Genomic DNA, 41,945 nt, shown 5'->3' with positions numbered 1-41,945 from the left:
GCCTACTGCCTACTGCCTACTGCCTACTGCCTACTGCCTACTGCCTACTGCCTACCCTACAACTTATCCCCCTCCACCTCGTATCTCCCTCATGAACCTGATCTACGCCGCCCTTGCCTTCCTGATGGCGCTTATCTTCGGCTTTGTCGGCGTCACCCGCGTCGGCTCATGGCTGATCGAGCGTCGCAATCCGCCGATCGGCGAGTTCGCCGACATCGACGGCGCCCGCATCCACTATGTCCATGTTCCGGCGCCCGCCAATGCCGAGTTGCCGCCGATCGTCTTCATCCATGGCGCCAGCGCCAATCTCAGGGACCAGATGCTGCCGCTGCGCCCCTTGCTCGAAGGCCGCGCCGAAATGCTGTTCTTCGACCGGCCAGGCCACGGCTGGTCGGGTCGCGGCACCAACAACGAGAACCCGTCGGCGCAGGCCAACACCATTGCCGCACTGATGGACCATCTCGGCATCAGGAAGGCTGTCATCGTCGGCCATTCCTTCGGCGGCGTGGTGACATCGGCCTTTGGCCGCGAACATCCAGACAAGACACTCGGGCTCGTCTTTCTCGCACCGGCGACCCACCCATGGCCGGGCGGCGCAACCGCCTGGTACTACAATCTGACCACCATGCCGGTGCTCGGTTGGCTGTTTTCCGAAACGCTCACCTATCCGGCGGGAGCCCTGCAGATGGCTGACGCCACCACCTGCGTCTTTTCGCCCAACAAGGTGCCGGACAATTACCTCAGCTCGGCCTCTATCCCGCTGGTGCTGCGACCAACAGCCTTTCGTGCCAACGCCACCGATGTCGCCGGGCTCTATCGCTACGCGCTCGCCACCGCAAAGCGTTACGCCGAGATCAAGGCGCCGACCGTGGTGATTTCAGGCGATCGCGACAAGGTGGTCTATGCACATATCCATTCGGTCGGCCTGGCGCGCGACATTGCCGGTGCCGAACTCGTGTGGGTGCACAATCTCGGTCACAAGCCAGACTGGATCGCGACCGACCTGACCGTCGGCGCCATCGAGAAGGTCGCTGGCAAGAATATAGACCTGCAGGCGATGGCCAGGACCGTGGAGGCGCGCATCGCCGGCGACGCCTACGGCGCCGGCAGATGCGCCGATATCAAGGTACCGCAGGCCGAACTCGCGCCGACCTAAAGCGGGCCGCCTGAATCCGTTCAGAGGCGACACGCTTCAGGAATCTAGCGGCTGACTTGTGTGTCCGAACCGATATAGGCGATGCGCAGCATGTTGGTCGAACCCGGTGTCCGCAGCGGCACGCCCGCGGTGATGATGACGCGGTCGCCAGGCTTACCGAAGCCTTCGTCGAAGGCGATGCGGCAGGCGCGATTGACCATGTCGTCGAGATCGACGGCGTCGGGTGAGACGACGCAATGCGTGCCCCACAAAAGCGACAGCCGCCGCGCCGTGTTGAGGATCGGCGACAGCGCGATAACAGGCACTTGCGGCCGCTCGCGGGCGGCGCGCAGGCCTGTGGTGCCCGATGCGGTGTAGGTGATGATCGCCGACAGCTTCAGCGTTTCAGCGATCTCGCGTGCGGCCAGCGAAATGGCATCGGCGCCAGTCGCCTCCGGCTCGGAGCGCTGGGCGTTGATGATGCCGGCATAGGTCGGATCGGTTTCGACCTTGGTGGCGATACGGTTCATCATTGCCACGGCCTCGACGGGATAGGCACCCGCCGCCGATTCCGCCGACAGCATGATGGCATCGGCACCTTCGAAGACGGCGATCGAAACATCGGACACTTCGGCGCGGGTCGGCACCGGTGCCGTGATCATCGATTCCAGCATCTGCGTTGCAACCACCACCGGCTTGCCGGCGCGGCGTGCGGCGCGCGTGATCTGCTTCTGGATGCCGGGCACCGCCTCGAGCGGCATCTCGACGCCGAGATCGCCGCGGGCGACCATCAGCGCGTCGGACAATTCGATGATCTCGGCCAGCCGGGCGACGGCCTGCGGCTTTTCGATCTTGGCCATGATCAGCGCCCGGCCGCGTGCGATCTTGCGCGCTTCGGCCAGATCCTCCGGCCGCTGCACGAAGGACAGCGCAACCCAGTCGACGCCTGTGGCCAGCACGGCATCGAGATCCTTGCGGTCCTTTTCGGTCAGCGCACCGACCGGGAGGTCGGTGTCGGGCAGGCTGACGCCTTTCTTGTCGGAAATCGTGGTGCCGGCAACGACGGTGCAGACGATCGACTTGCCGTCGCTCTTCACCGCCTTCAGCTCGAGCTTGCCATCGTCGATCAGCAGGCGATGGCCGGCTTCGACCGAGCTCAGGATTTCCGGATGCGGCAGATAGACCCTGGTCGAGGTGCCAGGTTCGGGATTGTCATCGAGGGTGAAGGTCTGGCCTTGCGTCAGCACTTCCTTCCCGTTGGCGAACTTGCCGACGCGCAGCTTCGGTCCTTGTAGGTCGGCGAGGATGCCGATCGGCCGGCCAACCGCTTCCTCGACAGCGCGGATGCGTCCGACCAGCGTGCGCATCAGTTCATGGTCGGTATGGCTCATATTGATGCGGAACACATCGGCGCCCGCTTCGAACAGTTTCTTCAGCATCTCCTCCGACGAGGAGGCCGGACCGATGGTGGCTAGGATCTTGACCTTGCGGCTACGTCTCATTGACTGTTTGTTCCCGGGGCGGCTGGAGCGCCTCCCGTTGTGGACTCATCGGTCAGCTGGACCATCCAGCTTGCCTGTTCGCCCGTGTCATATTCCTGGAATCCGGCGCGCTGGAAGCCCCGGGCGACGCAGTCGGTCACGCCGGCGATCTTGAACTCTTTTTCAGCCACGCACATATTGATCGGGCCGTCCCAGCGTCCACCGCGTTCGGCGTCTTCTGCATAAAGATAGTAAAACCTTGATGACAGCGGCCCTTCGATCAGCGTCTTGCAGCTCGATCCCTCGATGTGCCACCAGCCTTCGGTGATCCAGCCGGCCTTGGCGCGATAGCCGATGCCGACACCGACCAGGTTCTGCGTGGCGTTGCAGACGCGGAAATCGGCACGCGCCGGCGAAGCCACGACCATCGCCGACAGGCCCATGGCAAAAGTGAGGAGCGGCATGGCAAAGGCAGAGCGCATGCGCTGCCCGCCGGCGGAACTCATCCGAAAACCCCTCAAAAACCACATCAGCATCTCTCTGCGCCCCTTTTCGGAAAAGTCCGGGCGCATGTCAACGCACCGCTTTGTCCAATTCCAATCGATTTAGAAAGGCTCCGGCGCACAATTAGCCGACATGTGCCAGATTTCCCGGGAAACCTTGGCCAAACAACGGCATTGCGCAAGCGTCGTCTTCGTGGAATGACGATAGCACCCTCCCCGGAAGCCCGCGAACAGACCATTTCCCGCCAATGACCCGATCCACAGTTTTCGCGCCTTTCGACATCATCGAGGGCGACCGCAAGCGAGGCATCGTGCTGTTGGGCGATCATGCCCGTCGCGACCTGCCCGACGACTACGGCAGCCTCGGCCTGCCCTCGGCCGAGTTCGACCGGCACATCGCCTATGACATCGGCGTCGAGGCGGTGACGCGCGAACTGGCTGCCCTGCTCGGCGTGCCGGCGGTGCTCGCCAATTTTTCGCGACTGCTGATCGATCCCAATCGCGGCGAAGACGATCCGACGCTCATTCGCCAGCTTTATGACGGCACTGTCGTACCTGGGAATTACCCCATCACTGCCGAGGAGCGCGAGAGGCGGCTCGACGGGTTCTATCGGCCCTATCACGACGCTGTCGGCGCCATGATCGCATCGGTCGCACAGGCTTCCGCCCAGACGCCCTTCATCTTTTCGGTGCATTCCTTCACCCCGGCCATGCAAGGAATCCAGCGTCCTTGGCACGTCGGCATCCTGTGGGATCTCGACGACCGCGTGGCGCGGCCGTTGATAGACATGCTGGCGCAGGACAAGAACCTCGTCGTCGGCGACAACGAACCCTATGACGGCGCGCTGCGCGGCGACACCATGTACAAGCATGCCATCGTCAACGGCTTCGCCCATGCGCTGATCGAGATCCGACAGGATCTGATATCGGACCAGAAGGGCGCGCTCGCCTGGGCCGAACGGTTGGCGCCGATCGTTGACGCGATCGACCGCCGTCCCGATATACATGTGGTGAAGATGTTCGGCTCGCGCACCGGGCCGCTATGACGGAGGTTTCGATGACCGAACTCAGCGACGAGCAGCAACGCGATTTCGAAGCGGCCGCCTTCCGCCGGCTGGTCGAGCATCTGCGCGAGCGCAACGATGTGCAGAACATCGACCTGATGAATCTTGCCGGCTTCTGCCGCAACTGCCTGTCGAACTGGTATCGCGAGGCAGCCAATGCCGAGGGCGTCGATCTCACCAAGGATCAGTCGCGCGAGATCGTCTACGGCATGCCTTATGGGGAATGGCAGGCGCTGAACCAGACCGAGGCCTCCGACGCCAAGAAGGCCGAATTCGAGGCAAGGCGCCCCCAGGACCATTGACGCCGTCGCCCCAGCGATCGCTTAAGGCTATGTTTGGCCCAAAATGCTTCCCGAAAGAGCCTTGACTGAAAATTGAATCGATCTAATTTGCCGCGCGAAGCCATTTTCAGCGGGATTCGCCTCATGAACGCGCCAATTGCCAAGCTGACTGCCATTCGCGGACGATGGGCGCTCGCGGCCATTTTTCTCGCCAACGGCTTCCTGACGGGCAGCTGGGCGCCGCAAATCCCGGTGTTCCTGACCCGGCTGGAGATTTCGAAGTTCACGCTCGGCCTGCTGATTCTCTTATTCGGCGTCGGTGCCGTCGTCGCGATGACCTGGTGCGGCCATTTGATCTCCAGACATGGTTCGCGCACCGTACTGCGCTGGTTCGCCCTGTGCGGCAGCCTCGGTCTGATGGTCGTGGCGCTGGCGCCCAACGTACCGCTGGCGGCCGCGGCCATGATCATCTTCGGCGGCTCGATCGGTGGCATGGACGTTGCTATGAATGCCAATGCCGTGGTGGTCGAACGGCGGCTCTCCCGCGCCGTCATGTCGTCCTCGCACGGCTTCTGGAGTCTCGGCGGCTTCGCCGGCGGCGGCCTCGGCGGCTTTGCCATCCAGCACTACGGCCACCTCGCTCACGCGGCGGCGGTAACGGTGTTTGCCTTCGCGGTGATCGCGGTGGCCGTTCGCCATCTCCTCACCGAAGACAGCCCGCAGGCAGCCGAGCACCACAAATTCGCACTGCCGGCAAACCCGCTGGTTTATCTGATCGGACTGATGGCGCTGCTGGCGATGATCTCCGAAGGCGCGGTGCTCGACTGGGCAGCCCTGTATTTGCGCCAGGAGCTCGGCGCCGATCTTGCCGTTGCCGGCCTCGCCTACGCCGGATTTTCGGGCGTCATGGCGGTTACGCGGTTCTTCGGCGACGGTATACGCAATCGCTTCGGCGCGGTGACGACGCTTCGCGTGTCGGCCCTCGTAGCCGCGGTCGGCATGCTGGTCGCTGGCCTGGCGCCCTCGCCCTGGCTCGCCATTGCAGCCTTTGCCTTTTGCGGCTTCGGCATCGCCAATATGGTGCCGATCATCTTTTCGGCCGGCGGCAACCAGGAAGGCATGTCTTCCGGCACCGGCATGAGCGTGGTCACCACGATCGGATACTGCGGCATACTGGTGGCGCCGTCGGCGATCGGCTTCGTTGCCGAGCATTCCAGCTTCGGCCCGATCTTCATCACCATGTCGGGACTGCTGATCATCGTGTTGCTGATGGCCGGGCTCGCTCACCGCGCCGAATTCGCGCCAGCACCCGCCGAATAGCGTTTCAGCTCCTCGTGGAGAAAATCCACCACCCGGCGGATGCGCACGCTTGTACGCACGTCGCGATGCATCGCCAGCCACACCGGCAGAACCGGCAGCGGCAGATCTGGCAGAACCTTCTCTATCGAAGGATCCCTGTCTGCCAGCGGCTCCTGACCGAGGCCGATGCCGTTTCCCGCCCGCACCGCTTCCCACAAAACGATCTGGTTGTCGGCCCTGAAGCGGAAGCTGCTCCGGGTGACGGGGATGCCATGCTGGGTAAAGCCCCTGATGATCTCGTCGCCGCGGTCGAAGCCGACCAGATCGTGGTCGACAAGATCGGCAGGCTTCAGCGGACGGCCGCGCCTGTCGAGATAGGATTTGGCCGCGCAGGCGCAGAGCTCGATATCGCAGACCCTGCGTGCCATCAGCTCGTTCTGCGCCGGCTTGACCATGCGGATGGCGATGTCGGCATCTCGACGCAGCAGGTTCTCGACCTGGTTGGAAGCAACGATCTCGACCTCGATGCCGGGCTCCTCGATCCCCAGCCGCATCGTCATCTCAGGCAGGACATAGGCCGCCACCACCTCGCTGGCGGCGATGCGCACCGTGCCTTCGATGGCCTCGACCGAACCCAGCGCCAGCAGTGAGAAGGCGCTTGCCTGCTCGCTGACCGCCTTGCCGCGTTCGAACAGCGTGCTGCCGGCCTCCGTCAGTTCGTAGCCGTGCCGTCCTCGACGGAACAGTGTGACGCCGAGTGCCCGTTCCAACTCGCCGATGTGACGGCCAAGCGTCGGCTGGCTTGCCGAAAGCTTTCGCGCGGCGGCCGACAGGCTGCCGGATTCCGCCACGGCGACAAAGCTCTTGATCAGGTTCCAGTCAATTTCGGTCATTCATTTATGAATATCAGAACGCCATCTATAGTCAATTTCCATTCGCATTCGGAGCGACCATATTCCGGCTGCAGACACCAACACGGACTGCAAACACCAACATGGACTGCAAACACCAACCAGGAGAACTCAGATGACCAAGATCGCTTTCACCACCGCCGCCATCCTCATTTCCGTCAGCGCCGCCTTTGCCGGCAGCGACAAGTTTGGGTCGAACGACGCCAGCCAGCCGGCTGTCACCAGCATCGACAACACGACCACCGCTTCGATCCACAACCCGGATGCGGCCGTCCGGCAGCCGGTCACGCAAGGCAGCAACCGCGACCTCTTCGGCAGCCGCTGATCTCGATCGCGCTTGCCGCTGATCCCGATCGCGCTCGTCGCTGATCTCGATCGCGCGTCCAGACCGACCACGCAAATCCCAACCCAGGAGTGCTTCCAATGACAAGTATCGCAATTCTCGGTGCCAATGGCCGGCTCGGGCGGGTGGTCGCCATGGCCTTCATCGACGCGGGCTACGAGGTCCGCGCCGTCACCCGCAACGGCAAACTGCCAACTGAACTTGAAGGCGCTACGGCCGTTGCCGGTGACGCGCTCGACCGGGAAGCGCTGATCCGCGCCACGGAAGGTGTCGACATCGTCTTCAACGGCCTCAACCCTATCTACACCGAATGGGTCAAGTGCCTGCCGATCGCCGAGAATGTCATGGCCGCTTGCCATGCCAACAACGCACTGCATCTCTTTCCCGGGACCGTATACAATTATGGGTCGCCGATGCCGGAGGTGATCACGGAAGACACGCCGTTCCGCCCGACGACCGAAAAGGGGCGCATCCGCGTCGCCATGGAGGACCTGTTTCACCGCGAGGCCGAAGCGCGCCGCGTCCGCACCATCATTTTGCGGGCCGGCGATTTCTTCGGCGGCACCGGCAGCGGCTCGTGGTTCGACCTGATCGTCGCCGCCAAGATCAACAAGGGTATCTATACGGCACCCGGCCCGGTCGACCTCGTGCATGAATGGGCCTACCTGCCGGATCTGGCCAGGGCTTTCGTCGGACTGGCGCAGAACCTGGACAAGCTCGGCGCCTATGAAGCCTTCAACTTCCCGGGCCATCCCGTCACCGACCTGGAGATCAAGGCGGCCGCGGAGAAGGCGCTTGGGCGTCCGCTCAAGATGACCTCGATGGCGTGGTGGGTGCTGCGCGCCGGCAGCCCGTTCGTGGCGATGTGGCGTGAGATCGTGTCGATGTCCTATCTGCGCTTCGAACCGCACCAACTGGCGTCGGCAAGGCTGGAAGGCATCATCGGCGCGATCCCGCACACGCCGCTGGATCAGGCCGTCACTGAAGCTCTCGGGGATATCGGCATTGCCACCGTGACCGGCGTTGCGAAAGCTGCCTGACCTCCGCGATGGCGGGCGATACTCCTCCGCACATTAACAATCTCCGCGGACTGAGAGGGCGCCTCAGAGCCGTCCCATCAACAGCAGCACCATTAGCACCACCAGCATCACGCCGACAATACCCGAGGGCCCATAGCCCCAGGAGCGCGAATGCGGCCAGGCCGGCACCGCGCCGATGAGGATAAGGACCAGGACGATGATGACGATGGTGGTGATCGGCATGAGAACCCCGCAATTCGACTTTTCGCCTAAGAACAATGCAAAAGGCCGCCCGGTTGTTCCGGGCGGCCTTTGCCGGTCAAATCGGCAATGATCTATTCGGCGGCTTTCGGAAAGGCGATATCCGGCCCGGCTCCGGCATCCCGCCCTGGCGCATCGGTCGATGAAATCTCGACCTTGCCGCGCCGGAACAGACGGCTGATCAAGCCGCGCCGTGCGCCCGGCTTGACCTTGGCGCGGGTGAACACCATCAGCATCGACGGCGTCACCACCAGCGTCAGCACCGTGGCGAAGGACAGGCCGAAGACGATCGCCGAGGACAGCGAAATCCACCATTGCGTCGACGGCGCGTTGATCGTCGTCTCGTGATGGAAGATTTCCAACCCGAGGCCGAAGGCGATCGGCAGCACGCCGAGAATGGCCGACACAGCCGTCAGCACGACCGGGCGGGCGCGCTCGCGGCAAGTCTGCAGCACCGCCTCGACCTTGTCCCAGCCTTCTTCACGCAGCCGGTCATAGGTGTCGATCAGCACGATGTTGTTGTTCACCACCACGCCGGCCAGAGCGATGACGCCGATGCCCGACATGACGATGCCGAACGTCTCGCCGGTTATCAGCAGCCCGAGGAACACGCCGATCGTCGCCATGACCACGCAGGACAGCACCAGCCAGACGCTGGTGAACTTGTTGAACTGCGCCAGAAGCACCAGGAAGATCAGGAAGATCGCCGCCCCGAAGGCCTTGCTGAGGAAGGCGCTGGCTTCGGCGCTGTCCTCGTTCGAACCGGCCAGCTTCCAGCGGATGCCGCTGCCGAGATCCATGTCGGAGACGGCCTTGGTGACCTGCTCCTGCACAGCCGCGACCTGAGCGCCGGCGGCGACGTTGGCCTGGACGACCACCGTACGCGCGCCGTCGATGCGGTTGAGGATGCCGACCGTCGGCTCCGGCTTGCGCACGACGAAGTTCGAGATCGGCACCGAGCCTTGTGAGGTCTGCACCCTGAGTTCGTCGAGCGTCGACAGCGTGCGCCGGTCTTCGGGCAGCCGCAGCCTTATGTCGACCGCGTCGTCGGCTCCGGCAGGCCGGTATTCCGAGAGTTTCAGCCCGTTGGTCACCAGTTGCACCACCGTCCCGACCGAGGTTGGGCTGATGCCGTACTGCGCCGCCTTGGCACGAGCGACCTCGAGCGCCCAGTCGACACCGGGCGGCGGCAGGCCGTCGGAAATATCGATGACGCCGGGCACCTTGCCGATGCGCGCCGCGACCTCACGGGCCTTGTCGTCGAGCCCCTTGGGGTCGACGGCCGAAAGCCTGATCTGGATCGGCTTGCCGGTCGGCGGACCGGCTTCCGGCACGCGCACCTCGACATCGACGCCGGGAATGCCGGCCATGACGCCGCGCAGATCGTCCAGGATGTGGTTCGCCGACTTGCGCTCGCGCCAGTCGATAAATTCGTACTGGATGACGCCGACGACGTCTTCGGGGATATCCTGGCCGCCGCCTTGCGTCTTGCCGACGCGGGTGTAGACCGACTTCACACCCGGCCAGCCGAGCAGCCTGTCTTCCGCGATCTTGGTCGCGGTATCCATTTCGGCCAGCGAAAGATTGCCGCGCGCATGCACGTAGAGCAGGCCATAATCCGGCTCGACATTCGGGAAGAACTCGACGCCGGCGCCGTATTTCGAATAGGCAAAGCCGACGCCGAACAAGAGCGCGACAGTCAGCACCAGCACGGTGATGGGGAAGCGCACCGCCTGCTTGACGATCGCCATGTACCAGCCGTCGCGATTGTCATCCTCATGATGCGGCGGCGCCTTGGCGAAGATCGCACCCAGCGTCGGCGCGAAGACAAGCGCGTAGAGCATCGAGGCCGATAGCGTGACGATCAGCGTGATCGGCATGTACTTCATGAAGTCGCCGATGATGCCCGGCCAGAACAGCAGCGGCGAGAAGGCGGCGATGCGCGTCATCGTCGCGGCGATGACCGGACCGGCCATGCGCTTGGCGGCGAGCGCGAAGGCTTCCTCCTTCGGCATGCCCTCGCTCATCCGCCGTTCGGCGAACTCGGTGACGATAATGGCATCGTCGACCAGCATGCCGACGGCCAGGATCAGGCTGAACAGCACGATCATGTTGATCGTGTAGCCCATCATCGCCAGCAGCAGGATGCCGATCAGGAAGGACGACGGAATCGCAAGCCCGATGAGCAGCGAGGCGCGGCCGGACAGCGCGTAGAGGATGACGATGAACACCAGGATGACGGCGATCATCACATGGTTCTGCAGGTCGCCGAGCAGCTGGTTGACGAAGACCGACTTGTCCTGCGTGTAGGTGACGTTCATGCCCTCGGGCATCGACTTGACGAACTCGTCGGACACCGTTCGCACCTTGGCGATGGTGTCGATCAGGTTGGAGCCGATGCGCTTCTTGACTTCGATGGCGATGGCCGGCTTGCCGTTGAGACGGGTCACCGTCTCGGCATCCTTGAAGGTCGAACGGATCGTCGCGATGTCCTTGGCCTGCACCACGGCATTGGGGCCGGCGACCACCGGCAGTGCGGCGACATCCTCCGGCGTTTCGATCAGCGACGGTACCTTGACGGCGTATTTGCCCTCCGAGCCTTCGATATTGCCGGCGGCGACCAGGCTGTTGGAGTTGCCGACCGCACCGATCAGTTGATCGAGTTGCAGCCCATAGGAAGACAGCTTCATCGGATCGATGACGACCTCGACGAGATCGTCGCGCGCACCCTGCAGCGAGCCCTCGAGAACACCGGGAACCTCCTCGATGCGATCGCGCAGTTCACGCGCGGCGGCGGTCAGCACGCGTTCGGGCAGATTTCCCGAGAGCGTGACGACGAGCACGGGAAATTCGGAAATGTTGACTTCGGTGACGACGGGTTCTTCCGCCGCCTGCGGCAGGTCGGCCTTGGCGTCCTGCACCTTGCTGCGCGTGTCCTGCAGCGCGGTGGCCAGATTGGTCTGCGGCTGGAATTCGACCAGCACGTAGCCGCCGCCCTGGAAGGCGGCCGAACGCATCTCCTTGAGGCCCTTCAGGCTTTTCAGCTTGCTTTCCATCGGCCGCAGCAGAAGCCGCTCCGAATCCTCGGGCGAAATGCCCTGGTAGATCAGGCTGACATACATCATCGGAATCGGAACGTCGGGCTCCGCTTCCTTTGGCGTCGCCTGATAGGCGACCCAGCCCGCCAGCAGAAGGAAGACGAGGACCGAAATGGTCAGGCGGGCATTGTTGATTGCGAGTCTGACGATATCCATGGCTAACGCCTGTTCTTGAATTTTCACGAGCTGCGTCGCAGCCGATTGTCCCCGCCCAGGGCTAGTCCGTCGCGACTTGTGCTACGCTACTGGGTGCCGGCCGTCGCTTCGCCGAGCAGCTTCTTGATGATCGCCTGGTCGGCCTCGACCGGATTGACCAGATCGCCTTCCTTCACCAGTTCCTGGCCGGCGACGATGATGCGGGCGTCGGCCGGTATGCCGCCGAGGACGAGGCCTGTCGGCGTGTCGTCAACGAGGTCGATGGGGAAGAACGCCACCTTGTTGTCCTTGCTCACGGCACGGATGCCGAGGTCGCCCTTGTCGCCGAGCGTCACAACCGAGCGCGGCAGCAGCACCGCGTCGGTCGGCTGTGCGTTGAGCGCGATTTCTGCCGTCATGCCGGCCGGCACGGAGCCGTCGGCATTGGGGACGGCAACCTCGACGCGGAAGGTGCGGGTCGCCGACGAGGCGTCGCGGCTGATGTAGCGCACGGTGCCTTGGACGGTCTGGCCGCTGACCAGCCGTATGGTGGCCTTGTCGCCGAGCTTGAGGTAGCCGAGATCGCGCTCGCTGACTTCGCCGCGGGCAATCACCGGATCGAGCTTGAGGATGGTCGCCACCTCGCCGCCTTGCATGATGGAGCTGCCAAGTTCCACCGGCACCCGGTCGATAACGCCGTCGAAAGGCGCCTTCACCTCGTTGCGGTCGAGTTCGGCCTGTGCCGTTTCCAGTTGCGACTGCGCCGAGGTCAGGTTCGAGCGTGCGGTGTCGAGCTGCAGCTTCGGCAGATTGCCTGATTTCATCAGCCGCAAGGCTGCGTCCAGCTCGGCCTGGCGCTGCACCACCAATTGCTTGGCGTTGTCAACCATCGAGATCTTTTCTTCCGCCGCAAGCATCAGCACCAGATCCCCCGTCTTGACGTGATCGCCTTGCTTGACAGGCAGCTTGTCGATGACACCGGCGACGCGCGTCGCCAGCACCGCCCGCTTGTCGGCTTCGGTCAGCCCGGAAATGCGGATGGCGCGTGCATAGGTCTTGCGTGGCGGCGTCACCACAGCGACCGTGCGCAGCGGTGCCTTCGGCTCGGCTTCCGCCGGCTTCGGCTTCGCCGCATCGGGCGCCTTGGCCTGTTCGGCTTCGGCTGCCTTGGCTTTGTTGGCGGCTACGCTGCCGACTGACGAAAACTCGCCTGTCGCCATCCACGCCGCGAAACCAATGAGCACAACAACGGCTGCAAGCTTGTGAAACCTGATTCTCATCGTCGTTTTTTCCACTGCGGGTTCGGCCAGCGTCCTCATAACGCGGGCGCGTCGCCGATATGGGTGCGCGCCGGGCCGTGTTCAATTTGCCGTGATCGGCGAAGCGCGCTTCTACATCAAAGTTGCACCGCAATATAGTCTGAAAGTTGCAAGATCATTGCGCCACCGGGCAAGATGCGCCCGCCGCCGCCCAGTTTTCGATCGCTTGATAGGTCGCTTCGGCGGAGCCCGGAGCCGGTTCACGACCCGATCCCGGCGCCCAGCCCCAGGCGACCAGTCTGTCGTCGCGAACATGCACCGCGATATCCTTCAAGCTGCGGTTGCCATTGCGCAAGGGATCCTTGATCTGGGCGCAGATTTCGGCCGAGGACTTGCCGAACCAGGCCATCTCGGCTGGCGCCAGATGCCAGTTCTCGGCCCCGGGCGGCCCGTGCAATACCTTGGAATTGCTGGAGAAATGGCAAGTCATGCAACGCAGGCCCGGACTGCCGAAGCCCGACCCGTCAGCACCGCGCTGGACATTGAAGGCGTGCACGCGCGTGCCGCCGTAATGCGCACCCGACCAGCGCGGTCGCTCGTCCGCGACATGACAGTCAGCGCAGCGCGGATGCGAGAACACCGCATAGACCTTGTCCCATTCGGACAGGGCTTTTGCTGTGTCGACTGCCACCGGCGCCGGCGTCTGGCTCTCTTGCGCGATCGCAAACGGTGCTGCGAGCACAAGCATGGCAGCAGGCGTCAGCATGATGACGAGCTTCTTCATGCGAAGGCTACCGCTTTCGACAGCGGCAGCGTGCGGATGCGCTTTCCGGTGAGCGCGAAGATGGCGTTGGCGAGCGCCGGAGCCGCCGGCGGTGTGCCGACCTCGCCGACGCCGCCCATCCTGTGGAAGTTTTCCAGGATGGCAACTTCGAATACCGGGCACTGGAAGATCCGCATGGCGTCGAAATCGTGGAAGTTCGACTGTTCGACCATGCCGTCGGCGAAGGTGATTTCCTGCCCCATCGCCGCCGAAAGACCGTAGATGGCCGCCGAGATCAACTGCGCCTCGATGATGCCGGGGTCGAGCGCGGTGCCGACATCGGCGGCGATCCACACCTTCTCGATGCGGATGCCGGCCGGCGTGTCCGCCACCTGGACGATCTCGCCGACCCAGCTGCCGAAGGACAGCGTGAAGGCCATGCCCCTGGCCTTGCCGGCGGGCAGCGCCTCGCCCCATTTCGCCATCGCGGCGACTTTCTCCACCACCTTCACCGCCGAGGGATAAGCGGCCATCAGTCTCTTGCGCATCTCGACCTGATCGATTTTCCCGGCAATGGCGATCTCGTCCATGAAACCCTCGTGGAAGAAGCCGTTGACCGAGCTGCCGACCGAGCGCCAGGAGCCGACAGGGATGGAGACCGGCGCCGCGACACCAGTGACCCGGTAATTCGGGATGGAGTAGGGTTGGTCGTAGGCGCCATCGACGATGGTCTTGTCGGGACCGAGCGGCGATATCGAGGGGAACAGCCGGCGCAGCATGCCGGCAATCACCGATGGCGAGGCCATCTTCATGTCGACGGCCACTGGCATGCCATCGTCGCCGAGCCGCGCCTGGAACTTGCCTATTGCGGCTGGCCGGTAGGCGTCGTGGCGCATGTCTTCTTCACGCGTCCAGGTCACCTTGACCGGACGCCCGCCCGTCTCCTTCGCCATCAGCGCGGCGCACAGTGAGTAATCCACCTCGACGCGCCGGCCGAAACCGCCGCCCATGAAGGTGGTGTGCACATTGATCTTGTCCTGCCCGATGCCGACCGCGTTGGCGCAAAGCTGCCGCACCAGGGTCGGCGCCTGGTTGCCGCACCAGATGTCTAGCGCGCCGTCCCTGAGCTGCGCCGTGGCGTTCATCGGCTCCATCGTCGCATGCGCCAGATAGGGCACGGCATAGTCTGCCTCGACGATCCTTTCGCGCGGCGCGTCGGCAAAAGCGGTATCGACGTCGCCATTGTCGCGCATCACCGACCCCTTGGTGGCAAGCGCCTGCTTCAGCACATCTGAAATGGCGGCGCTGCCGAGCGGGTATTCGGGATCGGACCACTGGGCGTCGATCGCCTCGGCCGCCTTGAATGCCGCCCATGTATTGTCGGCGATGATGCCGAAGCCATGGCCGTAATTCGTCTCGAGCGGCACGATCTTGATCACGCCGGGCATTTTTTCGGCTTTGGAAAGGTCCGCCTTGACCAGCTTGGCCCAGAAGCGCGGGCTCATCTTGACCGTGCCGTAGAGCATGTCCGGCAGCCTGACATCGATGCCGAAGATCGGCGCCCCGGTGACCTTGGCCAACATGTCGATGCGCTTCTGCGGTTTTCCCAGCAGTTTCCAGTCGGCCCGGTCCTTGAGCCTGACTTCGGCCGGCGACGCCATCGCGGCGGCGGCCGCGGCGACCGCGCCATAGGTCAGCGACTTGCCCGACGCCTTGTGCAGGATCGAACCGTCGGCCGTTTTCAGATCGGCGGCGGCGACACCCAGTTCTTGCGCCGCAGCCGCGATCAGCATCTGTCGGGCGACTGCACCCGCTTGCCGCATCTTGTCAAAACCATCGCGTGTCGAAGCCGAACCACCGGTGCCCTGCAGGGCAAGGAACTTGCCGACCACACCCAGACCCGAGCGCACCGCCTGCGCCGTCATGCTCTCGTCGAAGAAGGCGAACGGACCGCCCTCTTGAAGGATCGCGGCGTTATAATAGGCATGGGATGCCGGTCCATGCTCGACCTTGACCCGGTCGAGCCCGACGTCGAGTTCCTCTGCGACCATGGCGGCAAGCGTCGTCGAGATGCCTTGCCCCATCTCGGCGCGCGGCGCGACGATGGTGATGGTGTTGTCGGCGCCGATCTTCACATAGGGGTTGAACGTCGCCTCGCCCTTGCCGAGTTCGGCCTCGAGCGGGTTCGGAAAAGGCTTGCGATAGCAGTAATAGCCGACGGCAACGCCGCCCGCGACAGCGGCAGCGCCGATCAGAAACGTGCGGCGGGCGATCTTTCCGACACTGGCCATGGTCAGAGACCCGCCGTCTTGAGCGCCGCGGCCTTCTTGATGGCCGAGCGGATTTTGGGATAGGTGCCGCAGCGGCAGAGATTGCCGCCCATGGCGTTGTCGATGTCGGCATCGCTTGGGTCGGCGACTTCATCGAGCAGCGCCACCGCGCTCATGATCTGGCCGGCCTGGCAGTAGCCGCATTGCGCGACCTGTTCCTCCAGCCATGCCTGCTGCACCGGATGCAGCTTCCCCGCGGTGCCGATGCCTTCAATGGTCGTGATAGCGCCGCTGACCTGCCCAACCGGGAGTGAGCAGGAACGCACCGGCTGACCGTCCACATGCACCGTGCAGGCGCCGCAGGCGGCGATGCCGCAGCCGAATTTCGGCCCGGTCTTGCCAATGAGATCGCGCAGCGCCCACAGCAGCGGCATGTCCGGATCGGCATCGATATCGAATGACTGCCCGTCGACGGTAAGGCGCATGGGGATACCCTTTGTTGTCGTCCGCTGCCAAGGGCGAAGCGTCCTCTCGGCCATTTCACCTAATACAGATTGACAAATTTCGTCATTTTGTCAAATAGGTTTTTGCAGGATAGAATTGCTCCATGAACCAGATCGAAGACATCACCGCCACAGACCCCAAACGCGTCCGTATCCTGGACGGCGCGATGAAGGTGTTTTTGGCCTATGGTTTCTCGCGCACCACCATGGACGATATCGCCCGCGCCGCAGACATGTCGCGCCCGGCGCTCTATCTCCTGTTCAAGAACAAGACCGACATTTTCCGCGCCATCGCCATGATGATCCTGTCACGCTCGGTCGAGGCGGCAAAGATTGCCCTATCCGGCGATGGCCCTTTCACCGAGCGCATGATGCGGGCCATCGACGAGGCATTCATCTCGATGATGGGCGCGGTCGTTGCTTCGCCGCACGGCGCCGAATTGCTGGACATGAAATCGAGCCTTGGCGATCTGGTAGGCTGCTGGCGCGGCGGGCTTGGCCAACACATCGGCGCTGCGATCGAGCGCGAGGCAGCCAGGAACGGCGTCGACCTGGCGGCCAGAGGCCTGTCGGCGCAACTGCTTGCCGACATGCTGCTCGACGGGCTGGAAGGCATGAAGGCGCGGATCAGAGATCCGGAGGGACAGCGGCAGGCGGCCGCTGCCCTGATCAGGGTGATCGACCTGACCTTGAAGGCATGATTGCGGACCAATCGATGCACATTGATTGGTCGCTCAGGCGCGCCGGCGCTCTGCCTCCGGGTTCTTGCGCGCCGCAAGAAATTCCTTGACCCGCCGGCCGGGTGCCGGACCGCGCACCGGCTTGAAGCCGTCATCGAGTTCGCCGGAGAGATCGAGCGTCGGTCGCTTGCCGACGGCCTCGTAATTCTCTTCCAGCCAGTCGCTGGCGGCGGTGCGGCCGAGATCACGCAGGTAGGTCAGAAACGCCCATTCGGCGTTGACCTTCGAGGACGCCGACAGGTCCTTGAACGCCTCGTCGGCATCGATGCGGTGCATGCGGATGTCGCGATACTCGCCATGCGGCAGACGGCCGGCGGCGATCAGTTCCTTGACGAAGGCGATCGAGCGGAATTCGCGCAGCAACCCGGCGTTGAAGGCGATCTCGTCGATGCGGTTCTGGATCTCGTTGGCGCTTCTTGGTGTTCCCTCCCGCACCACCGGATTGATCTGCACCAGAAGCACGTCCTCGGTCGCAGCCGTCTTGAAGAACGGATAAAGCGCCGGGTTGCCGCCATAGCCGCCATCCCAATAGGGCACCCCCTTGATCTCGACAGCACGGAACAGTTGCGGCAGGCAGGCCGAGGCCATCACCGTGTCGAGGTCGATCTCGCCATCGGAAAAGACGCGCAACTGTCCGGTCTCGACATTGGTCGCCGAGATGAACAGTTCCATCGACTTGCAGGCGCGGACATTGTCGAAATCGATCTCCTGCTGAACCACGTCGCGCAGCGGGTTGAAGCCGAGCGGATTGGCGACATAGGGCGAGAACACCCGCGACATGGTGTCGAAGAAGACATAGCCAGGCGTATTCTCGATCGACCAGTTGCCCCAGGCGACATCCCACGGCATGCGGTGTACCGGGCTGAACCGGCCCTTGGCCGCCACCGCGCGCCAGAAATCGTCAAGTTTCTGCCGCGCTCCCTCGACACCTCCGCGCACATATCCGTCGGCCAGCGCCACTGCGTTCATGGCGCCGGCGCTGGTGCCGGACACTGCTGATATTTCCAGCCGTCCGTCCTCCAGCAGGCGGTCGAGCACACCCCAGGAAAAGGCCCCGTGCGAGCCGCCGCCCTGAAGCGCGATGTTGATCTTCTTCTTTGTCTCCTCCGCCTTGCCGTTTTTGGTCATGGCGTCGTCCTTGGTTCGTTTTGGATAGATGAGAAGATTTTGCGCCTCACGCGGCGGTCCAGCCGCCATCGACCGAGAGATGCGTGCCGTTGATCTGCGCTGCCGCGTCCGAGCACAGGAACACCGCCGCTGCCGCGATCTGCTCCACCGTGACGAATTCCTTGGTCGGCTGCTTGTCCAGCATAACCTCACGGATGACGGTCTCGCGATCCATCTGATGGGCTTTCATCTGGTCGGGGATCTGCGCCTCGACCAGCGGCGTCAGCACATATCCGGGGCAGATGGCGTTGCAGGTAATTTTTTCACGCGCCAGTTCGAGCGCAACGGTCTTGGTCAAACCCATGATGCCATGCTTCGCCGAGACATAGGCCGATTTGAACGGCGACGCGACCAGGCCGTGCGCCGAGGCGATGTTGACGATCCGGCCACCGCCGGCCTCCTTCATCAGCGGGGTCGCGGCTGCAATGGTGTGGAACGCCGACGACAGGTTGATGGCGATGATGGCGTCCCATTTCTCGATCGGAAAGTCCTCAACCGGCGCGACATGCTGGATGCCGGCATTGTTGACGAGGATATCGACCGATCCGAATGTCTCAGCCGCCTTGGCGACAAGCGCCCGGCATTCCGCCGGTTTCGACATGTCCGCCTTGATGTAGGCGGTTTTCACCCCGTGGTGTTTGGCGATCGCATCAGTGATGGCGTGGTCGGCGGCCGTGTCGGAGAAAGAGTTGACGACGACATTATGGCCTTCGGCCGCCAACGCCTGGGCGATGGCCAGGCCAATGCCCGATGTGGAGCCGGTGATGACTGCGGTTTTTCTGGCGGCCAAGGGCGGAGTCCTCTGGTTGCGGCAAGAGCGAGCTTATGTTGCACTGCAGCATATATGCTCAATGCGACGCAATAACAGCGGCCAGAATTTTTGAGGAGATGAAATTTTCGTCATGAGCGGCCACACGGCCGCTCACCAGGAGGATATCGTTTGGATCGCCGGTCGCTCGCCAGGCGCCGATAAGCCTCAGGCAGCCAGCTCCGGCACCGGCCCGACATAGCGCGACTGCGGGCGGATCAGCCGCCCGGTCGTCTGCTGTTCGCGCGCATGCGCGATCCAGCCGGCGACGCGCCCGGTGGCAAAGACATTGCTGAAGGTTTGTGGCGGAAAACCCGCCGCCTCCAACAGCAGCGCGGTGTAGAACTCGACATTGGTCTGCAGCGAGCGCGACGGCTTGGCGATCCGCAGCACGTCGAGCGCTACCTGTTCCACTGTCTCCGCGAATGCCAGCCGGCGGCCGGTTTCGCCCTCGCCGCCGAGTTGCCGCACGACGGCCTTCAGCACGTCGGCGCGCGGATCGCGCACACGGTAGATGCGGTGCCCGAAACCCATGATGCGCCTGCCGTGCGAGATCTTGTCGCGAAGCCAGCCGGCGGCATCGCCATGCGCCTGGATCGCATCCAGCATCTCGATCACCGGACCGGGCGCCCCGCCATGCAGCGGCCCCTTTAGCGCGCCGAGCCCGGCCAGCACGGAGGATGTCAGGCCGGCCTGCGTCGAGGCCACCACGCGCGTCGCAAAGGTCGATGCATTGAGGCCATGATCGCAGACGGTCACGAGATAGGTATCGAGCGCCTTCGCCAGCGCCGTCGAGGCGACGCTGCCGCTCAGCATCCTCAGCATGTCGGCGGCATGATCGGCGCGGCTGTCCGGCGCGATCGGCTGCTCGCCGCGCTGCAGGCGCAGCAGGGCCGGCGTCAGCACGGCGGGCGCTGCGATGAGCAGCAAGGCATCGGTCAAGGTCTCGCCGTCCGGCAGCAGCGCCATGCCGGCGCGCATGGCGCTGTAAACATCGAGCGACGCCAGCAGGGGCAGCGAGGGCAAGAGCCGTTCGAACACCTCAGCGCGTGCCTGGCCCAGTGCCCGCGTCAGTTGCGCCTCATCGGGAAGGTCGTCGAAGAAGCCGTCGAGCAGCAACCGCATCACCTGGGCATAGTTCAAGCGGCCGGCCAGCTCCGGCAGCGAATGACCTCGGATCGTCAGACGGCCACCAAGACCATCCACATCGGAAAGCACGGTTTCCGCCGCCACCACATCATCGAGCCTATTCGCCATAGCCTGTCTCCTTGAAGCATTTCCGGATCGGAGATAGAGATGGGCAACGTTTCCATCAATCTTGATCAATATAATCAATATCAGGGCTCGATATGTCCGAGTGGTTGTCCCGGGAAGAGGCGCTTGAGCGCCTCAAGGTGCGGGCGCAGACGCTGTACGCCTATGTCAGCCGTGGGCGCATCGGCATGCGGCCCGACCGCGCCGATCCGCGCCGCAGCCAGTACCGCGCCGACGATATCGCCGCACTGGCGACCCGCCGGGCGCGCGGACGGAGCCCATCAGTCATCGCTGAAAGCGCCATTGCCTGGGGCGAACCCTCGATCGCAACGGCGATTTCGACCGTCTCGCACGGTCGGCTCATCTATCGCGGGCAGGACGCCGCAGTGCTCTCCGGGCACGCCACACTGGAAGAAGCCGCCGCCATTCTCTGGGCTCTGCCGGAACCGGTGGCATTCGAAGCACCGTCGCCGGATGTGCCCCATCAAGCCGGCCGGGCCTCGGCTTTTGCGCAACTTGCCGTGCTTGCCGGCCAAGGGCGCCCGTCGCTTGGGCGCAACCGGGCCTCGCTGCATGCCGATGCCGCGCACGCTGTCGGCGTGCTGGTCGCCGCGCTGGGCGCACCGGCAGGACCAGATCCCGTCCATCAGCGGCTGGCGCAGGCCTGGTCGGTGGACGCCGGCGGCGCCAATGCGATCCGCCGCGCGCTTGTCCTGCTTGCCGATCATGAACTGAATGCGTCGACCTTCGCCGCGCGCGTCGCAGCCTCGACCGGCGCGCCGCTGGCCGCTTGCCTGCTGGCCGGGCTCGCGACGCTGTCCGGTCCTCGCCATGGCGGCGCCGGCGAGGCGGTGATGCAACTGGCCGACGATGCGGCCCGACATGGCGCCGATGCGACGATCCGGCGCTGGCTCAGCCACGACCGGCCATTGCCGGGGTTCGGTCATCAGCTCTATCCCGACGGCGATCCCCGGGGCGCCGCGCTGCTGTCGGTGATCGAGGTTGACGGCACACTATCGTCGCTGCGCGATGCTGCCCTTGCCGCGACCGGCGCGCTTCCCAACATCGACTTTGGGCTGGCAGCGCTGACGCGCAGCCTTGGCTTGCCGCGCGATGCGCCGTTTCGCCTGTTTGCGCTCGCACGCAGCGTCGGCTGGGCCGAGCACACGGTCGAACAGATAACAAGCGGAAGTGTCATCAGGCCGCGCGGCCGCTATGAGGGCGTGCTGGTGTAGGGGTGCAAGAGCGCCAAGCGCTCAGGACATCGTGTCGAGCTTGCGCTGCATGGCCGCGATCTGGTCCTTCAGTTCCTGAAGATCGTCGGGTTTTTCTGACGTTTCCTTCCTGGCCGGCTCGGGCGACGGCGCGGCGGCTGGCGCGGTGCCGGCGGGCGGGAACGGCGTGAACAGCCGCATCGCATTCTGGAACATTTCCATGTTGCGGCGTGTCTGTTCCTCCAGCGCCTTGATCGGCGTGGTGATCTTCATCATGTCGAGCGGCGACTTGCCGATCGCCCCCTTCATCTGATCGCGAAAGCGCTCCTGCTCCTTGGAAAAGGCAAGCATCGACTGTTCGAGGAAGCTCGGCACGATCATCTGCATCTGGTCGCCATAATAGGCGATCAGCTGGCGCAGGAACGGGATCGGCAGCATGTTTTGCCCGTCCTTGTTCTCCAGTTCGAAGATGATCTGTGTCAGCACCGGATGCGTGATGTCGTCGCCGGTCTTGGCGTCCTGGACGGTGAACTCCTCGCCCTTCTTGACCATCTCGGCGAGGTCCTCGAGCGTCACATAGGTGCTGGTGCCGGTGTTGTAGAGGCGGCGATTGGCGTATTTCTTGATGATGATCGGATCGTCTTTAGCGGCCATCTACATCCTCCCGGGGACACCGGCGCGCCTCTGAGCAAGCCGCCGATAACGATTGTGCCTTTTTTTTGAGGATATGCGCAAAAGCTTCACAATTCCAAGCAGTTTGTGCAGTGCGGGATCACTAAATGCTGCATAGCAGGCAAAATATGCTGCGCAGCAATGGACGAATGGTCGCCACGGCAAGGCACGGCCTGCTTGCAGCGCATGGGCGCCATGCCCATTTCCGGTTTGACTTGGGGTTGGGAAAGGGCAAGAAAAGTCCCTAACGACTGAACGACACCCTTGAAGTCTGGAGAAGAAAATGTCCGCTTCCATCGTCATTGCCAGTGCGGCGCGCACGCCGGTCGGCTCCTTCAACGGCGCCTTCGCCGCCACCTCGGCGCATGAACTCGGCGCCGTCGTCATCAGGGAATTGCTGTCGCGTGCCGGTGTCGAACCAGGCGAGGTCGATGAGGTCATCCTCGGCCAGGTGCTGACCGCCGCGCAAGGCCAGAACCCGGCCCGCCAGGCATCGATCAATGCCGGCCTGCCCAAGGAAACCACAGCCTGGGGCCTCAATCAGGTTTGCGGCTCGGGCCTGCGTGCCATTGCGCTCGGCATGCAGCAGATCGCCATCGGCGACGCCAAGGTGATCATCGCCGGCGGCCAGGAATCGATGTCGCTTTCGACGCATGCCCAGCACCTGCGCGCCGGCGTCAAGATGGGCGACTTCAAGCTGATCGACACCATGATCAAGGACGGGCTGTGGGACGCCTTCAACGGCTATCACATGGGCAACACCGCCGAAAACGTCGCGCGTCAGTTCCAGATCACCCGCGAAGACCAGGACCAGTTCGCGCTCGCCTCGCAAAACAAGGCCGAGGCCGCGCAGAAGGCCGGCAAGTTCAAGGACGAGATCGTCGCCGTCACACTCAAGGGCAAGAAGGGCGACACCATTGTCGACCAGGACGAATACATCCGCCACGGCGCCACGCTCGACGCCATGACCAAGCTGAAACCGGCTTTCGACAAGGACGGCACGGTGACCGCCGCCAACGCCTCCGGCATCAATGACGGTGCCGCCGGCGCGCTGCTGATGAGCGAGGCGGAAGCGGTGAGGCGCGGCATCACCCCGCTGGCACGCATCGTGTCCTGGGCAACCGCCGGCGTCGATCCGCAGATCATGGGCACCGGCCCGATCCCAGCATCGCGCAAGGCCTTGGAAAAGGCCGGCTGGTCGGTCGGCGATCTCGACCTAGTCGAGGCCAACGAGGCCTTTGCCGCGCAGGCCTGCGCCGTCAACAAGGACATGGGCTGGGATCCCTCGATCGTCAACGTCAATGGCGGCGCCATCGCCATCGGCCACCCGATCGGTGCTTCCGGCGCCCGTGTCTTCAACACACTGGTCTTCGAGATGCGCCGGCGCGGCGCCAAGAAAGGCCTCGCTACCCTGTGCATCGGCGGCGGCATGGGCGTCGCCATGTGCATCGAAGCACTCTGAAAAAGAAGTGAGTAGCAAATAGGGAGTAGTCAATAGGGAAGAATTGCGTCAGCGCGACGGGACGTAGATTCCTACTCGCTATTCGCTACTCCCTATTCGCTCTCCCGACCAAAGGGAGGGAACACGCATGACCAAGGTAGCAATCGTCACAGGCGGATCGCGCGGCATCGGCGCGGCGATCTCGATCGCATTGAAGACCGTCGGCTATTCGGTTGCCGCGAACTACGCCGGCAATGACGCCGCAGCGGCGAAATTCAAGGCCGAGACCGGCATTCCGGTCTACAAATGGTCGGTCGCCGACTATGATTCCTGCGCCGCCGGCATCAAGCAGGTCGAGGCCGATCTCGGCCCGGTCTCGGTGCTGGTCAACAATGCCGGCATCACCCGCGACGCCATGTTCCACAAGATCACGCGCGAGCAGTGGAAAGAGGTCATCGACACCAACCTTTCCGGCGTCTTCAACATGACGCATCCGCTGTGGAGCGGCATGCGCGACCGCAAGTTCGGCCGCGTCATCACCATCTCGTCGATCAACGGCCAGAAAGGCCAGGCCGGCCAGGTCAACTATTCCGCCGCGAAGGCTGGCGACATCGGTTTCAGCAAAGCCCTCGCTCAAGAGGGAGCTCGCGCGGGCATCACCGTCAACGTCATCTGCCCTGGCTACATCGCCACCGAGATGGTCAAGGCGATCGACGAGAGGGTGCTCAACGACCGCATCATCCCGCAAATCCCCGTCGGCCGCCTCGGCGAACCGGAAGAAATCGCGCGCTGCGTCGTCTTCCTCGCATCCGAAGATGCAGGCTTCATCACCGGCTCGACCATCACGGCCAACGGTGGCCAATACTTCGCCTGACGACAACCACGTGGCTTGAATGTGCACGTGCCGGCGGTGTCGCCGGCACGTTCATCTTTAGACGCAACTGCTCCGATACAGCGCCGGAAGTTGTCCGGCGCCTCGAGCTCAGGCGACCAGCTTGAACTCGCGTCTCACCGCCTGCTTGCGCACGCCCGGCCGCGACGACGCCGGCAGCTTCGCCATCTCGGCCCGGCTGAGACCTGACAATTTCATCGAGATCCTGCGCTTGACGAACGGCATCATGTTGACGACGCCGAGCACGAAATTGCGCAAGACGCGCCGCAGCGGTGTGCGGACAAGCGCCATGCCTGTCAGCCTGCCCGCCAGTTCGATCACCTCTTGTGCCGCGGGACGCCGAAGCGTCTCGTAGAGGTCGAGTTCGCTTTCCGGGCGGACACCGTTGATCACGTCGCCGAGCAGTTCTCCCAGCACCACGGCATCGATCAGGCCGGTGTTCATGCCTTGGCCGCCGGCCGGGCTGTGCACATGGGCGGCGTCGCCCATGACGAACAGGTGCCCCTGGCGGTAGGACTTGGCAAGGCGGTGATGCACGCGGAACCGTGTACTCCAGGTCAGGTCGAGCACCTGCGCCGGGCTGGCCGACGGGCCGCGACTGTCGAGCAGCGCCTGAATGTCGGCAGTGCCAGGCCGCTCAGGCGCCTCATCCATGGTCGCTACGATGCGATATGATCCGTCCGGCAGTGGCGCGACGACGACCAGTCCGGCCGGGGAGAACAGCAGCGACACCTCCGTTGGCCCGAGCGGCCAGTCAAGGCGCACGTCGGCGAGTACAAAAGACCCTGCATAGGCCTCGCCATCGAAGCCTATGCCGGCGGCCTCGCGTACCACGCTGTGCATGCCGTCCGCACCGACGACGTAACGCGCCGAGATCGTCTTTTCGCGACCATTCTGGACGACCGTGACGTGTGCGCCATCGACCCCCTGCAATACCTCCTTCGCCTCGACGCCGCGATGGACGACACCGCCCAACCCGGCGATGCGCTCAGTGAGGACCTTCTCGGTTAGGTTCTGCGGAATCATCAGCACGTAGGGATACGCCGAGGGCAGGCTCGAGAAATCGAGGTTGATTAGGACCCGGTCGCGATCACGTATGGCGAAGTTGTCAAGCTTCAGGCCGAGTTCGACCAGCCGCCCCGTGACGCCAAGCGGCTCGAGTGTCTCCAGCGTCTGCGCGTGGATCACTCCGGCACGTGAGGTGTTGAGGCCTTCGGCGAGGCGGTCGACCACGACGTGATCGACGCCTGCCTGATGCAGGGCAATGGACAGCGCCAGGCCGGTCGGGCCGGCGCCTATGACCAGGACTTCCGTGGTATCAGGCAGCATTTTCTCTCTCCGTTTGTCAACGATTGGTGACTTTTATCTTGGATGCTTGAGTTTGTCAACGCTCGTTGATATTTGATTTTCATGAGCACGAATCATTCGAAAAAGCCGAGCAAGTCGGATCGCACCCGAGGGCAAATCCTGGATGCCGCCAGAGATCTGTTTGCCGAGCACGGCTATGACGGCGCGTCGATCCGCGATGTCGGGACCCGCGCCTCGATCGATCCGGCCATGGTGATCCGCTACTTCCGCAGCAAGGACGAATTGTTCGCCCGGGCGGCACTCGTCGACCTGCAACTGCCGGCACTTCGGGTGATCGACCCGGCCACCGTCGGCGAAACTTTGATCAGGCGGTTTCTCGAAGTCTGGGAAGGCCCGGCCAGCGGACCCGGCATGGCAATTCTGCTGCGTTCCGCGGCGTCGAACGAATTCGCCGCTGAAAAAATGCGCGAGATATTCGCCAACCAGGTGAGGCCGGTGGTTGCGGCGGTCGGCGATCTCGCCGACGCCGGTCGAAGGGCCGGGCTCATTTCGAGCCAGTTGCTGGGTTTGGCGATGTGCCGATATGTGCTGCGGCTACCGCCCGTCGTCGCTCTGTCACACGACGAGATCATCCGGAACGTCGGCCCTGCGCTGCAACGCTATGCCACTGGAGAGGACACGGCCTGAACCAGCGGTCCGGCCGGACCGGTCAACATGCGGCGGCTGCACCTAGCCAAAGCATGCAACCAATCTGTGCCGAAGCGGCACGCGGAGGTTAACAGCCACCCGCCGCCCTGTGCGAAAGCTGCTTCGTAACCTGTGGATTCTCGGTGGATAAGCTGTTCACAACACAAGATATTGGGGTGAACAAATCGGGAAAATCACGCCATCGCTGATTCGTCGCCGATTCGTTCCGGCTATGAGCCGAACGTTAACGACGACAGCCGGAATCGCCTGCCCAACTGCTTAACGCAGGTTAAGAAAGATCAACGATTTCATCATGTTGGTCGAGGCGCGCCTAGGCACCGTGATTGTTTCCAGGCAAAGGTTAACGGCAACACCCTCTTAGCATGAAACGGGCCAGTTCAGCGATTCAGCATGTGGTGCGACTCGCGGCCGCGAAATCCACATGTAGCCGTGAACAAAAGCTGAATCTGCAGGAGTCACTGATTCGTCGCCGATTCGTTCCAGACTCGTTCTATCCGTTAATCCGCAGCCGATTGGAAGCTTGACAAAACCACCTTCTCGCCGCCGGCGGAACATTCCGCTTTCGCTTCGCGCCCGAAATCCCTATGTGTCGCCTGTCATACGCGCCATTTGAGGCACGCTCCCGACAACCAGAGGCCAGAAGCCTTATTTCCAGGTCCCGGAAGCCTTATTCTAGGTTGATGAACATCCAGCCCAAACACACAGAGCCGCTGATCCTGTCGGGCCGCGACGTGACCGCCGTGCTCGGGCCGACCAACACCGGCAAGACCCATCTCGCCATCGAGCGCATGGTGGCGCATGAGAGTGGGATCATCGGCCTGCCGCTCAGACTTCTGGCGCGCGAGGTCTACGCCCGCGTCTGCGAAAAGGTCGGCGCCCACAAGGTTGCGCTGATCACCGGCGAGGAAAAGATCCAGCCGCCGGGCGCCAGATATTCGGTCTGCACCGTCGAGGCCATGCCGCGCGAGACCGACGCCGCCTTTGTCGCCATCGACGAGGTGCAGCTCGCCGGTGACCTCGAGCGCGGCCACATCTTCACCGATCGCATCCTGCACCTGCGCGGCCGCCAGGAGACGCTGCTACTGGGTGCCGCCACCATGCACGGTATCCTGCAGCGCCTGCTGAGGGGTGTCTCGGTGGTGACGCGGCCGAGGCTGTCGCATCTTGCCTATGCCGGCTCCAAGAAGCTGACCCGCCTGCCGCGGCGCACGGCAATCGTCGCCTTCTCCGCCGACGAGGTCTACGCCATTGCCGAGCTGATCCGCCGCCAGCAGGGCGGTGCCGCCGTCGTGCTCGGCGCGCTCTCGCCGCGCACCCGCAACGCTCAGGTGGCGCTGTTCCAGTCCGGCGATGTCGACTACCTCATCGCCACCGACGCCATCGGCATGGGTCTAAATCTCGATCTCGACCACGTCGCCTTCGCCCAGAACCGCAAGTTCGATGGCTTCCAGTACCGCAACCTGACCGCGGCCGAGCTCGGCCAGATCGCCGGCCGCGCCGGCCGGCATCTGCGCGACGGCACCTTCGGTGTCACCGGCCAGGTCGACCCGCTCGACGAAGAGCTGATCAAGAAGATCGAAGGCCACGATTTCGATCCGGTGAAGGTGCTGCAGTGGCGCACCGCGCATTTCGACTTTGCCAGCCTCGACGCGCTGAAGCGCTCGATCGAGACCAACGCTCCGGTCGAGGGACTTACGCGGGCATTGCCTGCCGTCGATGCACAGGCGCTCGAGCATCTATCGCGCGACGAGGACATTCGCGCGCTCACCACCAATGCCAAGCGCGTGGCGCTGCTGTGGGAAGCCTGCGCGCTGCCCGACTACCGCAGGATCGCGCCGGCGCAGCATGCCGACCTCATTGCCTCGATCTACACGGACCTCGCACGCCACGGCCATGTCGACGAGAATTACATGGCCGAGCAGGTGCGCCGCGCCGACACCACCGAGGGCGACATTGACACGCTGTCGCATCGCATAGCCCAGATCCGCACCTGGACATTCGTGTCGAACCGGCCCGGCTGGCTGGCCGATCAGGCACACTGGCAGGAAAAGACGCGCGAAATCGAAGACAGATTGTCGGATGCGCTGCATGAGCGGTTGACGAAACGCTTCGTAGACCGCAGGACTTCCGTCCTCATGCGGCGCCTTAGAGAAAATACCATGCCTGAAGCCGAAATTAGCCCTACCGGAACCGTCCTTGTCGAAGGCCACCATGTCGGCGAGTTGCAAGGGTTCCGCTTCACCGCCGACCAGACCGCCGGCGGCGAAGACGCCAAGGCGGTGCGCACCGCTGCCCAGAAGGCGCTGGCCGCCGAGTTCGAATCGCGCGCCGAACGCTTCGGCGCCTCGGCCAATGGCGACATCGCGCTCGGCTCGGACGGCACGCTGCGCTGGATCGGCGCGCCGATCGGCACGCTTGTATCAGGCGAAGACGCGCTGAAGCCGCGGTTGGTGCTGCTGGCCGACGAACAACTGACCGGCCCGGCGCGCGACAAGGTTGCCGCGCGTGCCGAGCGTTTCGTCAATTTCCAGATCGAGTCGCTGCTGAAGCCGCTGGTCGACTTGAAAAACGCCGACCAGATTTCCGGCATCGGCCGCGGCATCGCCTTCCAGCTGGTCGAGAATTTCGGCCTCATCAACCGCCGCGACATCGCCGAGGAGATGAAGTCGCTCGACCAGGAAGGCCGCGCCGCCCTTCGCCGGCTTGGCGTGCGCTTCGGCGCCTACCATGTCTTCGTGCCGGCGCTGATCAAGCCGGCGCCTGCCGGACTGGTGACGCTGTTGTGGGCGCTGAAGAACGACGGCAAGGACAAGCCGGGTTTTGGCGACGTGGTCCATGCGCTCGCCTCGGGTCGCACCTCGGTGGTGATCGACCCTGCTTTCGACAAGACGTTCTACAAGCTTGCCGGCTACCGCAATCTCGGCCGTCGCGCCGTGCGCATCGACATACTGGAACGGCTGGCGGATCTGATCCGTCCGGCGACCAACTGGAAGCCCGGCCTCGGCCAGCGCCCGGACGGCGCCTATGACGGCCAGTCCTTCATGGTGACGCCGCCGATGATGTCGATCCTCGGCGCCACCGCCGACGACATGGAAGAAATTCTCAAAGGTCTCGGCTACCGTGCCGAGCCCAAGCCGGCCGTCGAGGTCAAGGCGCGGCTCGAAGCGCAGGACAACGCCGCCCGCGAAGCGGCGGTGGCGAAACTAGCGACGGAAGAAGCTGCACGAGCCGAGCAGGCCAAAGCGGCGGAAGCCGCGGCAACGGATGCCGCAGCAGAGGCAGCCGTCGAAGGGTCGGAGCCGGCATCGGACGCAGTGGCCGTTTCGGAAACCACGGTCGAAATTCCCGCCGAAATCACCTCCGACGCCGCAGCGGAACCTGCTGCGCCTGCCGTGGAAGAACAGGCGGACGCTCCGGTCGAAACCGTGCAAGACGAAGCGCCTGTTGCCGAGGCTGCGCCCGACGTCGCCGAACCGGCGCCGGTTGAGCCGCAGGCAGAGACTGAGACTGCCGAGATCGAAGTTGCAGCGGCAGAAGAAGCCGCAACGCCCGACCTGGCGGCAAATGCCGCGCCCGCAACGGACGCCGCGCCGGACGAACCTGTGGCGGTGACTGAAGCAGCTGTCGGCGAACCCGCGCCGGAAGCCGAAGCACCAAAACCCATCCTGTTGTGGCGTCAGGGCCGCTTCGAACAGCGCCCGCGCAACCGCGATGACAACCGCAGGAACAATCGCCCGCGCAACGGACAAGCGCGCGGCCGAAGCGATGCGCCTGCGGATGCCGCCGGCGCACCGGCCGCTGCTGCACCCGGAGAACGCCCGGCCCATGAAGGACGGCGCGATGGAGCCGGCAAGCCGCGCTTCGACCGCTCGAAATTCAAGCCCAAGCCGCAGGCCGAAGGCGAACAGCGACGTGATGGCAGGCCGCAGGGCGAACGTCCCGACCGCCGCGAAGGCCGTCCCGACTGGAAGGGTGGCAGGCCGGATGGCAAAGGTGGCCCGCAAGGCGGCAAGCCGGCCTTCCAGCCGAAGCCGCGCGAGGAGCGCCCGGTGCGTTTCGATCCGGATTCGCCCTTCGCCAAGCTCGCCGCTCTCCGCGACCAGCTGAAGAAGTAGAACCCGGCTCGCTTCGATGGTTGCCGAAGGCCGCCAGCGCATCGACAAATGGCTGTTCTTCTCACGCGCCGTGAAATCGCGCTCGCTGGCGGCAAAGCTGGTCGTCGCCGGCCGCGTCCGCATCAATCGCGACAAAGCAGCGCAGGCCTCCGACCAAGTCAAGCCAGGCGACGTCCTGACCATCACGCTTGAGCGTCGCATCTTCATCTGGAAGGTGCTTGGTGCCGGTGCACGGCGCGGCCCGGCCGAGGAGGCCCGGACGCTCTACGAGGATATGTCGCCACCGCCCGCACCGAAGGGCGAAGCCCCTCCCGATGCAATTCCGGGGCTGCGCGAGGCCGGCAGCGGCCGCCCGACCAAGAAGGAACGTCGCCAGACCGACCGATTGCTCGGCGAAGATTGATGCCTGGCGTCCAAAAACACGCAGTGGTTCTGGGACAACGGCACGCCTGAGGCGAGAACTGAGCCCGGCAAACAGACGCTCTGCGGGACATGACTGACTTCCGCCGGGCCTGCAGTCTGGAATTCCATTCCGGAAACACCGGCACCGTCCGCAATGGCTACCCTTGCAAGCGGTCGACAAAGGCGTTACCTGACGGAAAAAGCCCAACAAAATGGGACGTCCCGGAGCCGACCGATGACCTATGTCGTGACCGACAATTGCATCAAATGCAAATACATGGACTGCATCGAAGTCTGTCCGGTCGACTGTTTCTACGAAGGCGAGAACATGCTCGTCATCCACCCCGACGAGTGCATCGACTGCGGCGTTTGCGAGCCGGAATGCCCGGCCGACGCAATCAAGCCGGACACCGAACCCGGCCTCGACAAATGGCTGCAGGTCAACACCGAATACGCCGAGAAATGGCCCAACATCACCGCCAAGAAGGAACCGCCGGCAGACGCCAAATCCTTCGACGGCGAGGCCGGCAAGTTTGAGAAATACTTCTCGGCCGAGCCCGGCGAAGGCGATTGACAACACGGCCGCAAAGGCCGGTATTACGCTGGGTAAGACGCACGTCACATTAACCGGCTTGACAGCCGGCGCTGACCTGTGGCCTTCGCGTGTGCAGCAAAACCTTGATTCTTCCGACTTTTTGTGTTACATCAGCGAAACATGCCGGTGACACAACGTCGATTTATGGCGCAGACGCCCCAAATCACTGAAAGGTGAAAATCCCATTCGGACCAGAGCGATCTGGGCCAGGCGGTCGCGATGTTGCGGTTTGCCGGTCCGGCTTTTCCGATGGGTTCATCTGTTGTGCGGCTAACGATCGGCTTCCCCGATCGCGCGAGTTCGGACCGGCAGGACGCCGGTGCCACAACAAGGAGTTCAGGGCGTAATGGCAACGATCACCCCGCAGAAGAAGTCCACCGCTGCGCGTCACGGTTTCAAGACCGGCGAGTACATCGTCTACCCGGCGCACGGCGTCGGCCAGATCGTCTCGATCGACGAGCAGGAAGTTGCTGGACACAAGCTGGAACTGTTCGTCATCGACTTTTCGAAGGACAAGATGCGCCTGAAGGTGCCGGTCGCCAAGGCGACCTCCATCGGCATGCGCAAGCTGTCGGAAGAGGATTATGTCGAGCGCGCGCTGAAGGTCGTGCAGGGCCGCGCCCGCGTCAAGCGCACCATGTGGTCGCGCCGCGCCCAGGAATATGATGCGAAGATCAATTCGGGCGACCTGATCTCGATCTCGGAAGTCGTGCGCGACCTCTACCGCGCCGACAACCAGCCGGAGCAGTCCTATTCCGAGCGCCAGCTCTATGAGGCGGCGCTCGACCGCATGGCTCGCGAGATCGCGGCCGTCAACCGCATGTCGGAAACCGAAGCCGTGCGCTTGATCGAGGTCAACCTCAACAAGGGCCCGAAGCGTGGCGCGAAGGCCGACAATGAAGAGGCCGAGCAGGAAGAAGCTGCCTGATCTTTTTCGCCTTCGAATTCATGAAAAACCCGGCCTCGCGCCGGGTTTTTTCGCTTTCTAGGACGTGACGGCAGTTACACCTCGCCGCCGCCTTCCTTCTCAGCCTCCTGCTTCAGCGTTGCAATGAACCGCTTCGTCCGTTGCTGCTGCGGATTGTTGAACAGCACCGCGGCCGGCCCCTTCTCGACGACGACGCCGGCATCGAGGAACACCACTTCCTGGGCGATCTTGGAGGCGAGGCGCAGATCATGCGTTGCCATCACCATGGTCGTGCCTTCGCTGGCGAGCTTGCCAAGCACCTCGACCACCTCTTGCGCCAGTTCGGGGTCGAGCGCCGAGGTCGGCTCGTCGCAGAGCAGCACTTTCGGCGACGGCGCCAAAGCGCGGGCGATCGCCACGCGCTGCTGCTGGCCGCCCGACAGCGTCGCTGGCCAAGCGTCGGCCTTGTGCACCATCCCGACCTTCTCCAGCAGAGCCAGTGCCCGCTCGCGTGCCCTGTCAGACGGCCACTTCAGCACCGTCACCAGGCCTTCCATGACATTCTCGATCGCAGTGCGATGCGGAAACAGCTGGAAGTTCTGGAACACCATGCCGGTCTGCAGCCGCAGGCGCTGGATATCCCTGGCCGGAACCCTGCCGCCGGGGTGGAATTCGAGCGTCTCGTCGCCAATGCGCACCGTGCCCGAGGTCGGGATCTCCAGGAGGTTAATACAGCGCAGCAGGGTGCTCTTTCCCCCGCCCGACGGACCGACCAGCGCCGTGACGCTGCCTTCGGCAATGGTGACCGTCACGCCCTTCAACACGAGATTGTCGCCGAAGCGCTTTTCGATGTTGCTGAGGCCGATCATGAGCGCGCCTCCAGGAAGCCGCCATAGCGGTTGAGCCGGGTCTCCAGCCGCGTCTGCAAGGCCGACAGCACCGAACTCAGCGCCAGATAGAGGATCGCCGCCTCGACATAGAGGATCAGCGGCTCATAGGTGGTGGCGACGATGCGCTGCGCCGCCTGGAACATCTCCGGCACGGTGATGGCGGCGGCCAGCGACGTGTCCTTGACCAGCGAGATGAAGGTGTTGGAGAGCGGCGGCACCGCGACCCGGCCGGCTTGCGGCAGAATGGTGCGCCGCATCGCCTGGCCCCAGGTCATGCCGATCGAATAGGCGGCTTCCCACTGGCCTTTCGGCACCGAGCCTATTGCCGCGCGGATGATTTCCGACGTGTAGGCGCCGATGTTGAGCGTGAATCCGATCAACGCTGCCGTGAAGGCGTCGAGCAGGATGCCGACCGACGGCAGGCCGTAGAAGATGAGGAACAGCTGCACCAAAAGTGGCGTACCCCGGAAGATCCAGACATAGAAGCGCACAAGCGCGACCAGCGGCTTGGGGCCGAACAGCCGGGCAAGTGCCGCACCCAACCCAACGGCCAGCCCCAAGGCGAAGGACAACAGCGTCAGCGGCACGGTGAAGATCAGCGCCGCCCACAGCAGCGAAGGCAGCGACTCCAGCATCAGTTGCAGCCAGTGCGGCACGTATGACCCTCCAGATTGGTCGAAGCAGCTTGGTCAAGGCGAGAATGCGTCTGCCATATCACGACAAAAGCGGCGGGCCGTCAAAGACGGCTCGCCGCTCTATGTGTCTCATGGCCGCGGAGCGGCTCGCCTCGTAGATTACTTCGAAACATCCTGGCCGAAATAGGTGTCGGCGATCTTCTTATAGGTGCCGTCGGCCTTGATGTCGGCCAGCGCCTTGTTGATCGCGGCGACCAGCTCCGGATCGCCCTTGCGCACGATGACGCCGGAGTAGTCGGCGTTTTCCTCTTGCGCGGCAATCTTCACATTGGCGTCGGGCTTGTGCTTCTTGAAGTCGAGGAACGACAGGCTGTCATTGATCGTGGCGTCGGCGCGGCCGGTCAGAAGCAGCTGGATCGACTGGTCGAAGCCATCGGTGCCGACCAGCTCGGCGCCGTTCGTTTCGGCCAGCTTGCCGAAATTCGAGGTCAACGACTGCGCCGACTTCTTGCCCTTGAGATCGGCGAAGCTCTTGATGTCGGTGTTGTCGCCGCGCACGATCAGCACCGCCTTGGAGGCGATGTAGGGATCGGAGAAGTCGTACTTGGCTTTGCGGGCATCGGTGATGCCCACCTGATTGATGACGGCGTCGTAGCGATTGGCGTCGAGGCCGGCGATCAGTCCATCCCACTTGCCTTCGAGGAACTCGGCCTGGACACCAAGCTTCTCGGCAATCGCCTTGGCAATTTCGACGTCGAAGCCGACCAGTGCACCGGACGTGTCATGGTAGGTGAACGGCGCATAGGTGCCTTCCGTGCCGATCTTGATGACACCGGCGTGCTTGATCTGGTCGAGATTGGGGCCGGCATGACCTGAAGCGACAGCCAGGGCCTGCAGCGTTCCGGCGATAATGAGCGACTTGAGCCATTTCATTTTTTTGTGATCCCGTCCTTGGCCGGCTGGCCGGCATATTTGTGAGCGCTGGAAACTGACAGATGCAAGCCGAAAAAATAAGGAACAGGATTTCAAAAACGGCGGGTTTATGAAACCATATTCTCTAAACGGCGCTTTTTCACTCGTGATCGCAGCCATCTCGGACCTCCTGAGAATCCTTCAGGCAACACAATCGCGCCGCTGCGGTCGCGGAACCTTTCCCGCGCATGGCAGTTCTGGCTGTTCTAGGGCACGACGCCGGCATTTCAACCCGGGCGGCAGCCAACTTTGCAAAGTCATTCGCACCACCCAGGGAGCGCCTCATGATGGAAGACACGGCAGGACGGATCATGGTCCGCGCGGCAATGAAGGCTCCCTACCTCGAGCGTGACGAAGAGCATCGGCTTGCATTGCTCTGGAAAGAGGACAACGACCAGAACGCGCTGCACTCAATCACCGTCGCCCATATGCGGCTGGTCATTTCCATGGCCTCCAAGTTCCGCCATTACGGCCTGCCGCTCGGCGATCTGGTCCAGGAGGGTCATGTCGGATTGCTCGAGGCCGCCGCCCGCTTCGAGCCGGAGCGCGAGGTGCGGTTCTCGACCTATGCGACATGGTGGATCCGCGCCTCGATGCAGGACTATATCCTGCGCAACTGGTCTATCGTGCGTGGCGGCACCAGCTCGGCCCAGAAGGCGCTGTTCTTCAACCTGCGACGCCTGCGCGCGCGGTTGGCGAATGGCACGGAGCCGCTCTCCAACGCCACGCTCTATCGCGAAGTGTCGGAGGCGCTTGGCGTCTCCGAAGCCGATGTGGCGATGATGGATTCGCGGCTCTCGGCGCCCGACTCCTCGCTCAACATGCCTATTGCCGACGATGCGGGTTCGACCGAGCGCATGGATTTCCTGATTTCGGACGATCCGCTGCCCGACGAGATCGTCGGCGACAAGATCGATGTCGCGCGCCGCTCGCTCTGGCTGAGGGAGGCGCTTCGCGCGCTCAACGCACGGGAGCTTAGGATCATCGAGGAACGGCGGCTGAACGACGAGGGCGCGACACTCGAAGCGCTCGGCGAAACCCTCGGCATCTCCAAGGAACGCGTCCGCCAGATCGAGGCCCGCGCCATGGAAAAGCTCAAGGTCGCATTGGTGAAGCAGAATCCGGAGTTCATGGCGACTGCCGCCTGAACGGCGGCAGGCGTCCAGCGGCGCCTACTTGTCGGTGACGATCTTGACCTTGTCGCCGGCCGAAACGGCGGCACCGGGCGACAGCGCGTTGAGGACGCGGAACAGGTCGAGCTTGCGGTCGACGCCGACCATCTGCGCCGAAAGTGAACCCATCGTCTGCCCAGGCTGGACGGTGACGACGCGGATGTGCAGCGGCTTCAGCGCCGCCTTTTCGGCAGCACTCAGTATCCGGAACGAGCCGCTTACCGAACGGGCGATCGTGTCCAGAGACGTGCTGGCGGAAGGGGCCGCGGTCAGCAGCCGGTAGACCTGGCCGCCGGCGCGGATCACCGCTATGTCGAATTGCCAGCCTTCGGCGCCGGCATGCGCGGTCGCCGCCTCATTGCCGTTGATGGTTTCCTGCTTGACGCTGCTGTCGACGAGACCAGCCACCCAGCCGCTGCGGATATAGTCCGTCAGCGCCCGGTTCTTGTCGATGGAAACGCCATCGAAACGGATCGCTATGTCGCCGGGGCCGGTGGCCGTCACCGCTGCCGCCGAATTGTCGATGATGAAGCCGTCCGGCACCGTGAACGACACGCCAAGGCCCGGGTGCAGGAAGGTTTCGCCGCGCACATAGCCTTCCTCGGGCGTGTCGCCATACAGCAGGCCGTCTATGCCGGCGAGGAAGGAATCGCGGTCGCGCGTGCCGACGCCCGGCGCGCCGAACTGGCGGGCATGGCGCTGCGCCAGATCGATGCGCTGCGGCGTGTTGGGGTGCGTGGCCAGGAAGTCCAGGCTGGCGTCGGTGGCGCCGCTGATCGAGCGGAAATCGGTATAGGCCGACATCGATTGAAGGAAGCGGCCTGCGGCGAAAGGATCGTAGCCGGCCTCGCCGATCGACTTGATGCCGATGGCGTCGGCTTCCAGCTCCTGGTTGCGCGAAAATTGCGCCAGCCTCAGCTTGCCGCGGATCAACGCCGCCTTGGCGGTCGGGCTGTCGCCGAGCACATCGGAAACCACCTTGGTCGCCAGGCCTTCCTCTGCCTCGAGCTGTTGGCGCTGCAGGCCGTGATTGGCGGTGACGTGGCCCATCTCATGCGCGATGACAGCGGCAAGCTCGGCCGAATCATTGGCCAGCGCCAGGAGGCCGCGGGTGATGTAGAGATAACCGCCCGGCAGCGCGAATGCGTTGACGTTGGGCGAATTTAGAATGGTGATGCGATAGGTCTGTGTCGGGTTGGCGGACACCACCGTCAAACTACCGACCACCTTGGCGACCATTCGCTCGAGCTTGGGGTCGGAATATTCACCGCCGTAAGTCGCCAGGATGCGCGGGTGCTGCGCCTTGGCCAATTCGGCGAGCTTGTTGTTGGCGCCGACATTGTCCACTGTGATCGGCTTGTCGGAAGGCTGGAAGCCGGATTCCTGAACTTCCGGCGGCGTGAACATCTGGCAGCTTGCCAACGCCACGGCAAAACCGGCCAGCGCGAGAAAACGCGCCAGCGGTTTCATTCCCAATGTGTTAGCGCCGATCGCCAGAACGGCTTCCTTTCGGGTCCCGGCGCATGACCACGAAAATCGGGGGCGATCTTCGGAACGTGTCATGCGCTATCTAAAACTGCTGCAGCATCCGTTGCCCGTCCCTTAGGGCGGGCGGCAAATACTGCAGGCAAATCACGGCCTGTGCCGGACCGGTAGGGCGACCTAGCCACACTCCCCCGGTCATGGCAAGCAAACGCCACATCGCCTGGAGCCGGTTTGACCGTAAATTATGTCCGCTTCCGGGCAACATCGCGTGATGTGGAATATCCAGCACCCGCGCCGATATAGCGCCGGAACGCCTCCGGACCAGCCCCGGTAAAGAAATCATCAGCCTTGCCGGTTGCGGCCACCAACCCATTGTCGACAAACACCATGTGCTCGCCGATGCGGCGTGCATCCTCGGGCTGGTGGGTGACAAATAGCACCGTCATGGCGCGTTCGGCATGAACGGCAGCAACCAGATCCAGCATCTCGTCGCGCAAAGCGGGTCCGAGCGAAGCGAAGGGCTCGTCGAGCAGCAACACCGGTCGGTCGCGCACCAGCACGCGGGCCAGTGCGACGCGCTGGCGTTCGCCCCCGGAGAGCTCGCGCGGCAGGCGTTTCTCCTTGCCCGCGAGACCGGTGCGCGCAAGCGCCTCGGCGACCGCGGCGCGGTCCGCCTCGGTCAGCCCCAGGGAGGGCGAGCGGCCGAGCCCGACATTCTGCTCGACGGAAAGATGCGCGAAGAGATTGTTCTCCTGGAACACCATCGACACCGGCCGCGCCGAGGCCGGCTCGGCGCTGACATCGGCCCCGCCGATCAGCACGCGGCCCGATTGTGGGGTCTCGAAGCCGGCGACCAGATTGAGCAGCGTCGACTTGCCCGAACCGCTCGGACCCATGATGGCGGTGATCTTCGCCGTGGCGAACTCGACGTCGAAGACAAGTGGCACCTCACCATAACTGAACGACACCTTGTCCAGCCGCACCGGCGCGCCCTTCTCGAGCCTGCTGGCCGCCCTCTCACGCATCGCGGACCTTCTCCCTTCCCAGCCAGTGCGCCGCCACGATCAACGCGAGACAGACGAGGCCGAGCAGCAGTGCCAGGCCGGCGGCATCCTCGGTGCGGTAGCTGCCCATCCGTGCCAGAAGAAGGTAGGGCAATGTCTGCACGGAATCACTGCCGAACAGGGCAATGACACCGAGATCGCCCAGCGACAGCGCCATGGCGAAAGCGAAGGCGGTGGCGAGCGGGCGCCGCAGCGACGGCCAGTCGACCAGCATCAGCCGGTTCCAGCCCGCAATGCCGAGCTGTGCGCAGAGCCGTTCGTGACGCTCGCTCGCCGCATCATAGGCGGGACGCACGGCGCGCAGGGCGAACGGCATCGCCATCACCGCGTTGACGGTGACGACCATGACCGGGGCGATGGCAAAGACATCGCCGGCATGGCGCAGCAACAGGAACCAGCCGGCGCCGACGACGATCGGCGGCACGACAAGGACAAAGCCGGCGCCTGTATCGGCGGCGTGTTCGAGCAGTGTCTTTGCGCCGGCACGGCGGTTCAGCGCCAGTGCCCGCCGCGCCATGGTCAGCGCCAGCGACAGCATCACCGAGAGCAGTGCCGACAGGAAGGCCAGCACCACGCTGGTCAGCGTTGCCTGCCGGACAGTGGCCTCACCGGCCAACCGGCCGAGATCCGCACCCAACCCGGCCATCACGGTTGCCGCCATCGGCCCAACGACGAACACCAGCGCCAGGATGATGAGTAGCGCGTTCAACCAGGTCTCGCTCCGATGGACTGAGAGATACCGACGTTGCGCGACCGGCAAATTGGTGTCGCCGACCACATTGGCGCCCAGGCGCGTCAGGGCCAGCACAACGATAAAGGTCAGGGCAATCTGCAACAGCGTCAGTGTAACGGCCCGCGCGGGATCGAAATCGAAGCGCAGCGCCTGATAGATGCCGACCTCCAGCGTCGTCGCGGCCGGCCCGCCGCCGAGCGTCAGCACGATGGTGAAGGATGTGATGCAGAGCATGAACACAAGCCCGGCGACGCCGGGCAGTGCGGCGCGCAGCGTTGGCCATTCGATCAGCCGGAACGCCGGCCGCGCCGCCATGCCGAGTTGGCTCGCCAACCGCCATTGGTCGGCCGGTATGGTCTGCAGCGCCTCGAGGAACAGCCGCGTCGCCAGCGGCAGGTTGAAGAAGACATGGGCGACGAGGATGCCGGACAGGCCATAGATGCCCGGCCAGCTTCCCCCGCCGATCATGGCAAGCACGCCGGCGAAATAGCCGGCACGGCCATAAAGCGCCAGAATGCCGAGCGCTGCGACAATAGCCGGCAGCGCCAACGGCACGGCGAAGATCTGCAGGATGAAGGCGCGGCCGAAGAAACGTGGATGTCGCGACAGAGCCCGCGCCACGAACAGCGCCGGGATGGCCGAAAGCAGCGTCGAGAGCGCCGCTTGCCAGAGCGTGAAGCGAATGACGCGAAGCAGATAGGGATCGAAGGCTGCCCAGGCGCCCGAGAAATCATGGGCGCCCTCGAAAAGCAGGCCGGCAAACGCGCCGCCGATCAGCAGCGCGATCGCGGCAAGCGCGACAATGCCGGCGCTGACGCGGGGATCGGCTGGATGGCGCGTACGCATCTCGCGCTATCCAACCCTGCGACGGGTATTGATCGAGGGGAATATCTGGCGAAGGCCGAGCCCACCCCCCTCTGTCCTACCGGACATCTCCCCCTCAAGGGGGGAGATTGCGCACTCAGCCGCCTTCGCTATTCTCAAGAGTGGCAGGACTAAGAGAGGCGATAAAGCTGCCGATATCCCCCCCTGAGGGGGAGATGGCCGGCAGGCCAGAGGGGGGCGGCTTGGCGCAAACATGCGACGCGGCTCGCGCCCTACTTGCTCATCACCGCAAGCCATTCATCGACCCAGGCCTTGCGATTGGCAGCGACCTCTTGCGGGCTGAACAGCAAGGTCTTGGTCGGCTTGACCAGTTTATCAAAGGCCGGATTGAGCGGCTTGTCGGTCTTGCCGGCCGGGAACATCCAGTTGGTCTCGGGAATGGCATCCTGGAATTTAGGCCCGGTCATGAAGGCCATAAACTTGGCCGCCAGCGGATTCTTGGCTCCCGTCGTGGTGATACCCGCCACCTCGATCTGCAGATACTCGCCCTCCTCGAAGGAGGCGGCCTGGTAGCGCCCGGTGTTCTCGGCGATCATGTGATAGGCCGGCGACGTCGTGTAGGACAGCACCATCGGCGCCTCGCCCTTGGTGAACAGCCCATAGGCCTCGCTCCAGCCCGGCGTCACGGTCAGCACCTTCGGCTTGAGCTTGGCCCAGGCCTCCGGCGCCTTGTCGCCATAAACCGACTTGACCCACAGAAGCAGGCCGAGGCCCGGCGTCGAGGTACGTGGATCCTGGATGACGATCTTGTCGTCGGCACTGCCTTCGACCAGCTCTTTCAGGCTTTTCGGCGGGTTCTTCAGCTTCTCGGTGTCGTAGACGACAGCGAAATAGCCGTAATCAAAGGGGACAAAAGTGTCGTCGCTCCAGCCGCCCGGTACATTGACGTCGGCCACCGTGCCATGCGGCGCGAACAGGCCTGACGCCTTGGCATCGGCGGTGAGATTGGTGTCGAGGCCAAGCACGATATCGGCCTTGGTCAATGCGCCTTCCAATCTGACGCGGTTGAGCAGCGCGACGCCGTCGGCGACCGAGACGAACTCGACATCGCAGCCGCATTCGGCCTCGAACGCCTTCTTCACCACGGGACCCGGGCCCCAGTCGGCGGTAAAACTCTCATAGGTGTAGACGGTGAGCTTGTCCTTGGCCAAGGCCGGTCCGGACAAGGCCACGACCGTTGCTGAAACAAGAGCGTATAAAAGCGTGCGCATCGGCGCCTCCTTCGTTCGAATTGAAAGGAATTGAGGCGTCGGACTGTCCGAAACGTCTAATCCCTCCGCCGGTACAAACCGGATCAGGTTCAGCGGGTTGGCGAGACTGCCTCTCAGCCGGTCCGCGAAGATCGCGTCCGGCACCCCGTTAGAGCGTTTCGACACATAGGCCGGGCCGATCCGCCACGCAAGTGGGAGTTTGCCGCCTTCCGTTTCCCGTGCCGGGCTGGTAAGGGCCACACGATATGAGCACATTCACCATCCTGCTTGGCGGCGATCTCATCCGCACGCCACGGCTCGACCGTCAGGTCGAAGGCTCCCGCGTCATCGCCGCCGACGCCGGCATAGGC

Annotated in this window: 37 protein-coding genes, 1 pseudogene and 1 riboswitch; of the genes and pseudogenes, 17 read left to right on the top strand and 21 right to left on the bottom strand. The window is 63.8% G+C overall.

Going from position 1 to position 41,945, the window contains the following annotated elements; all coding sequences use genetic code 11:
- The first annotated feature begins 91 nt into the window (after window positions 1-91).
- On the top strand, window positions 92-1,156 hold the full coding sequence (locus EOB80_RS11380; protein ID WP_127327662.1) for an alpha/beta hydrolase: 1,065 nt from the start codon (window positions 92-94) through the stop codon (window positions 1,154-1,156).
- Window positions 1,157-1,200: 44 nt separating this feature from the next.
- Here the strand turns inward: EOB80_RS11380 and pyk are convergent, their stop codons facing one another.
- A complete protein-coding gene (gene pyk / locus EOB80_RS11375) occupies window positions 1,201-2,637 on the bottom strand; it encodes a pyruvate kinase (RefSeq protein WP_013529204.1) in 1,437 nt (478 codons plus the stop codon).
- Window positions 2,634-3,122, bottom strand: coding sequence for a DUF1036 domain-containing protein (locus EOB80_RS11370; RefSeq protein WP_127327661.1), 489 nt, complete (start codon window positions 3,120-3,122; stop codon window positions 2,634-2,636). The genes pyk and EOB80_RS11370 overlap by 4 nt, the downstream gene beginning before the upstream one ends.
- Window positions 3,123-3,367: 245 nt before the next feature.
- Here EOB80_RS11370 and EOB80_RS11365 point away from each other — a divergent pair, with 245 nt between their 5' ends.
- From EOB80_RS11365 to EOB80_RS11355, 3 genes are all read left to right on the top strand, one after another.
- Window positions 3,368-4,165 carry an N-formylglutamate amidohydrolase gene (locus EOB80_RS11365; protein ID WP_127327660.1) on the top strand — a complete coding sequence of 266 codons (798 nt, stop codon included), beginning with the start codon at window positions 3,368-3,370 and terminating at the stop codon, window positions 4,163-4,165.
- Between the two features lie 11 nt (window positions 4,166-4,176).
- On the top strand, window positions 4,177-4,485 hold the full coding sequence (locus EOB80_RS11360) for a DUF1244 domain-containing protein (protein ID WP_027037142.1): 309 nt from the start codon (window positions 4,177-4,179) through the stop codon (window positions 4,483-4,485).
- A 123-nt stretch (window positions 4,486-4,608) separates the two neighbouring features.
- On the top strand, window positions 4,609-5,784 hold the full coding sequence (locus EOB80_RS11355) for an MFS transporter (protein ID WP_127327659.1): 1,176 nt from the start codon (window positions 4,609-4,611) through the stop codon (window positions 5,782-5,784).
- Here EOB80_RS11355 and EOB80_RS11350 read toward each other — a convergent pair.
- Complete coding sequence (locus EOB80_RS11350) at window positions 5,748-6,656, bottom strand: LysR family transcriptional regulator (protein ID WP_127327658.1); 909 nt, start codon at window positions 6,654-6,656, stop codon at window positions 5,748-5,750. The two genes, EOB80_RS11355 and EOB80_RS11350, sit on opposite strands and share 37 nt — an antisense overlap.
- 133 nt (window positions 6,657-6,789) lie before the next feature.
- Between EOB80_RS11350 and EOB80_RS11345 the strand changes: the two genes are divergently transcribed.
- Together EOB80_RS11345 and EOB80_RS11340 are read left to right on the top strand one after the other, a co-directional pair.
- The gene (locus EOB80_RS11345; RefSeq protein ID WP_127327657.1) at window positions 6,790-6,999 is read left to right on the top strand and encodes a DUF680 domain-containing protein; all 210 of its coding nucleotides are present in this window, start codon (window positions 6,790-6,792) and stop codon (window positions 6,997-6,999) included.
- Between the two features lie 98 nt (window positions 7,000-7,097).
- Window positions 7,098-8,057, top strand: a complete 960-nt coding sequence (locus EOB80_RS11340; RefSeq protein ID WP_127327656.1) for an SDR family oxidoreductase — start codon at window positions 7,098-7,100, stop codon at window positions 8,055-8,057.
- A gap of 63 nt (window positions 8,058-8,120) precedes the next feature.
- On the opposite strand, the gene EOB80_RS11335 is transcribed toward EOB80_RS11340, so the two are convergent.
- The 6 genes from EOB80_RS11335 to EOB80_RS11310 form a co-directional block, all read right to left on the bottom strand.
- Window positions 8,121-8,279: a DUF3309 family protein gene (locus EOB80_RS11335; RefSeq protein ID WP_127327655.1), complete on the bottom strand. Its 159-nt coding sequence runs from the start codon at window positions 8,277-8,279 to the stop codon at window positions 8,121-8,123.
- A gap of 92 nt (window positions 8,280-8,371) precedes the next feature.
- Window positions 8,372-11,551 carry an efflux RND transporter permease subunit gene (locus EOB80_RS11330; RefSeq protein ID WP_127327654.1) on the bottom strand — a complete coding sequence of 1,060 codons (3,180 nt, stop codon included), beginning with the start codon at window positions 11,549-11,551 and terminating at the stop codon, window positions 8,372-8,374.
- A gap of 86 nt (window positions 11,552-11,637) precedes the next feature.
- The gene (locus tag EOB80_RS11325) at window positions 11,638-12,810 is read right to left on the bottom strand and encodes an efflux RND transporter periplasmic adaptor subunit (RefSeq protein ID WP_127327653.1); all 1,173 of its coding nucleotides are present in this window, start codon (window positions 12,808-12,810) and stop codon (window positions 11,638-11,640) included.
- 154 nt (window positions 12,811-12,964) lie between these two features.
- A complete protein-coding gene (locus tag EOB80_RS11320; RefSeq protein WP_127327652.1) occupies window positions 12,965-13,573 on the bottom strand; it encodes a hypothetical protein in 609 nt (202 codons plus the stop codon).
- Window positions 13,570-15,843 carry a xanthine dehydrogenase family protein molybdopterin-binding subunit gene (locus tag EOB80_RS11315; protein WP_127327651.1) on the bottom strand — a complete coding sequence of 758 codons (2,274 nt, stop codon included), beginning with the start codon at window positions 15,841-15,843 and terminating at the stop codon, window positions 13,570-13,572. Before EOB80_RS11315 ends, EOB80_RS11320 begins: the two co-directional genes overlap by 4 nt.
- Before the next feature lie 2 nt (window positions 15,844-15,845).
- Window positions 15,846-16,307, bottom strand: coding sequence for a (2Fe-2S)-binding protein (locus EOB80_RS11310; protein WP_127327650.1), 462 nt, complete (start codon window positions 16,305-16,307; stop codon window positions 15,846-15,848).
- A 122-nt stretch (window positions 16,308-16,429) separates the two neighbouring features.
- Between EOB80_RS11310 and EOB80_RS11305 the strand changes: the two genes are divergently transcribed.
- Window positions 16,430-17,026: a TetR/AcrR family transcriptional regulator gene (locus EOB80_RS11305; RefSeq protein ID WP_127322484.1), complete on the top strand. Its 597-nt coding sequence runs from the start codon at window positions 16,430-16,432 to the stop codon at window positions 17,024-17,026.
- A gap of 33 nt (window positions 17,027-17,059) precedes the next feature.
- Here the strand turns inward: EOB80_RS11305 and EOB80_RS11300 are convergent, their stop codons facing one another.
- The 3 genes from EOB80_RS11300 to EOB80_RS11290 form a co-directional block, all read right to left on the bottom strand.
- Window positions 17,060-18,193, bottom strand: coding sequence for a patatin-like phospholipase family protein (locus tag EOB80_RS11300; protein WP_127270167.1), 1,134 nt, complete (start codon window positions 18,191-18,193; stop codon window positions 17,060-17,062).
- Window positions 18,194-18,239: 46 nt separating this feature from the next.
- Window positions 18,240-19,022 carry a 3-hydroxybutyrate dehydrogenase gene (locus EOB80_RS11295; RefSeq protein ID WP_127327649.1) on the bottom strand — a complete coding sequence of 261 codons (783 nt, stop codon included), beginning with the start codon at window positions 19,020-19,022 and terminating at the stop codon, window positions 18,240-18,242.
- Window positions 19,023-19,208: 186 nt separating this feature from the next.
- The gene (locus EOB80_RS11290) at window positions 19,209-20,297 is read right to left on the bottom strand and encodes a citrate synthase/methylcitrate synthase (protein ID WP_127327648.1); all 1,089 of its coding nucleotides are present in this window, start codon (window positions 20,295-20,297) and stop codon (window positions 19,209-19,211) included.
- Window positions 20,298-20,389: 92 nt separating this feature from the next.
- Here EOB80_RS11290 and EOB80_RS11285 point away from each other — a divergent pair, with 92 nt between their 5' ends.
- Window positions 20,390-21,529 carry a citrate synthase gene (locus EOB80_RS11285; RefSeq protein ID WP_127327647.1) on the top strand — a complete coding sequence of 380 codons (1,140 nt, stop codon included), beginning with the start codon at window positions 20,390-20,392 and terminating at the stop codon, window positions 21,527-21,529.
- A gap of 21 nt (window positions 21,530-21,550) precedes the next feature.
- Here the strand turns inward: EOB80_RS11285 and phaR are convergent, their stop codons facing one another.
- Window positions 21,551-22,162, bottom strand: coding sequence for a polyhydroxyalkanoate synthesis repressor PhaR (gene phaR, locus EOB80_RS11280; protein WP_127327646.1), 612 nt, complete (start codon window positions 22,160-22,162; stop codon window positions 21,551-21,553).
- A gap of 301 nt (window positions 22,163-22,463) precedes the next feature.
- Here phaR and EOB80_RS11275 point away from each other — a divergent pair, with 301 nt between their 5' ends.
- Window positions 22,464-23,642 carry an acetyl-CoA C-acetyltransferase gene (locus tag EOB80_RS11275; protein WP_127327645.1) on the top strand — a complete coding sequence of 393 codons (1,179 nt, stop codon included), beginning with the start codon at window positions 22,464-22,466 and terminating at the stop codon, window positions 23,640-23,642.
- Between the two features lie 127 nt (window positions 23,643-23,769).
- Window positions 23,770-24,495: an acetoacetyl-CoA reductase gene (gene phbB, locus EOB80_RS11270; protein WP_023814310.1), complete on the top strand. Its 726-nt coding sequence runs from the start codon at window positions 23,770-23,772 to the stop codon at window positions 24,493-24,495.
- 108 nt (window positions 24,496-24,603) lie between these two features.
- Here the strand turns inward: phbB and EOB80_RS11265 are convergent, their stop codons facing one another.
- Window positions 24,604-25,842, bottom strand: a complete 1,239-nt coding sequence (locus EOB80_RS11265) for an FAD-dependent monooxygenase (protein ID WP_127327644.1) — start codon at window positions 25,840-25,842, stop codon at window positions 24,604-24,606.
- 81 nt (window positions 25,843-25,923) lie between these two features.
- Here EOB80_RS11265 and EOB80_RS11260 point away from each other — a divergent pair, with 81 nt between their 5' ends.
- The 5 genes from EOB80_RS11260 (at window position 25,924) to EOB80_RS11240 (ending at window position 32,569) form a co-directional block, all read left to right on the top strand.
- Window positions 25,924-26,508 (top strand): TetR family transcriptional regulator, encoded by a 585-nt coding sequence (locus tag EOB80_RS11260; RefSeq protein WP_127327643.1) that lies wholly within the window; start codon window positions 25,924-25,926, stop codon window positions 26,506-26,508.
- 701 nt (window positions 26,509-27,209) lie between these two features.
- Window positions 27,210-30,644, top strand: coding sequence for a helicase-related protein (locus EOB80_RS11255; protein WP_127327642.1), 3,435 nt, complete (start codon window positions 27,210-27,212; stop codon window positions 30,642-30,644).
- Between the two features lie 16 nt (window positions 30,645-30,660).
- On the top strand, window positions 30,661-31,047 hold the full coding sequence (locus EOB80_RS11250; protein WP_023814308.1) for an RNA-binding S4 domain-containing protein: 387 nt from the start codon (window positions 30,661-30,663) through the stop codon (window positions 31,045-31,047).
- Window positions 31,048-31,281: 234 nt separating this feature from the next.
- Window positions 31,282-31,620, top strand: a complete 339-nt coding sequence (fdxA, locus tag EOB80_RS11245) for a ferredoxin FdxA (RefSeq protein ID WP_013529180.1) — start codon at window positions 31,282-31,284, stop codon at window positions 31,618-31,620.
- Between the two features lie 367 nt (window positions 31,621-31,987).
- Entirely contained in the window at window positions 31,988-32,569 is a 582-nt protein-coding gene (locus tag EOB80_RS11240) for a CarD family transcriptional regulator (protein ID WP_013529179.1), read from the top strand.
- Between the two features lie 74 nt (window positions 32,570-32,643).
- On the opposite strand, the gene EOB80_RS11235 is transcribed toward EOB80_RS11240, so the two are convergent.
- From EOB80_RS11235 to EOB80_RS11225, 3 genes are all read right to left on the bottom strand, one after another.
- Window positions 32,644-33,417, bottom strand: coding sequence for an amino acid ABC transporter ATP-binding protein (locus EOB80_RS11235; protein ID WP_127327641.1), 774 nt, complete (start codon window positions 33,415-33,417; stop codon window positions 32,644-32,646).
- Window positions 33,414-34,094, bottom strand: a complete 681-nt coding sequence (locus EOB80_RS11230) for an amino acid ABC transporter permease (RefSeq protein WP_127267252.1) — start codon at window positions 34,092-34,094, stop codon at window positions 33,414-33,416. Before EOB80_RS11230 ends, EOB80_RS11235 begins: the two co-directional genes overlap by 4 nt.
- 138 nt (window positions 34,095-34,232) lie before the next feature.
- Window positions 34,233-35,006, bottom strand: a complete 774-nt coding sequence (locus EOB80_RS11225; RefSeq protein ID WP_127267251.1) for an amino acid ABC transporter substrate-binding protein — start codon at window positions 35,004-35,006, stop codon at window positions 34,233-34,235.
- A gap of 323 nt (window positions 35,007-35,329) precedes the next feature.
- On the opposite strand from EOB80_RS11225, the gene EOB80_RS11220 reads away from it, so the two are divergent.
- Window positions 35,330-36,193 (top strand): RNA polymerase factor sigma-32, encoded by an 864-nt coding sequence (locus EOB80_RS11220; RefSeq protein ID WP_023814301.1) that lies wholly within the window; start codon window positions 35,330-35,332, stop codon window positions 36,191-36,193.
- Window positions 36,194-36,217: 24 nt separating this feature from the next.
- Here the strand turns inward: EOB80_RS11220 and EOB80_RS11215 are convergent, their stop codons facing one another.
- The 4 genes from EOB80_RS11215 to thiB all read right to left on the bottom strand — a co-directional run bounded on the left by EOB80_RS11215 (window position 36,218) and on the right by thiB (window position 41,595).
- A complete protein-coding gene (locus EOB80_RS11215; RefSeq protein WP_127267258.1) occupies window positions 36,218-37,687 on the bottom strand; it encodes a M48 family metalloprotease in 1,470 nt (489 codons plus the stop codon).
- A 257-nt stretch (window positions 37,688-37,944) separates the two neighbouring features.
- Window positions 37,945-38,727, bottom strand: a complete 783-nt coding sequence (gene thiQ / locus EOB80_RS11210; RefSeq protein WP_127318662.1) for a thiamine ABC transporter ATP-binding protein — start codon at window positions 38,725-38,727, stop codon at window positions 37,945-37,947.
- A complete protein-coding gene (gene thiP, locus EOB80_RS11205) occupies window positions 38,720-40,345 on the bottom strand; it encodes a thiamine/thiamine pyrophosphate ABC transporter permease (protein WP_127327640.1) in 1,626 nt (541 codons plus the stop codon). The genes thiQ and thiP overlap by 8 nt, the downstream gene beginning before the upstream one ends.
- Window positions 40,346-40,596: 251 nt before the next feature.
- A complete protein-coding gene (gene thiB, locus EOB80_RS11195) occupies window positions 40,597-41,595 on the bottom strand; it encodes a thiamine ABC transporter substrate binding subunit (protein ID WP_127327639.1) in 999 nt (332 codons plus the stop codon).
- 43 nt (window positions 41,596-41,638) lie between these two features.
- Window positions 41,639-41,753, bottom strand: a riboswitch (TPP riboswitch).
- An 87-nt stretch (window positions 41,754-41,840) separates the two neighbouring features.
- On the opposite strand from thiB, the pseudogene EOB80_RS35230 reads away from it, so the two are divergent.
- Window positions 41,841-41,945, top strand: a pseudogene (locus tag EOB80_RS35230) (thiamine diphosphokinase); the annotation flags it as partial.

Origin of the sequence: Mesorhizobium sp. M7A.F.Ca.MR.245.00.0.0 (assembly GCF_003997415.1) — a bacterium.
In the GTDB taxonomy this organism is placed as follows: Bacteria; Pseudomonadota; Alphaproteobacteria; order Rhizobiales; family Rhizobiaceae; genus Mesorhizobium.
Note: the sequence above shows the minus strand (reverse complement) of the source record. Positions and strands in the feature narration are given on the sequence as shown.

Coding starts and splice junctions, on each gene's coding strand:
- EOB80_RS11335 (WP_127327655.1), bottom strand. CDS start 8,279: ATGCCGATCACCACCATCGTCATCATCGTCCTGGTCCTTATCCTCATC.
- EOB80_RS11220 (WP_023814301.1), top strand. CDS start 35,330: ATGATGGAAGACACGGCAGGACGGATCATGGTCCGCGCGGCAATGAAG.
- EOB80_RS11345 (WP_127327657.1), top strand. CDS start 6,790: ATGACCAAGATCGCTTTCACCACCGCCGCCATCCTCATTTCCGTCAGC.
- phaR (WP_127327646.1), bottom strand. CDS start 22,162: ATGGCCGCTAAAGACGATCCGATCATCATCAAGAAATACGCCAATCGC.
- EOB80_RS11330 (WP_127327654.1), bottom strand. CDS start 11,551: ATGGATATCGTCAGACTCGCAATCAACAATGCCCGCCTGACCATTTCG.
- EOB80_RS11275 (WP_127327645.1), top strand. CDS start 22,464: ATGTCCGCTTCCATCGTCATTGCCAGTGCGGCGCGCACGCCGGTCGGC.
- EOB80_RS11240 (WP_013529179.1), top strand. CDS start 31,988: ATGGCAACGATCACCCCGCAGAAGAAGTCCACCGCTGCGCGTCACGGT.
- EOB80_RS11340 (WP_127327656.1), top strand. CDS start 7,098: ATGACAAGTATCGCAATTCTCGGTGCCAATGGCCGGCTCGGGCGGGTG.
- thiB (WP_127327639.1), bottom strand. CDS start 41,595: ATGCGCACGCTTTTATACGCTCTTGTTTCAGCAACGGTCGTGGCCTTG.
- phbB (WP_023814310.1), top strand. CDS start 23,770: ATGACCAAGGTAGCAATCGTCACAGGCGGATCGCGCGGCATCGGCGCG.
- EOB80_RS11310 (WP_127327650.1), bottom strand. CDS start 16,307: ATGCGCCTTACCGTCGACGGGCAGTCATTCGATATCGATGCCGATCCG.
- EOB80_RS11300 (WP_127270167.1), bottom strand. CDS start 18,193: ATGACCAAAAACGGCAAGGCGGAGGAGACAAAGAAGAAGATCAACATC.
- EOB80_RS11260 (WP_127327643.1), top strand. CDS start 25,924: ATGAGCACGAATCATTCGAAAAAGCCGAGCAAGTCGGATCGCACCCGA.
- EOB80_RS11305 (WP_127322484.1), top strand. CDS start 16,430: ATGAACCAGATCGAAGACATCACCGCCACAGACCCCAAACGCGTCCGT.
- EOB80_RS11320 (WP_127327652.1), bottom strand. CDS start 13,573: ATGAAGAAGCTCGTCATCATGCTGACGCCTGCTGCCATGCTTGTGCTC.
- EOB80_RS11360 (WP_027037142.1), top strand. CDS start 4,177: ATGACCGAACTCAGCGACGAGCAGCAACGCGATTTCGAAGCGGCCGCC.
- EOB80_RS11290 (WP_127327648.1), bottom strand. CDS start 20,297: ATGGCGAATAGGCTCGATGATGTGGTGGCGGCGGAAACCGTGCTTTCC.
- EOB80_RS11215 (WP_127267258.1), bottom strand. CDS start 37,687: ATGAAACCGCTGGCGCGTTTTCTCGCGCTGGCCGGTTTTGCCGTGGCG.
- EOB80_RS11250 (WP_023814308.1), top strand. CDS start 30,661: ATGGTTGCCGAAGGCCGCCAGCGCATCGACAAATGGCTGTTCTTCTCA.
- thiP (WP_127327640.1), bottom strand. CDS start 40,345: ATGCGTACGCGCCATCCAGCCGATCCCCGCGTCAGCGCCGGCATTGTC.
- thiQ (WP_127318662.1), bottom strand. CDS start 38,727: ATGCGTGAGAGGGCGGCCAGCAGGCTCGAGAAGGGCGCGCCGGTGCGG.
- EOB80_RS11315 (WP_127327651.1), bottom strand. CDS start 15,843: ATGGCCAGTGTCGGAAAGATCGCCCGCCGCACGTTTCTGATCGGCGCT.
- EOB80_RS11285 (WP_127327647.1), top strand. CDS start 20,390: ATGTCCGAGTGGTTGTCCCGGGAAGAGGCGCTTGAGCGCCTCAAGGTG.
- EOB80_RS11350 (WP_127327658.1), bottom strand. CDS start 6,656: ATGACCGAAATTGACTGGAACCTGATCAAGAGCTTTGTCGCCGTGGCG.
- EOB80_RS11355 (WP_127327659.1), top strand. CDS start 4,609: ATGAACGCGCCAATTGCCAAGCTGACTGCCATTCGCGGACGATGGGCG.
- EOB80_RS11365 (WP_127327660.1), top strand. CDS start 3,368: ATGACCCGATCCACAGTTTTCGCGCCTTTCGACATCATCGAGGGCGAC.
- pyk (WP_013529204.1), bottom strand. CDS start 2,637: ATGAGACGTAGCCGCAAGGTCAAGATCCTAGCCACCATCGGTCCGGCC.
- EOB80_RS11325 (WP_127327653.1), bottom strand. CDS start 12,810: ATGAGAATCAGGTTTCACAAGCTTGCAGCCGTTGTTGTGCTCATTGGT.
- EOB80_RS11235 (WP_127327641.1), bottom strand. CDS start 33,417: ATGATCGGCCTCAGCAACATCGAAAAGCGCTTCGGCGACAATCTCGTG.
- EOB80_RS11255 (WP_127327642.1), top strand. CDS start 27,210: ATGAACATCCAGCCCAAACACACAGAGCCGCTGATCCTGTCGGGCCGC.
- EOB80_RS11225 (WP_127267251.1), bottom strand. CDS start 35,006: ATGAAATGGCTCAAGTCGCTCATTATCGCCGGAACGCTGCAGGCCCTG.
- fdxA (WP_013529180.1), top strand. CDS start 31,282: ATGACCTATGTCGTGACCGACAATTGCATCAAATGCAAATACATGGAC.
- EOB80_RS11380 (WP_127327662.1), top strand. CDS start 92: ATGAACCTGATCTACGCCGCCCTTGCCTTCCTGATGGCGCTTATCTTC.
- EOB80_RS11370 (WP_127327661.1), bottom strand. CDS start 3,122: ATGAGTTCCGCCGGCGGGCAGCGCATGCGCTCTGCCTTTGCCATGCCG.
- EOB80_RS11265 (WP_127327644.1), bottom strand. CDS start 25,842: ATGCTGCCTGATACCACGGAAGTCCTGGTCATAGGCGCCGGCCCGACC.